The organism is Salinivibrio sharmensis (genome assembly GCF_001995985.1).
Taxonomy (GTDB): domain Bacteria; phylum Pseudomonadota; class Gammaproteobacteria; order Enterobacterales; family Vibrionaceae; genus Salinivibrio; species Salinivibrio sharmensis.
Genome location: NZ_MUFC01000008.1, coordinates 1 through 57,671, shown reverse-complemented (window position 1 = coordinate 57,671; position 57,671 = coordinate 1). Strand labels below are relative to the sequence as shown.

Below are 57,671 nucleotides of genomic sequence, written 5' to 3'. Positions count from 1 at the left end.
ATAAGTTCATCGGTACCACGCTAAGCAAGTTTATCATCGGTATATTAACCGTGACTGGCACCGCTGTGGTCTTGCTTTGGATTGATTGGCGATTAGGTTTGTTTATTTTGCTTATCAACCCTATCGTTGTCGCGCTAAGTCGAGCGCTAGGACAGCGTGTTAAGCACCTTAAAACCCAAGAAAACCAATCTTTTGAGCGTTTTCAGCAGCGGTTGGTTGATACCCTTGATGGCTTGTACCAACTTCGCGCCGCCAATCGAGAGCGTGAGTACTTGCGTCAACTTGACCACAGTGCCAGTGAGATTAAAGACAGTGCTGACAAATATGCGTGGCAGTCCGAAGCCGCAGGCCGCTTGTCGTTTCTGATGTTCTTGATAGGTTTTGAACTCTTTCGCGCAGTGGCCATGGGCATGGTCTTTTTTAGCGATTTGTCGATTGGTCTGATGTTTGCGGTGTTTGGCTATTTGTGGTTTATGCTCGGCCCAGTGCAAGAGCTGCTCGGGATCCAATTTGCTTGGTACAGTGCTAAAGCCGCAATGACACGTATTAATGAGGTTTTGCAACTGTCCGAAGAGCCTCGCCGACCCGCGGGCATTGATCCAAGTCGCATCACCGCCCACACACAGGCCTCAGGGTTAGCGGTCGAGATTGATAATCTGCGCTTCTCCTACGATGAGGACAAATCGGTACTCAATGGTTTAAATATGCATATCCCTGCTGGCCAGCGTGTGGCATTAGTTGGGGCCAGTGGCGGCGGAAAATCAACCCTCATTCAGTTGCTGTTAGGATTGTATCCGGTAGAACAAGGGGATATACGTTTTAACGGCCACTCGATTAACCATGTCGACATGGATGCCCTCCGTCATCAAATTGCCGTGGTATTGCAACAGCCAGTGCTGTTTAATGATACGTTGAGAAATAACTTATGCTTGGGGCGTCATCTTGCCGACACCGCACTTTGGCAAGCTATTGAGCACGCCCAGTTGGGGGATGTGGTGGCACAGCTCACCAACGGGCTCGATACACCGCTTGGTCGCCAAGGGATCCGTTTATCTGGCGGTCAGCGACAACGTGTCGCGATTGCACGAATGCTCCTGAGTGACCCTAAACTGGTGATCTTGGATGAAGCGACCTCCGCGTTGGATACCGCCACCGAGCGCGCATTACATCAAGCCATGCAGACATTTTTGGCGGGGCGGACGACCTTGATCGTTGCTCACCGCCTCTCTGCGGTAAAGGAAGCAGACGTGATTTACGTACTTGATGAGGGGCAAGTCACCCAACAAGGTACGCATAGCGAACTTGTTAATGCGCCCGGGGTATATCAAACCTTGTACGGGCAAATACAACAGGCAGCGGGAAAGTAAACCATGGCGCAGACATCAGACAAACCATTTACCACCTTCCAACCATTGGTTAGGTGTTCGGGGTGCGATCTGGTGTTACAGCCATGCCAGACAACTTATGACCACCTTGCTATCTGTCCACGCTGCTCAACCAAACTGGCGCATGGGAGACGCTTGTCGTTTAATGGTGAAATCGCACTAGCGCTCACTGTATTGTTGCTCTTCTTGCCCGCGCACCTTCTTCCCCTTCTCTCAATCGATTTGTTGGGGAAAACCATCACCACATCGGTGCTCACCGGCGCATCGCTACTCTGGCCTCAGTTTCCTTTTGTCGCCAGTTTGGTGGTGTTTTGCGCATCATTGGCACCGCTCGTTTTTACCTGTGCACTACTGATCATGCATGTATCGCGGCGCCGACAGGCCATGCGATGGTTTCGTCCTGCCGTAAGGGTTATTGCTCACAGTCGTCATTGGGTAATGGCCGACGTTTTAATGGTCAGCTTGGCCATTGCTTGTTTTAAGATTCAAGATTACGCCACCTTACACTTCTCACTCGGGCTTGGTTGTTACGCCGTCATCCAAATTCTACTGTCTATCTTGCTCGTACGGGTCAACACACAAAGGTATTGGGATGCGTTTGCTCAGCCAACGCCTCTTGACAGTCATTCATCTTTGGTGCGCTGCGACCACTGTGGACTGACGCAAACCTTCAAGCCAGGCACCAAGTGTCAGCGATGTGACCAAGTGCTCCATCCGCGCATGATACGCAGCGAACAAAAAACCTGGGCCTGTTTGATCACTGCTACCATTTTTCTGTTTCCGGCCAACCTGTTCCCAATCTCCATTTTGTTCTCCAACGGCATTCGACTTGAAGACACCATTTTTTCCGGCGTCGCGAGTCTGATTAATAATGGGATGCCTGGCATCGCCGCAATCATTTTTACTGCCAGTATCGTCGTACCCGTAGCAAAAATACTTGGTCTGAGTTTGATCTTGATAAGCTTACGACGCTCTACCTCTATCACACCTCGTCAACATATGTGGTTATATCGGGGCGTGAAATGGATTGGAAAATGGTCGATGATGGATTTATTTGTGATTGCGTTTATGGTCGCCTTAGTCGACCGTGGCCGCATTATGGATTTTATGCCTGGGCCGGGCGCCATTGCCTTTGGCTTAGTGGTGGTGTTAACCATGCTTGCCACCGAATTTCTTGATACGCGTTTGATATGGGATCATCATGAGCGACAAACAAGACATACCCGCACCGATCGTTAAAAGCAGTTATGGCCTCTCTCCATTGTGGATACTGCCCGTATTGGCCTTATTGATGGCCGCTTGGCTGCTGTTTCAATCGATCAGTGAAGCGGGACAACGAATTCAAATCCTCTTCAGTGATGCGCAAGGGTTGGAAGCCGGCCAGACCACCATCCGCTATCAAGGGTTGGAAGTGGGCAAGGTACGCAATATTACCTTGGCGGATGACTTAGATGGTATTTACGTTGACGCCAATATCTATCCAGAGGCGACGCAACTGCTCACAAGTGGCACCGAGTTTTGGCTTGTGAAGCCTCGCGCCTCGGTCACTGGGATCAGTGGCCTCGAAACCTTGGTCTCAGGCAACTATATTGCCTTACAACCTGGTAGTGGTGAGCCCAGTCTTTCCTTTGTCGCTCGCAATGAACCGCCAACCGATATGGCAGAGAAAGCCGGAACCACCGTCAAGCTACAGGCACCGACTTTAGGTTCATTAAATGTCGGATCGCCTGTTTATTACCGCAAAATTCGCGTAGGTGAAATATACAGTTATCGACTTGATGAAGACGCACAAGGGGTGACGCTCTCGGCATTGATTGAACCACCATTTGCCCATCTCATCAAAACGGACTCGCGCTTTTGGTCAGTCAGTGGTTTAAAAGCCAATGTTGATGTATCTGGCGTCGACGTACAGCTAGACAGTGTCGCCAGTTTGATAGCCGGAGGCATTGCCTTTGACTCACCTGACACCAGCCCACGCTCTGATACCGCTCGCCCTTTTAAGCTTTATCAGAGCCTTACCCAGGCATCGCGAGGTCAATCAATACAGATAGCTCTGCCTGCGCAACACGGCCTTCCCAACGCCGGCGCTAAAATCACGTATCAAGGCCTAGAAGTCGGCGAGATAACCCGTATTGAGGTAAGAAAAAACCAGCCACGTCCGATTGCTCACGCACAGATTGATCCCAGTATGACGTGGTTGCTCAATCAAGAAACGCATTTTCAGGTTGAACAGCCGCAAATTGGCTTTAGTGGACTGAAAAACCTCGGCAACCTGGTGTTAGGTAACTATTTAGCCCTCAAACCCGGCTCCCAAGACGCTGATACGGCCAAACCAGACCATGTGTTCATCGCTCGCACCAGGCACCAACAACAAAAGCAAATGACCGATGCCCTCACAGTCACCTTAACCGCAGACGATGCCTATGGCTTAACCCAGCACACCAAAGTATTGCATCGCGGCATCCAAGTGGGTTTTATTGACCGCATCGCGCTTAATGAACGTGACACCGTCACTTTAGAGCTGTTGATTTATCCAGAGTACCGCCATTTGGTAAAGCAACAATCGCAATTCTTTATTCTTGGTGGAGTCACTGGCGAGCTCAGTGGTGACGGCTTCAATGTAGTAGTGCCGGCGATGGAGCAAATTGCTGATCCGGCTTTAAGCTTTACCAGCGAAGGAGCAAAAGGCGTTAAAAAGACGTATCCGCTTTACACCTCCCCCATTCAGGCCAAGCACGCCAAACAAGATGCACGCGGTGAAACACGTTTCACCTTGATTGCCAGTCGCATGCCCAGCGTGAGTGAGGGAAGCCCGGTGATGTACCGAAATTTCGTGGTCGGCCACGTCGAAGGGTATCAACTTAACGGCAGCAGTGTGTCCATCGCCATTGCGGTGAATAATCGCTATAAGCATCTGATTAATCCGCAAACCGTATTTTGGAATCAATCGGGGCTGGATATCAAAGCCAACCTCAGCGGTGTCGAGATTAATACAGGCTCGTTACGTTCATTGGTTAACGGTGGTATTGCGTTCGGCACCATGCCTGGTATTAGTAATAAACGAAACGGAGATTGGAAGCTTTACCCCTCAAAACAAGAGGCCGCTCAATACGGTGTTGATATTAGGCTAACGGTTGACCAGGCCAATGGCGTGAAAGTGGGCAGCGCGATCCGTTATCAAGGGGTCGATGTTGGCGAGGTGATCACCCTAAGCCCTGATTTCGACCAGGAAAACGTAACCATTCAGGCTCGCCTCTACCCTGAATACAAAACTGCGCTTGCGCGAAGCGGTAGCTATTTTTGGCTGACTCAACCTGTGCTCAGCCTCACCAAAACAGAGAACTTGGACTCGCTATTTGGCACCTATATCTCAGTGGTTCCCGGAGACGGTGACTTCACCCAACAGTTCACCCTCCATGACTCACCCAAATTCCCAAAAGGGTTGACACTCATCTTAGAGAGCGACGCGCGCCACTCTATCGCCCCTGGCACACCGGTATTACATCGCGATATAGAAGTGGGGATCGTCTCTAACGTCCAGCTGGGCGAACTGTCGGACCGCGTGGTCTTCGAACTACAAATCGCGCCGCAGTTCGCACACCTTGTCCGTGAAAACACCGTATTTTGGAATGAATCAGGGGTCGACGTATCTATTGGCTTGACGGGAGCGGATCTAAAAAGTGGCACCATTGATAGCTTATTAAAAGGCGGGATTGCGTTTTCGACGCCAGACGACCAACCCCTACAACCGATCGCAGCTAATAAACGTCATTTCTTATTGCATAGCGAGGGGAAAAAAGCGTGGCAAGCATGGCGAACCGCCATTCCAAAGCCATAACCGCTCGTGCAAAGCGGCCATTGATAGGCTCGCTAAAAGCAAATCAGGGATCTCGCCGTGCTCGCTAGGTCCCTGATAATACCTTCTATTTCACAAAGTCGTGTCACAAACTGGCACATCACTATTGATAGACTACACTTTAGTAATCACAACCTAAATATTGGCATATGGCTCCTTGAGCCTTTTCCCTGAACCCGGAACAGGACGTGCCGGGTCTTTTTTTGATCTCAAAAGGTGACAGTGTCACTTGTTGAGATAAATCCCGTCCGCTTCGATACGAATTTTACGTTGCTTGTAAAGTCCGCCCAACGTCTTTTTAAACGTGGCCTTGCTGGTACGGAAAAGCGCAAAAATCGCGTCCGGCGAGCTCTTATCATTGAGCGGTAAAAAGCCCCCTTTGCTCTCAAGCGTCTTCATCACTTTGTCACTCAGGTCATCAACCCGCGCCTTGCCGTGCTTTTGTAGAGAAAGATCGATTTTGCCATCCTCACGCACGGTCTTTACAAAGGCACTGAGCTTTTTACCGATAAACAGCTTCCCGAACGCTTCAGCGCGATAAATAAGCCCCCAGTGCTGATTATTCACCACACATTTAAAGCCGAGATCCGTGATATCCGTAATGATTACCGACACTTTGTCGCCCGCTTTTAGACGCGGCTTTTCGTCGCTGATAAACTTGTTGAATTTGCGGCTAGCGACGATACGGCCCGAGGCTTTATCCGTGTATACGCGAACCACATAAGGCTTACCCTCTTCCATTCGCGTGCGTTGCTCACTAAAAGGCACCAACAAGTCTTTGCTCAAACCCCAATCGACAAATGCGCCGACCGAATTGACACCAACACAGCGCAAAGACGCAAACTCGCCCACTTGCACCAATGGCGTTTCTGTAGTGGCGATAATATCGTCTTCGGAATCGAAGTAGATGAATACTTTGAGCTCGTCGCCGACACGGGTATTCTCAGGGACGTACCGAGTTGGCAGCAAAATATTGCCGAATTCATCACCATCAAGAAATACGCCGAAGTCTGCCTGCTTCACTACCGTCAATGTGTTGTATTGGCCTAGTTTAATCATTGTCTCAGTGCTGTAAAAAATAATGCCCGTGAGTATACGCAATTTGCCCCTCAGATGTGGAACAAATCCATTTTAGGTGAGAAAAAAAAAAACACCAAGCGATACCTGCCAATACCCCTACTTTCTATCTCTTGTTAGCCACAGCCAAGCTGTTACGCTTAAACCATAAACCAAGGGGGAAGATATGGCAGTATTTGACGGTGAACATATTCGGTTTAGCTTTAGTCAGCTAGGCAGTGCTTTTGGCAATGCAGTGAAACCAACTCCCCTCGATAATGGCCGGCTTCTAACGTACAACGCCGCGCTGGCTGATGAGCTTGGATTAACGACGGCAGATATTCATAGTGAAACCTTTCGTGCGATTCTGTCTGCAGAAGCGCCGCTTGCGGGTCGCCAACCCTTTGCAATGAAATACACAGGCCACCAATTTGGTCAATACAATCCTGAGCTTGGTGATGGCCGTGGTGTGTTATTGGGCGAGTGGCGTGATGATAAAGGCACACTGTGGGATTGGCATTTGAAAGGGGCGGGAAAAACCCCCTACAGTCGCCATGGTGATGGGCGTGCGGTATTACGTTCGACACTCCGTGAATATCTCGCCAGTGCGGCGATGCAAGGGCTTAACATCCCTACCACGCAAGCACTTGCGATGGCGACCAGCGATACCCCGGTGATGCGCGAGCGTATTGAGACCGCCGCAACGCTGCTTCGCGTTACCGAGAGCCACGTGCGTTTTGGCCACTTCGAGTACTTGTTTTACAGCCAGCAGCACGATGCGCTGGGTACGCTGGCCGACTATGTCATTGCACGCCATTTTCCTGAGCTTGCCGAGGCCGAGAAACCTTATGCCGCATTGCTACAAGAAATTGTCGAGCGCACGGCAGAAATGATTGCCCAGTGGCAAGCGGTTGGTTTTAATCACGGCGTGATGAATACCGACAATATGTCGATTTTAGGCCAGACCTTCGATTATGGCCCCTATGCCTTTTTGGATGATTTCAACCCGAGCAATATTTGCAACCACACTGATTACTCTGGGCGATATGCCTTTAATCAGCAACCCGCCATTGCGCTATGGAACCTCTCTGCGCTTGGCTATGCCTTTACCCCACTGCTTGAAAGTGACGTGATTAATGACATTCTCGGCGGTTACGAACATCACCTCCAGGTGGCTTATAGTAAGGTAATGCGCAATAAACTAGGGCTCTCCGATGCCCAGCAAGGAGACAGTGATTTGTTCAATGCCCTATTCTCGTTGCTCGAGACTCAGCGCGTCGATTACACGCTGTTCTTTCACAGGCTCAGCCACATCACACAAGACTCGTTATTAAGTGCAAAGACACTCAGTCAGTTTAACGACCTCGTATCAGATGCCGATGCCTTGACGGCTTGGTTAAGCGAATACCACCAACGGGGAGCAGATCATGACGACAACACTCGCCTCGCTTGCATGCAGGCCACCAACCCAAAGTTTGTTTTGCGTAACTATTTAGCGCAACAAGCAATCGAGGCAGCAGAGCAAGGTGACATGCAGCCAACGCATGATTTGATGCGCGTACTGGCTGAGCCTTTTGGATCACACCCCGGTTTAGACCATCTTGCCCGACGTCCCCTTGATGATGAGAAAGATCTGACGTTAAGCTGCTCATCCTAATACATGCGCGCCTCCGCCATTTATCTTGCTGAGGCGCACAATGCCCGGCGTGGAGGGTATTCTGATAAGAAAAACCCAACAGATGTCACATTGGTGCTTTCATAGGCGGCGTTTTTTGCTATCTTACTGGCTTCGCAACAGAATAAGATGTGAGGAAGGCTGTCCTCTATGCCACTGAAAACCGATGAGCTTCGAACACGCGTGGTCGATACCATGCCCACGCCCGCAGAGGTGGAAGCTGCCCACCCCATCAGCGACAGTGTTGCTCACCATATCACCGCCGCACGACAGGCTATCAGTCGCATTCTTAATGGTGACGACCAGCGACTTCTCGTGATTGTCGGGCCCTGCTCCGTCCATGATCCTGATGCGGCACGTGATTATGCAACCAAGCTTAAAACTCTGGCGGACAAATACACCGACCAATTATTGGTGGTGATGCGCACCTATTTTGAGAAACCTCGTACTGTGGTCGGCTGGAAAGGTCTCATCAACGACCCCCACCTTGATGGCAGCGGAGATATTCGTGCAGGGCTATTCACCGCGCGAGAGCTGCTGTTGGATATCAATAGAATAGGGATCCCTACCGCCACTGAATTCCTTGATATGATCACGGGTCAATACATTGCCGACTTGATCAGCTGGGGAGCCATCGGCGCCCGTACCACTGAATCACAAATCCATCGCGAAATGGCCTCTGCGCTGTCCAGCCCAGTTGGATTCAAAAATGGTACAGATGGCAATATCCGAATTGCCGTTGATGCTATTCGTGCGAGCAGAGAGTCGCACCTTTTCTGCTCACCGGACAAAAATGGCAGCATGACGATTTATCGCACCGCTGGTAATCCCGATGGCCATGTCATTTTACGAGGCGGTCATCAGCCCAATTATTACGCCCAGGATGTGAAAGCGGCCGCGCAAACGCTAGGTGACTTCGGGTTACCTGCCAAGCTTGTGGTAGACTTCAGCCACGGTAATTGCCAAAAACAACACCGTCGCCAACTGGATGTGTGTGCCGATGTTGCTGAACAGATCCGCAATGGCGAACAAGCGATTGCTGGCATCATGGCTGAGAGCTTCTTACAAGAAGGCAACCAAGCCATGGGCAGCGACCAATCACGCGTGTATGGCCAATCTATTACTGACCCGTGCTTGGGCTGGGCCGACACAGAGCGCTTGCTTGAACAACTTGCTGACGCAGTCGCGTCACGCCAAAGTAATTAATTACTGATGATTATTGGCATGGCCCTGTCATGCCCCCAATTAGGACAAGATTATGCCTTCGTTTGATATTGTATCTGAAATAGACAAAGTTGAGCTTAAAAACGCGGTTGATAACGCGAATCGTGAGCTTGCGACACGGTTTGATTTTCGTGGTGTAGAAGCCAGCTTTGAGCTCGATAAAGAAACGGTCAAAGTGATTGCTGAGGCTGATTTTCAGGTAAACCAAATGATGGATATGTTGCGCAATAACTTAGCAAAGCGTGGCGTGGATGCTCGCGCAATGGACATCCAAGATATGGTGCATTCTGGGAAAAGCTTTTCTCAGCAGGTGAAATTTAAAAATGGCATTGAAACGCCAGTGGCTAAGAAGATCACCAAAGCAATCAAAGATGCCAAAATGAAGGTGCAAACGCAGATTCAAGGCGAACAGGTGCGGGTTACTGGCAAAAAGCGTGATGATCTGCAAGCGGTGATCCAATTGATTAAAGAAAGTGATTTTGAGCAACCTTTCCAATTTGAAAACTTTCGCGACTAATCAACACGGCGCAACGTATCTTAACTAAAAAAACGGGCTCATTTAGCCCGTTTTTTCATTCCCACAGACAATTGAACTGTGCTATTTGTACTTGCTTTTAATTTCGTCAAGCGTGCCATCGGCGGTCGCTTGATCAATGCCCGCTTGTAGCTTTTCAACATAGCTATCTGGCGTGTTTTTACTAAAGCTGTAGTAGAGCTGAGACTCATCCAATACATGAACCACTTCAAACTTGCTAGTATCAATATTGTTTTGGCTCATAATAAAGGCGCTGACGTTTTCCTCGTACGCCCACATGTCTACCCGCCCGGCAGCCAGCTGTTTGGCTAGCAAATCAGCTTTGGGTGATAATCGCAGCGCACCTTCATCAACGCCCATTGAACGCAGCAAATGCTCTCCGACATCATCACGGACTACCCCAACTTTGTAGTTGGCAAAGTCACCTGCACTATCGATGCTGATCCCTTTACTTTTCGGCGCCCACACCACAATCTTGGTGTCTGTGATCGGCCCTACCCATTTGAACTTATCTTCCCGCTCATCCGTTCGTGTGGTTGAGAACAACACTGTGTTCGGCTCAGATAGCGCGGTGGCGTAGCCTCGTGCCCATGGCTGAATTTTCACCTGATCTCGGCTAACCGGATCACCTGCAGCTTTTGTCGCTGCTTCGAGAAAATCAACCGCAATCCCCTTTAATTCTCCGCGCTCTTCGTAGTTAAACGGCGGATACACCTCAGTGATGTAATCAAGATCGCCTAAGTTTGCGGCAACCGTCGTGGTCGAGAAAACCAGCAAGCTGGCGGCAATGAGTGACTTCATTGGACTACCTCTATTAACCTTCCATTAAACGTGCTCAGCCAACATTGTAATTATTAGCTCAAACCAAATAAGGTGAGTGAATGGGAACAAGCGATTACGTTGTCATCATAAACTCACTACTTTAGTGTAGTCAGCTTCCCTTCACCTTGCGTATTTTTGCTGGAGGTTGTGATCTAACTTCCGTTTTTTTCATGTGCAAGCATATGAATAAGAAGGTAAAAATGAAGCAACCTGTGCGTTGGATGAATTAAAACACTCCCCGCACAGACTCTACAATTCCCGCATAATCGGGTAAAAAAGTTGAATTAGGTCACCATTCATGCCTAAACTTTGACCCCTATTACAGCGTCGTTAGGGCTATCGCACGTCAACGCTGTCAAAGCGTTTAGCAAGGGATCATTATTGCCACGAAGGCACAGGATAACGCCCAACACTCATCACCGACTAATTACAAGATAATATCGAGTCTGATCATTCATGAATAACCAAAAACGTCCTCTCTATATCCCCTACGCGGGACCGGCCTTGCTAGAAACCCCCTTATTGAACAAAGGAAGCGCATTTAGCGTCGAAGAGCGAAAGTTCTTTAACCTAGAAGGCTTACTGCCTGACGCCATCGAAACCATTGAAGAGCAAACCGAGCGCGCTTATCAGCAGTATCAACGCTTCGAGAACGATATCGATAAGCATATCTATCTTCGTAATATTCAAGATACCAACGAAACGCTTTTTTATCGGTTGGTGTCAAACCACATCACCGAAATGATGCCGATCATTTATACCCCAACCGTCGGCGCGGCCTGTGAGAACTTTTCCAACATTTATCGCCGTGGCCGTGGCCTGTTCATTTCCTACCCAAACCGTGATCGCATTGATGACGTCTTGAACAACGCATCACGCCATAACGTCAAAGTCATCGTTGTCACCGATGGAGAGCGTATTCTCGGACTGGGCGATCAAGGAATTGGTGGCATGGGCATCCCGATTGGTAAGCTGTCGCTTTATACGGCTTGTGGCGGCATCAGCCCGGCTTACACACTCCCGATCGTGTTAGATGTAGGCACCAATAACCCACAACGCCTCTCCGACCCTATGTATATGGGCTGGCGTCACACCCGCATTAGCGGACAAGAATACGATGCCTTTATTGAAGAGTTTATCCAAGCGGTGCAGCGTCGCTGGCCGGATGCCTTGATTCAATTCGAGGATTTTGCGCAAAAAAATGCCATGCCAATTCTCGAGCGCTATAAGGACAGGGTTTGTTGCTTTAATGATGATATACAAGGCACAGCCGCTGTCACTGTTGGTTCATTGATCGCGGCATGTAAAGCAGCAGGCACCAAGCTTTCAGAACAACGCATCACCTTCTTGGGCGCTGGCTCTGCCGGTTGTGGTATCGCTGAAGCCATCATTGCACAAATGGTCTCTGAGGGGATTTCCGACCAAGAAGCCCGCGCGCGCGTTTACATGGTAGACCGTTGGGGACTGCTCGTCGATGCAATGCCTAACCTTCTCGATTTCCAACAGAAGTTGGTGCAAAACAGTGGCGCACTCACAGACTGGCAGTTGGAAGATAGCAACATTTCCTTGTTGGATGTCGTGCGCAACGCGCAGCCTACAGTGTTAGTAGGGGTTTCTGGCGCGCCAGGTCTATTCACCGAAGACGTAGTGAAAGAAATGCACGCCAACTGCCCACGTCCAATCATCTTCCCACTGTCTAACCCGACTAGTCGGGTCGAAGCAACCCCCTTTGATATTCTGCGCTGGACTGACGGCCAAGCGCTAGTCGCTACGGGGAGTCCGTTCGAGCCTGTTCGCTTGGATAATGGCAAGACGTTCCCGATTGCACAGTGCAACAACAGCTATATTTTCCCAGGCATTGGGTTAGGTGTGCTTGCCGTTGCTGCGTCACGTGTCACTGATGGTATGCTAATGGCATCGTCGCGCGCGCTAGCTGAGTGCTCACCGCTCGCCAAGCGCGGAACTGGCGCGTTACTTCCCCCTCTCGAGGATATTACCCAGGTATCAAAGCGTATCGCTTTTGCGGTTGCCAAAGAAGCTATCGCCGAGGGGGTGGCATCAGAGCTCTCTGATGAGGCGCTGAAAAAGCGTATAGAAGAAAGCTTCTGGTCACCACAATACCGCGCTTACAAACGGACGTCTTTTTAACCCGAACCTAACAGAAAAAGCGCCTACTCAGGCGCTTTTTTTGCTAAGATTCCATCTACTTGCCGACACTCACTCCGTCGAGCGCAGCGTAATAAAAGAAAGGGTAAAAGAAGCATAATGGCTCTGCGGCGCCGTCTTCGTCAGACGATTTTCACATTAATAGGTTGTACCTCGGTTGTGGTGCTAATAATGGCAGCCAGCGATGTGGCGATCACACTCAATGCCAAGGGCCGCGTGTACCAGAAGGTGGAAGAGCTCCCAGCACAGCAAGTTGGTCTAGTATTAGGCACCAGCAAATACATTGGTAAAACCCCTAACCCTTACTACACCCATCGTATTGACGCGGCAGAATCGTTATACCAGGCAGGAAAAATCGAGCACCTACTACTGAGTGGTGACAACGCCCACCGCTCGTATAACGAGCCCTGGACGATGAAGCGTGACTTACGACAAGCCGGGATCCCAGAAGACAGAATCCATCTGGACTATGCGGGATTTCGAACGCTTGATTCAGTGGTTCGCGCCAAAACCGTTTTTAGCTTGGTACGTTACACGGTAATCAGCCAGCAATTCCATTGTGAACGTGCACTGTTTCTCGCCGATGTTAACAACATTGACGCGATATGCTACGCAGTGCCAAGCCCGCAAGGCTGGGCAGGCATCAAAATCCGTGCTCGCGAAGTATTAGCGCGGACAAAAGCGGTACTCGACAGCTTTATTCTCAACGTTAAACCCAAATTTACAGGCCCCAAAGAACCAATCAGCGGTGTCTCAAACTCAAAAGACTAACGCCACACCAACCAGTGCCGACCCAATCACAAATTTCACATTGTTTTAATTATTTGTTTAAAAACCTGCCTGCAATCGATTAACACACCTGTCATTTACGCGTATATTAGCTATCGCTTAGTGGGGTAAGGCCCTCTTTGAGGGTCAAAATTGTTGCCCTATCAAGCACCTAAACGCTGAAAGCATAACATTATAAAAACTACCCAATAACGTTTAAAAAAGGACGCCCTATGGATGTGCAAACCCTTTCTTCCCGTTCGTCGGGACCCGACAGAAAAGCGTGGATCTTGTTTGCCGATATTGCGCTGTTTTTGATCCTATATAACACCTTACCGTTCGCAACAGATGTCACGACTGGCCTAAGTTTACTGATCTTTATTGCTGTACTTTGGTTAACAGAAGCGATTCACGTTAGCATCACCGCCATATTGGTTCCCATTATGGCGGTCGCGCTTGGCGTGTTTGAAACGCCCGCTGCAATGTCAAATTTTGCCAACCCCATCATCTTTCTCTTCCTCGGCGGTTTTGCCCTTGCCGCTGCACTGCAAGCCCAAGGGCTTGACCAAGCCATCGCCAATAAAGTGTTGACCATTGCGCAGGGTAAAATGTCAGTGGCGGTGATGATGCTGTTTGGTGTCACCGCTGCCCTGTCTATGTGGATCAGTAATACGGCGACGACGGCAATGATGCTGCCACTAGTGCTGGGGATTTTGCACAAGGTAAACAACCAAAAAGATCATGGCACCTACGTATTTGTATTGTTGGGTATTGCTTATTGCGCAAGTATCGGCGGTATTGCCACCATTGTCGGCAGTCCACCAAATGCAATAGCCGCCGCCGAAGCTGGACTCAGTTTTGCTGACTGGATGAAGCTGGGACTGCCCGTAACGCTTATATTGCTACCCGTGGCTGTTACCGTGCTGTATGTACTGACTAAGCCGAATCTGAACCACAGCTTTAACGCCGATAAGCGTGAGTTCTCATGGACCCAGCCTCGCGTGATCACCATTGCTATTTTCGCACTGACAGTCAGTGCCTGGATTTTCAGTAAACCACTGAATGCGATGCTCGGTGGCCTTAGCAAATTCGACTCCATCGTGGCATTGTCAGCCATCGTATTACTCGGTGCCACTCGCGTAGTGAAATGGAAAGAAGTTGAAAAAACCGCAGACTGGGGCGTGTTGCTACTCTTCGGTGGGGGAATTTGCTTGAGTAATGTCCTCAAAGCAACCGGCACGAGCCTGTTTCTTGCCAACCACCTGAGTAATGCATTGACAGGTTCAGGGCTGTTTTTCACTATGCTAGGCGTGGTGGCATTTGTGATCTTTTTGACTGAATTTGCCAGCAATACCGCCAGCGCCGCACTACTAGTACCCGTCTTTGCTACTATCGCCGAGGCTCTGGGTGTTTCACCCGTCGCGCTGTCAGCATTGATTGCTATCGCGGCATCATGCGCCTTTATGCTGCCTGTTGCTACACCGCCTAACGCCATTGTGTTTGGTTCAGGGCATATTGAACAGCGCGACATGATGCGCGTCGGCCTGTACCTCAACATTGTCTGTATTGCGGTTTTGGCCATCTTTACTCGTTTATTCTGGTAAGGCACGTCACGCTGCCTGGCGTTTGCGCCAGGTAGTGTTTTTCACCGCTTATTGCCCATCAAAATTGTTTCATCCGAGTTTCAGGTTTACACTAGCGCAACGCTAAACAACCCGTAAATAACTATGGCATTTGCAGAAATTACAGGCTGGGGAAAATGCCTCCCGCCTGCTGTGCTGAGCAATGATGACCTCAGTACCATTTTAGAGACCAATGATGAATGGATTCGCTCACGCACTGGCATTGAAGCTCGCCGAGTGAGTCACGTCGAGACCTCTGATCTCGCCACTGTTGCAGCACAGCGTGCGTTAGCAGCGGCTGGTATTGAGGCAAGCCAGCTCGATCTTTTGATTGTGGCGACCTGCTCTCCTGATACCTTAATCCCTAATATTGCCTCAAAAGTGCAAGGTAATTTAGGTGCACTTCGTGCGGCTGCATTTGATATGAATGCCGCATGCACCGGCTTTTTATACGGGTTAGAGACCGCAACCAAGATGCTGCAAGCTGGCCACTATCAGCATGCCCTTATTATCGGTGCGGAGCATTTAACCTGGTATTTAGATTGGAGCAAACGCGACACTGCCGTGCTGTTTGGTGATGGTGCAGGCGCGGTCGTGGTCAGTAAAAGCGAACAAGAAGTGGGGTTACTTGATGCACAGCTTGGTTGTGATCCTGCTGGCCGTGACGTGCTAGCGATCCCCGCGTTTGGTACCGCAATGGATCGCTTTGACCCAGAAAATGGCTATTTTGCGTTTGATTTTATCGGTCGTGATATTTTTAAACGCGCGGTTAAAGGCATGGGGTCAGCAGCGAACCAGGTTCTGACGCGTAATCAACTAAGCGCAGATAACATTGACCTCGTCGTCCCTCATCAAGCCAACAAACGGATTATCGAGACGCTATGTGAGCATGCGGGTATCGAATTAAACAAGGCGTTTATTAATATCCAGCGCTATGGCAACACCTCAGCCGCCACGATCCCGATTGCCTTATGCGAAGCCGTTGAGCAAGGCGCCTTCAAGCCACATAGCCAGTTACTTACCGCCGCGTTCGGTGCAGGGCTGACCTGGGGCGCAGGCTTAATCCGTTGGGGCGAGCGCACGACGCCAATCGCTGAATCTGACGCAGCGCTACCGCCTACGGATAAAACGGCACTTGAGTTACTCGAAAGCGCCATTCAACATTGCCAAGATAAGAAATCTAAATAACTCGCTCGATGAGTAAAAAGCCGACTCTCGTCGGCTTTGTTATTCGCATCAGGTTAAGTGTAAGAAGGCAGCGCCACGCACCCCTCCCGCATCACCATGCTGCGCTTTCACAATATCAGGGGCATTAGCCGCAGACAGCAGGTGTGTCGGTAAGCGTTCAGGAATCGCTTGATAGAGTTCATCAAAGTTAGATAGACCGCCACCAAGCACAACCATATCTGGATCAAAGGCAGTTAAAATGCCCCCTAACGCCATGGCTAACACATCAAAGAAGCATTCCACAAACGCCACCGCATCGGGGTCGCCTTGACGGTAGTTTTCAATGATTTCAATGGCGGATAAAGGCTGATAAAAGTGGGCATAAAGCTGTTCAAAGCCGCGCCCAGACAGGTAGTTATCTAAGCATCCTTTGTTGCCACAGCCACAATCAAACATTGGTGGGTTATCGCCCAACCGAAGCCAAGCATCAATTGGCATACGCATGTGCCCCACTTCGCCCGCCATTTGGTTTTTACCGTTGATAACCTTACCGTTAATCACTAAGCCGCCACCAAACCCCGTGCCCAAAATCAGCCCCAGTAGGGTTTTGGCAGACTGTGCTTGCTCATCCCATGCTTCTGAAAGGGCGAAACAGTTCGCATCATTACTCACACGCACCTCTCGCTCCACGCGTGCTTGTAAGTCTTCACCCAACGACTTTCCGTTGGCTGCCGGGACATTCACTGTCAAAACCGTGCCATCTTCTGCTTGCGAGCCTGGAATACCAATACCTATGGTTCCTTTTTGCCCTAATTCCGCGTCGTACTTTTCCACCAGCATGACCAGTGTCTCAATGAGTGCTGAGTAATCCTGTGTCGGGGTTGGATGTCGTTCAGTCGCAACGCGATTGAGTTGTTTATCGAAGGCGCCAAATTCGATTTTTGTACCGCCCACATCAAAGCCGTAATACATGGCTAGGCCACCTTAAATTGTCGTTATTTAACCAGATTATTCAGCAAATCAAGGCAAAAGTCCGTGATTCGCTCCAAGTTTCGTTGTTTTCCAACCAGACTTTTCACTCAGGTGTCAGCATCGTTCAAAAGGGGCTGATCACCAAGAAAGCGTGTCAACGCATTGTCTTCCGCAAGGTGTTTTTGTCGTTTGCCTGCGAGGTATCGCTCACGAAAAACATCGAACCATTGGTTTAAGTAATCTGCCGCCTTGCGCTCTTGATTGACAGCAAGCACTTCAGCAGCCACTTCTGCTGTCGCCAGTTGGTTTTCACCGTGAGCATCGCGCACGCGATACCGAGATAATGCCTGAGGTTCAATACTTAAAACCGGAAAATGATCAAGCCAAGGGCTTTTACGAAAGATTTTTTTCGCCTCGCGCCAAGTACCGTCAATGATGATAAATAACGGCCGCTTCGCGCTATCATGGATACGTGCCGGCGACGTCATACGAGTCGGGGTCGTGTACTGAGCAGGAAAGACCACATAGGGTTGAAACTCTGAGCGGGATAACAACGCCAGCATATCAGGATCAGGTTGCGTACGTGACCAGATAAAAGCGTAGGTATCCGCAACGCAGTCAGCAATCAAACGCCCTGTATTACTGGGTTTTAGTACCTCATCATCGTACATAAGTAACATGAACGCAGCATGGGTCTGGCACGCTGCACGGTACTCACAAACGCAAAAATGACGAACTAACATGCATGATGAGCAGCGGTCTACTCCGGCGCCACGTGCGAGGTAAGGACGCGTTGCACGTGCCAAGCGGGTGGAGTAAAGCTGATGAATAGCGTGACGCGGGGCGGATTGGCGCATGGTACAGTCTGAGGTTGTCAATGGGCCGGCTAGTATACCGAACTGAGGTCTGGTGTCAGTATCGCGCGGCCAAATCATAAAAGCAGTGGGATTGAGGCATCAAACGGTTACCGCCAGCGCTTATCACTAGCGCAGCTCGACCATGGCACCATCAAACAGGTTTTTTACCAAGGCAACGTACTCTTCGAGAAAGCCTACCTGCTCTGCGGTCACTGGTTGCTCCCACCGACCCGCCAGCACTTCTTCCATATCTTCAACCACACGGTCAGCCTCTCGTAATATGGTGAAGCGCAATGCAGACGAAAGCCCAGGATTTTGCTCGCAAATGGTCATAATATTAGAGGCGACCAGATCGTGCACAATATCGGCAATGGTATCATCGCCAATGGCTTCACCCGGTTTTTCAAACACTGAGAGATTAAACGCAAAATGTTCGATCAGTGCTTGATACCCGTCTGAGTCTACTACCATGATTACTTGTCCTTAGACTATTCCACTATCACTATTGTACCGTGCCCGTCGGCTATTTGCGCCTCTTGAAGGCGAAATTAGAAAGCGAGTCACGCTTCGCAGTGCTTAGCGCACTGTATACTATAAACTGATCATCGTTCTATGACATGGTGTTTGCTCACATCGTCCTCTTCCCTTTCAGTCTATCTCGAATAAGGGGCCAAGTGGCAACGTCAAATCATACAAACGACTGACGCCAGTCTCCTTGAAGTATAGTCTGGCTTCACCGTGATGAAAGCAAACAACACAACGCGCAATTTAACACGGATCACGCCCAAATCAATCGTTGACAAGGATGTAGGAATCGTCATGAAGGTAAATCACCCTCGCCCATTTGGTAAGAGTATCGTCAGTAAGATTGGGTTGATCATGACCTTCATCACCTTGATGGTGCTGGGCCTGTCAGTCTCGAGCTACATCATGCAGGAGCGTGTCAACCGCGATGTTGGCCGGGCCACTCATCAAGAAATCCCGAGCGCAATTATCACCATGCGCATGCAGCGTGCCGCCAGTGATATGAATGCCAGCATGCTCAAATATGTCATGGGCCGTCATGAATCGCTCGCGGTTTTTCTAGAAAGTCAGCAAGATTTTGAACAATTACTGGCGCGCCTACGTGAGATAAAACCCGATGCAGAGCAGCGACTTTCATTGATTAGCCAGCTTTATGAGCGCTACCAGCGGATCGCTCATCAAAAAGTCTTAACAGAGTTTGATCCGGTCGCTGAGCAATGGGCACGTAAACAAGTAATGCGACTATCCATTGATGTGGTGCGACCGATTGATAACTTAATTGCCGAATTAAAGGCCTCACAATCGCTCACACAGCCAGATAACCTTGCCGTGTTGCAATATCTTGATGAATTGGTCGATGAAAATGGCGATATGCTGACAGAGCTTAACCAATATTTAGATGGGCGAGAAAGTAGCCGAGAACGCTTTACGGAAGATATGGCGACATTCGAGCGCTATCTGTCCTTGGCTCAGTTCGAGCTCAACGACCCTGCCTCACTGAAAAAACTGTCCAACATCCGCCACCATTTCACCAGTTTAAAGCGCAGTGGTATCGCCATTTTTAATAACTATCAGCCCAGTGCCAAAGTCGGCGCCATGACCGCAGTGCGAACCTTGAGTGACCAAGAATACCAGGCGCTTGAGGACGCGCTCTCAACGTTCGCACAACAGACAGGAAAAGTGGTTACCCGCTCAATGGTTGATTTGCGTTCAATACTCCACTCAAATCAGCTCAACCTTGGCTATTTACTGATTTTTATCTTGTTCGTCAGTGGCGCGATGTACTTTTATATTTACCGCACATTCACTCAGCCGATTGCCAAACTCGCCGATTCCATGCAGCGCCTGGTGGCTGGCGATATGACGCCACCGGCCAGTAATTTTCAAGATAGAACCGATGAAGTCGGTAAGATCGCCCATGGTCTGGTGATATTTCGTGCGCATATCATTTCTCGTAATCAGGCTCGAGAGCAATTAATGGCTGAAAAAGAGCGCGCAGAGAGTGCCTCTCGCGCCAAAGCACAATTTCTTGCCACTATGAGTCACGAAATCCGCACCCCCATGAATGGTGTAATAGGGATGCTCGATATGCTTCGCCGCTCGTCATTAACTCAGTCTCAGCAAAGCCTGATTAGTACAGTGCGTGAATCAGCGCTCTCTCTACTCTCCATCATTAACGACATCCTCGACTTTTCTCGCACCGAGGCCGGAAAGCTGCAATTTGAACGTGTCACCTTTTCTTTGTCCGATACCGTAGAGCAAGTGATGGATACCGTCAGCCATCATGCCAACAAGCGGAAGGTGACGCTGTCACTATTCATTAACCCTCACCTCCCCGATCAACTGGTGGGCGATCCCAACCGCTTGAAGCAAGTTCTATTTAATCTGGTTGGTAATGCGATTAAATTCTCTGGTGGCCAGCACCGTCAACCTGGTTTTGTGACAGTCAATATTGACGCGATTGATAACCCACAGACACACAAAGCACAGCTGGTGTTTACCATCACCGATAACGGGATCGGCATTGCACCTGATAAACTTGACACTATCTTCCAGCCATTCAGCCAAGCGGAGTCGTCTACCACCCGAGAGTTTGGAGGCTCAGGGCTCGGTTTAGCCATTTGTAAGAATATTGTCGACCTCCTCGGCGGTGAGATTGACATTGAGAGTGAGCAGGGAAACGGCACACGATTTACCGTGCGCATCGAATATACGGTAAACCCATTAGCAGAATCTGCAGAGCGACCGATTACTCGCGAGCATGCGCAACAATTATCGGTTGAAGTGGATATTCCTCAAAACGCCCTCAATCACGCGGTGTGCCGCTATCTAGAGCACTTGGATATCGCTTATCACCATGATTCATCGCCGTCGAAGGCGGACAAGCAACTGGCCACACACCGGTTATTGATTACCACCCACGCCGAACCAAGCACATTAATCGCTGAACGCGCTGTCGATCATGTGATTGCGCTCAAACATACCTTATCGCTGGCAACCCACCCTGATAAACGCATCGTAGAACTGTTTGCCTCACCATTAACCTATCGTCGTCTGGTCCACGGTCTACGCGTATGCCTTGGGCTTGAAAGTCCCGATATCAGTATGTTGGCGGAATCTGACGCTATGTTGTCTCTTCCCGACGAGGCAGAAGCCAAAACACGCGATCCCGAACGCACTCGCGGGTGTATTTTAGTCGCAGAAGATAACCTCACGAACCAACAGGTACTCACCCAGCAACTCCATTATCTCGGCTATGAGGTGGTGATGGCGGATGATGGTGATCAAGCACTCGCGGCATATCAACACCATCAGGTGGATCTTGTCCTTACCGACTGCCATATGCCCAACAAAGATGGCTATACGTTAACCGCTGCGCTGCGTGAAATGCAGCGAACATCTCGCTGGGTGCCGATTATCGCCATTACCGCCAATGCGCTCAGTGGCGAAGAAACACGATGCTTTGAAGCGGGAATGGACGACTATATCACCAAACCGATTGAACTCGACCCGCTTAACGAGCGGTTGACGTATTGGATTAATCGCCCTCATCCAACCACGCAACCGACACCTCGCCCCACACAGCAGGCGCCCTTCGCAACCGAGACACTCACGCTCGACGCTAGTGTGATCGATCGCTTATATGGCGGACAGCAACACGCCTATCAAGACATTGTGAATGTTTTTCTCAAACGTAGCGTCCCTAGCTTGAAAGCGCTGGTGCAATCACACCCACCGTTTGAGGATTGGAACGCATTAAAAGACGCGGCCCATAAACAAAAATCGGCAGCAGGCAGTATTGGTGCGACGGCGCTTCACCAGGCCTGTCTTGAGGCCGAGCAAGCCGCTAACAATCAGCAAACAGAAGCACTTGTTCAGGCATTAGCCCGTATCGACACAGCACTGGATCACTTGCTGGAGGTATTACCGCGTGACCCTCAATGACCCAATATAGGCAGTCACAGACAGATGAATGTGATCCCTTATCCGGATATCCGGAAAATCGGTGTACAAATCGCGCAATCCAGTGCCACACTGACAGTAAGTTTTATCAACCATGACGGTAGTGAATAATGAGAAAAACCAAAGTAGTCACCTCCGAGGACATTCTGCTCAAACTGTGTCAGTCCGCCACGGCAGTACTCACCAAAGCGACTGACTCTCCCGTACACCATGCAGCCATGGTGCAAAAAATTGCCAAAACCAGTCTCAAGCCTGACCTCGGCTGTTTTGTACTATTTGATGGCGGCTTCTCTGGCCTTGTTGTGATCAACTTCTCCTCCGCCGCAGCGTTAGAGATTTACAGCAATTACATGCAACATATGGGGATCCCCGAAGAAGAGTTAGCCAGCTTACACACCGCGGATGAAGTGGGCGATGTGCTCGGTGAACTGATGAACCAGATTATTGGCGATTTCACCGGTAAGATTAAGCGTTCAATTCAAACCTCTATCACCCAAAACCAACCGAAGATGATGGCGGTTAACAAAAATATTACCGTGTCAGTCGATAGCAATATCGACAAGCCACAGGCACGCCGCGTGAGCTTTACCACTGAGCACAACAATATCTTCTATCTTGAGCTTGCCATGGAGCGTACCGAATTTATTCAGCTTCAGGACTTTGAAGAAGGGGAAGAGGTTGATCCTGATTCCATTCTGGAAGCAGAAACGGTTCGTCAATTGGAAGAAAAGTCTAACGACAAAAACGATAAAAAAGACAGCGGCAGTAACGACTTACTTGACGAGCTAGGGATTTAGCGCCTCTCTCCTTTTACTGTCGCTAAGACATAAACACAAGTTGCTATCGATTTGTAAAGCTTCGCTGCAAAGGCCTGTGTAACTTGTGTTTTCTTTTCTCTTTGCTTACTTTTTTCTTGCTAATTATTAAGATAACTCAACGAGCGAAGCACTTCACAGTTATATGTGTCCAATGTAATTTGTTTCATATAAGTTAAAACCTTGATCGCACTTTATAGATAGCGTGGCCGTCGTTCCCCCACCTCTCACCGTCATAAGTCTTTATCTCTGCCCACTTTTTTTTAGTAGGTGAATAATTCCGCATCATTTAGACTGCGCGGCAAAATCAAAAGGCTGGCGACGATCAGCCAAATACCCTACTGGGCACCCTGCCCACCCACTATCATTCGTGAAAAAGGTCGATTCATGAGTCCAGAAAGCTACCTACTCGATTGGCAAACCAGTCAAACTCACTCTGAAACCATGTATCCGCTGCTTAGCCAGCTTTATCGCCAAAAAGGCGTCGAAATCCAACTGTTTGGTCGTCAACTGATCAACGCTAGCACCATTGATATCATTAAGGCGCACCGCGTGGCGCGCCGCTATACTGGGGGCACCTTATCGCCCAGCCAAACTTTGCCATTGATCGAAGTAATGGCTGAATTAGATCTTGCTCCCAGTAAAATCGATATCGGTCAGCTTGCTTGGACTTACTGGCAACAGCATGACAGTGAGAATGGCATCCCTGATTTTCTTCATAGCCAGCTTGGCCATTTGCTAGGAACGGGGAACGGCGTTGATCCTAAAGACGTGGTACTTTATGGCTTTGGCCGTATCGGTCGCCTACTCGCGCGCTTGCTGATTGAAAAAAGCGGCCCCGGCTACCCCTTACGTTTACGCGCTATCGTGGTGCGCGGCGGAAAAGACGGCGATCTGGAAAAGCGCGCCAGCCTACTGCGCCGTGACTCTGTCCACGGCCCATTCAATGGCAGCATTACCGTTGATGAATCGCGCAACGCAATGATTGCCAATGGTAATTTTATCCAAGTGATTTATGCCAATAACCCAACGGAAGTCGATTACACCCAATTCGGCATTCATGATGCACTGGTGGTCGATAACACAGGCATGTGGCGGGATGAAGAAGGTCTGAGTCAACATCTTGACAGCAAAGGCGCCAAGAAAGTCCTTCTCACCGCGCCGGGCAAAGGCGAACTTAAAAATGTCGTATTCGGTGTCAATCATGACGTGATTAACGACGATGATCGAATTATCTCTGCCGCTAGCTGTACCACCAATGCCATCACACCCGTGCTCAAAGCCATGCACGATAAATTTGGCATTGATGGTGGACACATTGAGACAGTTCACTCGTTTACCAATGATCAAAACCTGATTGATAATTACCACAAAGGCGATCGTCGTGGTCGATCTGCGTCTTTGAATATGGTACTCACGTCTACCGGTGCCGCGAGTGCTGTTGCCAAAGCACTGCCTGAGCTTAAAGGTAAATTGACCGGTAACTCAGTGCGTGTACCCACCCCAAATGTCTCTATGGCTATTGCCAATTTAAACTTGGATAATCCAACCCATAAAGATGAAATAAACGCCTACTTGCAAGACGTTGCCCTGTACTCGCCGCTATCGGGGCAAATAGACTTTACCCAGTCGACGGAATTAGTATCGAGTGACTTGGTGGGATCGCGCTTTGCCGGCGTCGTGGACAGTCAAGCGACAATCGCCGAAGGAAACCGTTGCGTGCTTTATATTTGGTACGACAACGAATTCGGTTATAGCTGTCAGGTGGTTCACTGTATGGAGCAGATGATGGGAGTTCGCTATCCGATGGTTCCCGAGCCAGAAACGCTTTCTTAAGACTGACAAAACGAAAAGGCCCAAATGGGCCTTTTTTATTGGTGTATCCGCTTGTTCCAGAAAAAACCTGGTTATGATTGCTCGGCGGCCGTCAGTGGTGAAGGCTGACTGACTGGCTTAAGCACCGCATATACCAGACCGGTTACTAGCGTACCTGCAGCAATGGCTGCCAGATACATAAACACCGGACTGATGGCATTCGGGATTAACAGCACGAAAAGACCACCGTGTGGTGCCATCAGCTTTGCCCCAATTAGCATAGATATCGCGCCTGTCAGCGCACCACCTGCGATACACGATGGGATCACTCGCATTGGGTCTTTGGCCGCAAAGGGAATCGCCCCTTCTGAAATAAAGCAAAGTCCGAGCACAAACGATGCTTTACCCGCCTCTTGCTCCGCATCATTGAATTTACGCTTCGCTAAGAAGGTTGATAATCCCATACCGAGTGCTGGTACCATACCGGCCGCCATGATCGCTGCCATCGGCATATAAGTACCACTTTCAATCAGGCCGACGCCAAAGGTATACGCCGCTTTGTTGACTGGACCGCCAAGGTCAAAGCACATCATCGCACCCAAGACCACGCCAAGGATCACCGCATTGGTCGAGTTCATCCCCTGTAAGAAGCTGGTAAGACTTTCCATGGCAACAGAGACAGGGCCACCAACGATGTAAATCATCACCAAACCGGTAAACAAACTGGCTAATAAAGGGATCACCAGAATGGGTTTAAGGGCTTCCATTGAGGCCGGCAAACTGACTTTGTCTGCCACAAATTTGGCACTGTAGCCGGCAATAAAGCCTGCCAATATGCCGCCTAAAAAGCCTGCTCCGGTAGACGCGGCAAGCATACCACCAATCAAGCCGGGCGCCAGACCAGGGCGATCTGCAATTGAGAAGGCAATAAACCCGGCCAATACCGGTACCATCAGCGCGAACGCACTGCCGCCACCAATTTGCATTAATGCCGCCGCAAGCGTCCCTTCTTCTTTGAATGCCTCGATGCCAAAGACAAACGAAAGCGCGATAGCCAACCCGCCGGCGACGACCAGAGGGAGCATATGTGATACGCCTGTCATCAAGTGCTTATAGACACCTGTGCGTTCACCTTGCTTAGCACTGCCGCTCGATGAACTCGCTTGCGTTGTTTGATAGACCTCTGCGTTAGCAAGCGCATCATCGATCGTCTGCGACGCTTTTTTCAACGCCGTGCCCGTACTGGTTTTGTATAAACGTTTACCCGCAAACCGGCTCAAGTCGACCTCAATATCCGCCGCGATAAAGACGAGATCCGCCGCTTCAATTTCCTCATCTGTTAATGCATTTTTCGCACCTACCGAACCACGTGTCTCTATTTTAACCTGGTAGCCTTTTGCCTTCGCGGCTTCTTCAATCGCTTCAGCGGCCATAAAGGTATGCGCAACACCGGTAGGACAGGCGGTAATACCCACGATGCTGACAGTGTTGCTCTCGCTTTGCGCCTTCGCGTAATAAGGCTGCGCATGATTCGCCACTGCATCCAATACTGCTTGGGTATCGGCCATCACCTCATTCAAGCTGACTTGATAGACAGGCTTGCCGTTAAAGCGAGCCGACTCTTTTGGCTCACCGACCAAGAGAACACGGTCAGCGTTTTCAATATCGGCAGTCGAGACCGCCTGTGTTGGTTGTACACTAGACTGACACTCTATCTGTGCCGTCCATCCTTTTAACATCACGGCCTTTTCTAACAGCCCAGCCGCGATTACGGTATTGGCGACGCCACTTGGGCACGCCGTCACAATCACCAGATTCATACCTTTTACCCCACTCATGGATTGGTTTTATTCCGCGTGCACTGACAGCTCAACAGGCGACACGCTGATTTGTTTGATTAGTTGATTCACGTCTTCACTATTGCGCACGCCGACCCCTACTTGGGTGACAGCAAGCGCAGAGATTGCGACCGCGCGACACAGCGCCGCCTCTTTGCTTAGGCCTGCCTGGCATCCTGATACCAGCCCTGCCACTAGAGAATCTCCCGCACCAACGGTACTCACCACAGATTGCGCGGGCGCCACAGCCTTAAGCCAGCCTTCCTTATCGCGCCAAAGCACCCCATCGACGCCACGAGAAATAACCACATTCGCGATACCCTGGTTAAACAATTGCTCCCCGCGTGCCAGCAACACTGCTTGCTCATTACTGATGGGCGCGTTGAGGCATTGCGCCAGTTCAGCTTCATTGGGCTTAACCAACCAAGGGGTTGCCTCAACGGCTGCGCGTAAGGCATGCTGACTGGTATCGACAACCACTTTTTTCCCTGCATCGCGCAAGGTGGTGATCCAAGCGGTCAACTGCTCGGTCGAGACACCGGGAGGTAAACTGCCCGCAAGTACGATCCACTCATGGTGCTCAGCCAGACTAAGCAAGCGCGCCGTCAATGCCTCAATATCGGCCTGTTCAACCGCCATACCAGGAAAATTCAAATCAGTGACACGTCCCGCTTTTTCAACCAGCTTGACGTTGGTGCGGCTAACCCCCGGCACACGCAAAAAGTGATCGGCAATGCCGTGCTCGGTAAAAAGGTGGGCAAATGGGTCTTGGTTATCTGCGCCAAGAAAGCCTGACGCTGCGACCGTCGCGCCCAAATCCGTTAAAACACGTGCGACATTGACGCCTTTTCCCGCCGGGTGCAGTGTATAGTTTTGCACCAAATTGACATCACCAGGCTGCAACGCACTGACTGAGCCTGTCATGTCGAGTGCGGGATTGAAGGTTACGGTCAGAATGGCACTCATGCGTTCTCTCCCAACCCATCTTTAATGGCATCACCCAGTGCCGTAATCGCTTGTTCGGCGTCGCTTCCTTGGGCGGAAAACTGTAACTGGTGTCCATGCTTCACCCCAAGCGCGATCACTTTCATCAAGCTTTTTGCGTTAACCGGCGCCGACTGGGTGGAAGCGTTGGCAACCTGTATATCAGCACTGAATTTTTTCGCCGTATTGACCAACATCGCCCCAGGACGAGCGTGCAAACCATGGGCATTCGTCACCGTATACAGGCCTGTTGGCCCCTCTGCGGTGGGCGCTTCAGACGGCGCCGCTGTATGAGGTTGTGCGGGCGCGGGTTCAGCAGACAACGCATCAACCAGCGCTTGTGGCGAGTAACGGCCAGATGCCGCCAGTTGTTTATCAAGCTTCCATTGCATCAAGGTATTGAGCACAGGAAGATGCGCACGGTTGTTGGCTGCGACACACCAAAGCGCACTGACCGACTGGGATTGGTGAGACAATGACGTCGCAGGCATGACCAACGACAACCCGCTCTGCAGCACACCGTCTCTCACACCGAGCAACCAATGCCCTTCACCAAGGTGCACCGGCTGGCCAGCGACGGCTTGGCTTACGCCATCGCTATCTAAACAATGATGATTTTTGAGCAATCCCGCGCCCACGGCTTGCAAGGTGGTGATATCTGACGCTGGAAAGCCAGTTAACACCATGTCGCTGCTAAAGGTGAAGGCCTGAGTATCCGCCGTTTGCCCATTGAGCAACGCAACCAGTTGCTCTGCCGCCGACGCCGTTTTTAGTTGTTGCTCTATGCCGTCTTGTGACAGCACACGCGTCAACTGACGTAAGATACTCAAGTGTTCATCTGATTTGGCGGCGATACCAATGGCCACGTAAGCGAGGGTTCCCTCTCCCCAGTCAACACCCTGAGGAAAATGAAACACTTGTACCCCTGTTTGTTTAACTTGATCGCGGGTATCCGTTGTGCCATGCGGGATGGCAATACCGTTGCCCAGATAGGTACTGGTTTGGGCTTCACGCGCCAGCATACCGTCTTGATAGCCCGCTTCGACTAGCCCTTTTTGGGTGAGTGCTGCGGCCATGGCTTTGATAGCCTCGTGCTTAGACGCCGCGTGTTGCTGCATATGAATATCGTGTACGTTAAGTGCCAACATGAGGTCGTTCCTCTTTTTCAGTGCCGCGGCACGGGTTGATGTTGTCGTCGGCCACATCAGTATCACTAAGACATGGCGGACATATTGGTTGGTTGCAAGTCACCGTTCATTGGCAGTGTTCACGTTTGACTTGCCACATTCGCTTTACCTAAAAACTGAAACGATTCAGCTTTTAGGTAAAGCGATAGAAATCGCTCCCGGCGTTTGGTCAACCTCTTTCACTTATAAGCGCAGGAAGAGATAAGCCGCATCGTCTTTCCAGCATCTTGAGATCAGCCGCCAATAATTGACATAAGCTGAAACCTTTCAGCTTTAAGGCTGAATCGTTTTAGCTTATAATGCAAATAAATTCTGGATCTGAAGTGCGTAAACTTTGATCGCATTCACAAAGCCATCAGTAACGATCGGCTTACTTAAGGATCGCTTTATGAAGCTTGATGAAATTGCCCGTCTTGCCGGTGTATCACGCACAACGGCAAGTTACGTGATTAATGGCAAAGCCGACCGTTATCGGATCAGTGAAAAAACGCGAGCACGCGTGATGGCGGTGGTAGAACAACACAATTATCAGCCGAACCGCGCCGCCACAGCCTTGCGTGCAGGCACCACACAAACACTTGGTTTAGTCGTTCCTGACTTGGCGAACACCAGTTACGCCACGCTGGCAAAACTGTTTGAACGAAAAGCCCACGATCAGGGCTATCAGGTTATTATCACGGGCTCTGATGACGATCCAGAGCGGGAAAAAATAGTGGCTGAAACCCTCGTCTCCAGGAAAATTGATGCGTTAATCGTGGCCTCTTGTTTGCCTGCAGATAATACCTTCTATCCCAAATTACAACAGCAAGGCACTCCCATCGTTGCCATTGACCGCGGGCTGGATGCTAGCCAATTCGCGAATGTGCTGAGTGATGATGAAAAAGGCGCTTACCAGCTCACCGAGATGTTAATTGCTCCAACGGATGTCTATCAAGCAGGACTGATTGGTGCCGTCCCATCGCTGGCGATTTCACAAGACAGGGAGAACGGCTTTCGGGCTGCGTTAGCGGCACGAGGCGTAGATGGACAACTGCGTTACGGCCAAGCTTTTAGCCGTGCTGAGGGACAAAGGCTCATGACAGAGTGGATTGAAGCCGGTGACTTACCCGATGCCTTACTCACCACATCCTTCACACTTTGTGAAGGGGTACTGGACGCGATCAGGCAAACCGGTATCGCCCCCACTGCGCTGTATTTTGCCACCTTTGGTGACAGCCGCATCCTCGATTTTCTTCCTTTCGGCGTGCAGTCTCTCCCTCAACAATTTGAAGCCATTAGCGACGCGGCGCTCAGTCTCGCGGTATCGGCCGCACAAGGAGACAATCATCCTGGGGTTATCACGGTTGAACGCCAACCGATTTGGCGCCCCCATCAAACACAAGCTTGGGTCGGACTGGGTTAATAGCCTGTCGCTTCCATAAAGCCACGGCCTGTGGCACTGCCATGCACTTCCACAGGCCCTTCCCAATAGGGAAAACTCAAGTCCATCCAGCTCTGTGGGTTAAGCGGTTGAGTGGTAAGGCTAATGTCCTCACTAGGCACTTTGATCTGCCAACGAATCGGCAAGTTAGCGCCCTCCGCCATCTTGGCATGGCTGACCGGCAGCATACGAATATCATCCTGGCTTAGCGTCACTACTCGGCCATCAGGATACAGTAACGATCCAAACATAAACGGCTCCGTACCGCGTATCTGAGTAACCATTAACGCACGGCCATCATCTAAGTTAAGCCCAAACCAATCCCATCCCGTTTGATCGGCAGCCATCGCACCGCTCGACCACTCCTTATCAAACCAGCCTTTGCCTGTCACAGGAATAGTCTCACCCGCAATGGTTAGCGCCCCCTTGATGGTTAGCTGTGGCAAAGAAAAATAATACGAGGCCGACGGCTGACTGGCATGACGGATACTATATCCTTCTTCACCGTGCTTGACCTGTTGTCCATTTTCGCGCACCTCCAACGTAAAGCCGACTGGCTTACCTTGCGTAGGCCACATTGCACGCACAGTGGCTGGAAAAGGTTGTTTACCGCCCTGCCACTGCCAGTCGTCTAACCAAGCCTCAAAAGGTGACAACGTCACTCCTGCTTGAGCAATCCCACCACGGGCAAAGCGCTCCGACTCCCATTGTTTATCATCGCTCGTGATAGCGACGTGCGCCATATACAGCTGCTGACTCGCCCATCCTTCTTTACGATCCGGTGCTAATGCGCGGCGAAACAATGTCCATTGCACGCCATACGCTTGTCCATTAGCGTCGGTTAAGGTCGCGGTCAAATACCACCATTCAGTGGCAAAGTCTGAGTGTGCCGCCATGTCTTGGGGATAGGTAGGTGTGTGGTCTGGGGTTACAGGGGCAAAGCCACTTTGCGAATCAAAAACGGCAAAAGTTCCACTGGGTTCAGGAGACGATGCAGGCTGCTGACCCCACCATACCAGCGCGCCGAGCGCGATGATCACTCCGCCTCCTAACAATGAACGTATCATTTTCCGCTTCCATCGCTGAATCACTTCACTGCCTCTTTTTTACTGCGCATCACGCAACGACGCCGCCGCGGTGCGTTTTAGCATGCGATAAACTGGCCAAGCCCCTGCAACCATAAGCGCCAACATGGAAAGCCCGATCGTGGTGGCATAGCTGATCGGGAAGAAGCTCATGGTCATGGTCCACCCAAACGATGCTTTCAGGACAACATGGATCAACATGCCCGCCAGTACAAGCCCCAACGGGATAGCAATCAGCGCACTGGTGAGGCCAAGCAGCACCAACTGTCCTCCCCCGAGCGCAATGAGCTCGCGCCCTGACAGGCCAAGGTAACGTAGCAAGCTATATTGCCGTTGGCGCGATAGCTCTGTCGCCAAGGTCGAAAAGAACAACCCACATATCGCGACAACCAACATCAGTGCACACAAGCTTTCCGTCACAGTAAACGTGCGATCAAAGATACGCATGGCATAACGCATGATATCCGCTTGGTTTTGCACCTGCCCGGTGGTCAGCGAAAAACGGTGATTGATGCGATCAACAAATTGCTCGGTTTGCGTGTCCTGATTCAGGACCACCGCCAGCGATGATCGGCCTTGCTTTAGCCATTGTCCCGCATCACTGCGTGTAGACACCACAAGCTGGCCGTAGGGGTTGCCATAATCGTAATAGATCCCAGCGACCTGCCAGCGCTCGCCCATCGGCGCGGGAAGGTTGATGCTCTCCCCCACACCCACGCCAAATTTAGCCGCTAACGCCTCGCTGAGTAATACGGCACGTTCTTGGTGCACTTGTGCCCAATAATCAGGTTGAGCCGCCTTCATCGCCAACGTTTGTTTCTCAGACGGACGGTTTCCTACAGACAGCACTTCAAGCCGCCCTTGGTTTGCCGTCAGCTCACGCCGGTAGCTGGTCCAAAACTGCGCCACGTCTTTATTGTTGACCAACCATGTTTCCATCTCATCGAGAGCGGCATGGTTCGGCCGAACATAAACATCCGCAGCCAAGCGCTGCTGCAGCCAAGTTTCAGTGCTGGTGCGAAAACTACCTACCATGGTTTCCATACCAATATGCGCCGAAATCGCGAGCATAAATGCCATCGCCGCCACACCACGGTAACTTAAACTTGCCGCCGCATCGGTGAAAAACCATCGCCATCGCGCGCCCGCATAGGCTGCTGCGCTGGTATGAAACAGCCAGCCACACAAATATGGCAGCGCTAAGGCAGCACTTAACATGGTAAAGGCAATCAAGGTAAAGCCTTGCCATTGGCTGGTCTCCCAATACGATACGCCCCACGCCGCCAGGCCAAGCAACACCGCTAAAATCGCCTGTACGGCATACTCTCGACGTGTGCCACGCATCAAGGTCATCCGTTGTGATAAGCGCCCTGGCGATGTGCTGACGAGGCGCACCAGCGGCCAAGCGGACGCCATCGCTGCCCCCAAAATAGCAAGGAGTAGACTGTAGAGTCCCCATTGCCACTGCCAATGCATGACTAAATTGATATCTGCGCCATACAAATCAGATAAGGTCGTAGCAACCGCGGGGAGTAATTGGTTAGCGAGTAGCATACCCAACACATTGCCACTGACCACGCCAAGTAGCACCCAAAGTAATAACTCTGTTGCCACAACACCAGAGAGCTGGCGTCCATCAACGCCTAGCTGCCGCAGGTTACCGACCAAGGGCTGGCGCTGGGTCATGGACAGGGAAATAGCCTGATAAAAAATAAACAGTCCCACCACAAAGGCCAATAACCCCATCGCGAGTAAATTTAAGTGAAAAGCACGGGTGAGCGGGCCAAGTTGGGTTGATTGGGTTTTGGTCAGCGTCAAGGCTGAGGATAAATCTTCACGAATTGTTTGTCGCTCCGATTGAGACAAAGCCCCGCATAACACCTCGGTAAACCCAGTACGAGACGAAAGCTTACGCAGTAGCGCCATATCCGCCACCAAGTAGGTGCCCATACTCAGCGCATCATTATCGATAATGCGCAAAGGGCCGATCGGCGGGTAATCCAACAACTCAATCATTTGCCCCTCTTCCCAGCCTTTGTGCTCAGCCATGGCTTCTCCTACATAGACAGGGTAAGGCTCAGAGATGGCATCCAGAGGCGATAACGTGGCGCTACTCTCGGCAGCTTGGCCAGATAGAAGTGGTAGCATCGCAATGGTATCCACGCCCATCAGATGGATATCATCCAGTGACGGCGTCACAATATCGATACGGTCAACCGGCACACACTGGGTCAAACCTTGACGGCGTAGACCAACATAAAACGCGTGCGGCACGCGTTGTGTCCGTTCCGTGTGATGAATGCTAAAAGGATAAGGGTTATTGAAAAGCTTGGCCCCTTCACGGTAACTTTGCTGCGCATGTTGGTTTATCGATAACACGCCAACCAGCAAAGAGACACCCAGAGTTAACCCGAGCCAGACGAGAAAAACTTGAAACGGATGGCGGCGATAATGCCCCCATAAAGCGCTAGCGACGGGCCCGAACACTGAGCACGCCTCCTTGTAGCCCCACACTACCTTGCAAATAACTGGCCACAGTATCACTGTGTGTCACCAGTAGCAGTCCGGCTTCCTGCTGACTGGTTAGCGTGATAAGCAGGCGCATCACCGCGTCCGCATTGCGCTCATCCAAACTTCCCGTTGGCTCATCGGCAAGTAGCAGTTTGGGCGACATATATAACGCGCGAGCGATGGCGGCGCGCTGCTGCTGACCACCAGACACTTCTTCCGGATAACGATTAAGTAATGGCATTAAATCCAGTTGCGAGACAATCTGTCGCCACAGACAACCGTCTTCTTTCAAACCTTTTAATTGGCGACAAAAACGAATGTTATCCGCAATGGAGAGTGTGGGAAGCAGGTTAAATTGCTGGAAGATCAAGCCGATGTTTTGACGTCGAAACTGCGTGCGTGCTGCCTCGCTCAATCGATGAAGGGGGGTGTCATCAAACCAGATCTCACCACTGTCGGGTTTATCCAGTCCCGCAATCAAATTTAACAAGGTACTTTTACCCGACCCACTTTCGCCCATCAACGCCAGTTGGCTGGTCGACGACAGCGACATCGCGGCGCCTTGCAGCACGGGATGGAAGTCGCTCCCGTCCTGATAACCTTTACACAGCCCTTTAATTGCTAACATGCCAATGCACACCCTTATAGTGTCTTAAAAACAGCAATAAACGAGAACTAGGTCACACTGTTTGACTAATTTGGCAATGTACCCCAATTAAGAGGCTGAGAAAAGCGTTAAAAACGGTGGGCAGCTTCCCAATTTGTATTTATTGTTATCCTTGGCCATCATTGACAAGGTTGTTAAGCCAAACCCCTGACTTTACACGAATCAACGAGCCGACCCATTTCACCACTTCTTCCACCCCCAGAAGCACATACACCCAATAAACAGGCCATTCAAACACCACTGCGGCAGTCAATACCACAGGAATACCAATGAGCCACTGTGCAACAAAATCTTGCCCAAGGCAGTAGCGCACATCACCACCAGCACGCAGTACCCCAACAATCATCGCCATAGGAATCGTCTTAACAATAATCAGTGCACACATCGCCCAGTAAAAATAAGCCGTGATCTGTGCGGTCTCACCCGTTAATGCGGGGAAGAAGCTCAACACCCAAGGCTGAATCATCAGCATCACGCAGGCAATCGCCACCCCGGCGATAAAGTTAAACATCGCCACTTGCCAAGCTTGATGGTAAGCGGTATCCGTTTGTTGCGCGCCTAGGTTATTGCCGACCAACACCGCGGCTGCATTGGCCGTACCGATGAGAAACGATAGCGAGAGCGATTCGACCGGAGTGATAACCGCTATCGCCGCTAGGCCCGCTTCGTTAACGTGACCGATAATTGCGTGGTAAACAAACAAGCCAGACGACCACATTAAAAAGTTAAACGCCGTCGGTAGCGAAAGCGACAAAAACCGCTTTACTGCCACGAGCGTTAGCGAGGCCTTCCAATCAGAAAACGAGAAGGCAACCAGATGTTGGCGATGATATAGATAAGCATACAAAGCGGTGACTTCGACGATACCACTAAGGACAGTGGCCACCGCTGCCCCTTTCGACCCCAGTTCAGGCGCACCCAGATTACCGAAGATAAATACCCAGTTGAGCACCACGTTAACACTGATCCCGACCCCACTAAAAAAGGTGCTGATCCCTGGCTTATGCATGGCACGAAGCCCGGCAGCCAACCCTGATACACTGGCTAGACAAAACAAGGATAAACCCGCAATTTGCAAGTAGTCTTGGCCCAGCGCAATAACGGTGGGATTATCACTGGCAAACCCCACGATGACATCCGCATACGCCCAGAAGACAAACGCACTTAGCGCTGCTGTGGCGTTGGTCAAGGTGACAGTCAAAGCCGTTTTCTCTCGAAAACCTTGTCGATCCCCCGCGCCCCAGTATTGTGCCACCAGCATAGAGCCGCCGGTCATAGCACCAAGGATCAGTAAGGAGGAGACAAACATCGCTTTACCGGCAATACCAATGGCGGCGACATCCGCTTCACTCAATTGCCCCACCATCAAGATGTCGACCAAACTACGGCTCGAAAACATCATGGTTTGCAGTGCAATCGGCACTGCAATTAATAGCAAGCGCTTTAAAAAAACCGGATCAAAAAATGGGCGAGAATGTGCGGTCACAAGAGACTCCAGCGTAGAGGGAACCGTTGTAGTTTACGTGGCTTTTAAAACAGAAAAAACCGCCCGAAGACGGTTTATGCGCAGTGAATGTAGGTTAATTAACGTGGCATGACCATTAAGCCATCGGCTTGATTATTTGGCCAAATACGGTACTCAGCATGGTATTTGACGATCGATTTATAAGCCGTCACTCTGGTCGGTGCTATCCACGCTTGATGCGCCCAGCCTATCACCGCCTGCTCAGGCCCTCGCACATAAACACTCAGTGGTGAGACCAAGTGCTGCTCATCATCAAACGCCGTGTGCATCGCGCCTGGACACACGGCCATTGAATGCTGTCCACCCGATATGATTTTCACTTTTCGGTCAATCTTATCTTGTGTATGCACGCACCAACCCGCTTCAACCGCACAATCAATCCACTGCTGTAATTGCGATTTGTGGACAGGCTTGGCAGGTTCGCTAACCGGAAACCACTCGGCATACACTGTTTGGATTTGAGCAAATTCAGCGCCGAGACCCGCCTGCGTGCCGGCACTGCGGGCACGTTGTGTCCAACGTTGTAAGTCCGCTTTTACACTGTGATGAAAACGTTGCTGCTTCACCGCTTGCGCCACCCAACGACCAAGAAACGCCTCTCGCGCGTTGGGCGCATCAACCACTTTTTTGGCAGCGATCGCTGCCGCGAGATCGTCAAAGGCGGCGGCCATCACAGTTTGAATTTCGGTGACATAACTCATGGTTCTTTGCTTGCTAATAGCCAATAGAAAGCGGCAGAGAGTATCGCACAAATCGCAATCGCGCCAACCATGCCCCACGGCGTGCCATCAGAGGCAACCGCCACGCCCGCACCAACCAACGAGCCAATACCAAACCGCATCGTCCCCGCCAATGAAGAGGCCGTTCCTGCCATTTGCGGGTAGCAAGCTAACAAACACGCCATGCTATTACTGCCAATGGTCGAAATCACGCCAACGTACATCATCACTGGAATTACGGTGCCCCAAAGCCCAACATCTAACCATTGGAACACAGCAATCGCTATACCAGCCGCAAGCTGTAAACCCAGCCCTAAGCGCAGCATCCAATGCGAGCCCATTTTGCGCACCAAACGGCCATTAATAAAGGTCATCACAATCAGACAGACAATGTTTAACGCGAACAAGTAGCCAAACATCTTCGCGCTCACACCGTAATAATCAATGTAAACAAATGAGCCTGCGGTTAAGAAAGAGAACATCCCAGCAAAGGAAAACCCTGAGCAGAAGATCATTCCTACGGCAAACGGTGTTTTGAGCATGCGGGCATAGTTACGCAATGACGCGCCAATACGCATAGGCGGACGATTGTGTTTAGGTAAGGTTTCAGGGATCCGAACAATAATGCAAAGCATCACAAAACACGCCCAACCAGCCAGTACCCAAAAGATCGCGCGCCAATCAAACCAAGTGAGCAAATAGCCACCAATCATCGGTGCCGCTAAAGGCGCAATCGTCATCACCAAGGTGATAAAAGACATGGTGCGCGCAAACTCTTCGCGCTCAAACATATCACGCACCAAGGCTTGAATAATGACCGCGGCAGCGGCCCCCGCAAATCCTTGCGTTGCACGCACAAATGTCAGTACGTCTATATCTTGGGCCATCGCACTGACCACCGCACAAATGAAAAACAGTGCCACACCGGCCAGCATCACTGGTTTACGGCCATAACTGTCAGAGATCGGGCCATGAAAGAGCTGTCCAATGGCAAAACCGGCCGTGTACGCGACCAAGGTGGACTTCACCGCGCTACTTGGTGCATTTAAGTCGGCAGCAATCGCTGGCATCGCCGGGAGGTACATGTCGATCGCTAACGGTGTCAGCGCCGCAATCGCGCCTAGGACCAAGATCAAAAGCCAGCTTAATTGAGTCGGGGACGACGTGACAGCCGATGATTGCGACATAACTCTCCTTAACGTAAAAGACAGGACAAAGGGAAATAACGTGAGCGTGGTCAAAGTGTAACAATTTATTGTGTCGCCGTGGGAAAGAATGTCTTTCTTTTGGTCACCTTGTCGTAACACATGCTTTTAGATGAGCAATAAAAAAGCACAGCCCATGCTGTGCTTACCGTTACTCACCGAGAACCAACAATGACGGGGCTAACCAGTCTCCTGCGTTAACCCAGTAACGCGATCTCTTGGTCTGTTAATGGACGATACTCACCAGGCTCTAAGTCTTCGTCTAATTCCAAGTCACCGATTGACTCTCGATGCAACGCATCGACCTTATTGCCCATGGCAGCAAACATGCGTTTTACTTGATGGTACTTGCCCTCTTGGATAGTGAGCAGTGCCTCGTAATCATTAACTTTCTCGAGGGTGGCCGGTAGCGTCGGTTGCTTCTCGCCATGCAGCATAACCCCTTCTTTAAATGCAGGGGCAGTCTCAGGACTAATCGGATCAACTAACCACACACGATAGGTTTTGGTGCACTGATGCTTGGGTGAGGTAATACGATGTGACCACTGACCGTCATCTGTAAACAGCAGCAGTCCCGTTGTGTCTGCATCCAGGCGACCGGCAATGTGTAGCTTTTCCGCATTGACTTCATCGAGCAATACAAAGACCGTCGGATTAAACGCATCCTCATGCGAACACACCACGCCAGCAGGCTTGTGCATCATAAAATAGCGCGGGCCTGATAAGGTCAGCACACGTCCTTCAAACGCGACTTCCGCGCCTTCGCTCACTTTGATCGCCCCTGATTTGACCACGTCACCATTGATGGTCACACATTCACTTTTAAGGACGCGTCCAGCCTGCTTGCGTGTCACCCCTAGGGTTTCACATAAAAATTTATCTATTCGCATATTACCGCTTATTACACCTTTGTTTGACGCGGATTATACGTCACATTGCGGCTCAGACACAGATCAAGTTTTATGAGATCTGACGGAAAAACACGCTGTGATGGGATAAACTGATTGTCATCGCCCACGTGATGGACATATGACAATGCAAGCAAAACCCAACGCTTTTTGCTGAGACGCCGAGTCTGTCACAACCTGCCAATCAAAATATTGTTGGTAATTGAGCATGCCAATTTGGCGAGTATGATACGGTCGTCTTGACCAATCAGTGATAAAGAAGGAAACACCATGATTGTCTCTCTTCGCCGCCCCGACGCCGATGCCTTTGAAACCTTATTGACGCTGTCACACGAACAGCACGACCACGAAGCGCTGCCCTTTGATCGTGCTCCCATCGCGGCCACCTTCAACACCTTGCTCTCTCAACCGGAGCGCGGCGATGTATTTCTGATTGATGTGGAACATGAAGGCGAAACTGAAACCATTGGCTTTTTGGTGGTCGCTTACAGTTTTAGTGTGGAGAATGGCGGAAGCGTGGGTGTGATAGATCAATTCTTTATCCAACAAAGCTGGCGACGGCAAGGCGTGGGGTCGCAAGTGATCCCGCACGTGGAAGCGCGAGCCAAAGAGAAAGAGTGCGTGGCCGTGATCCTTGAGGTCAACATTGGCAACAAAGGCGCTCGGCTTTTCTATGAGCAGTTCGATTATCAGCCCCGCCGCCAGCATTGCATTATGACTAAGCGACTTTAACACTGTACCCAGCGGTATAAGTCAGTAAACTAAACGGCCTCACTTAGGCCGTTTTTTCGTTATGTATACCCTACGCCCTTATCAATCTGACGCGGTTAAAGCCGTGCTGCATTATTTTCGCCGCCATGCGTCTCCTGCTGTCGCCGTGTTACCGACCGGTGCGGGAAAAAGTTTGGTGATCGCAGAGCTCGCACGTATCGCCAAAGGTCGAGTACTGGTGCTCGCTCATGTGAAAGAACTTGTCGAGCAAAACCATGCCAAATATGAAGGCTATGGATTAACGGGGGGATCTTTTCCGCTGGACTCGGCCGCAAAGAATCTGACGACAAAGTGGTCTTCGCCTCTGTTCAATCTGTGGTGCGAAACCTGGATGCCTTTGCCGATCAGTTTTCCTTACTGGTCATTGACGAGTGCCATCGTGTGCCTGACAACCAAGACAGTAGTTATCGCCGCGTCACTGCCCACCTGCAAATGGTCAACCCTGGCCTCAAAGTGTTGGGGCTCACTGCCACCCCTTACCGGCTTGGGCAAGGGTGGATTTATCAATACCACACCAGTGGCAAAGTGCGCACCACAGAGACACGCTTTTTTCGCGATTGTGTGTTCGAGCTACCGATTAGTCACTTGCTCGACGAGGGCTTTCTTACCCCTGCCCATGTCTTGGATGCTCCATTGCTGAGCTATGACTTTTCTCAGGTTTCTCGCACTGCAAACGGCTATTACCGCGAAGCCGATCTAGAAAAAGTGGTGGCCAACGCCCCTCGTGCAACCCCGCAAATTGTTGAACAAATTGTTGACTATGCACAGGCACGGCAAGGAGTGATGATCTTTGCCGCCACGGTTAACCATGCACGAGAAATCCTGTCTTATTTGCCAGAGCACGCATCCGCCCTGATCGTCGGTGATACGCCAAGCACAGAGCGCGATCGCCTGATCACTGCGTTTAAGCAAAAAGCACTGAAATATTTAGTGAACGTATCGGTACTCACGACCGGCTTTGATGCACCTCATGTGGACTTGATAGCGATTTTACGCCCCACGGAATCGGTCAGTCTCTATCAACAAATTGCCGGGCGTGGTCTTCGCCTCGCCCCAGGAAAGCAAGATTGTTTGATCCTCGACTAGGCCGGGAATGTCTACGACTTGTACCAACCAGAAATAGGCATGCCCAAACCTGATAGTGACAGCGAGCTGGTGACGATCCCCTGCCCCGCATGCGGGTTTAATAACAGCTTTTGGGGTAAACTCGATGACAATGGCTTTTTGATTGAACACTATGGTCGCCAATGCCAAGGCTATTTCGAAGATGAGGATGGCGAACGCGAGATCTGTGGTTACCGCTTTCGCGCCAAGTTTTGCGATGAGTGTGGCGCCGACAACGACATTGCCGCGCGTCGCTGTCACCAATGCGATGCCCCTTTGATTGATCCCGATAAGAAACTCCGAGAAGCACTCAAATTGAAAGATGCGCTGGTGGTGGCGTGTAACGACATGACCCTTACCGCCGGAAAAAACCGCAATCAAAAACCACAACTTAAAGTGACTTACCACACCCACGAGGGCAACGATTTACACGAGGTGTGGCCGCTGGCCAGCAAAAAACAAAAACAAGACTTTCTGGCGCGATTTGTCCGGCCACATCTGGTCGATCGCCACCGCCCATTCGACGCCACCGCACCCACAAAAGTGACCGCGTCACAGCATCGATTTCGTCCGCCTGACTTCGTGATTGCGCGTAAACAAGGCCGATTCTGGCATCTGCGCCAAAAAATCTTTGATGTGGAGAGCTTTATCACTCAAGACAGGTTAACGGCTATGCTGGCGCAAAGCCGAGGGCAAGCTTTCGCAGAGCACGACGCGAGTTGAAAGCACTCAGGGTCAAATAAAAGACGCTTCCACCAGCAAAAGGCACTGTGTGAGCGGCTTGAGCGGTGATAGCCCCGCTGATAAGGCTTGTTTTAGTGGCCAAGCAGTGCTAATATCCGCGCTCGTTTTTGGGTACTGAGTTAGGTCGCTACGCTCAGTACTGTGTTTTCACTCTAAAGAGAGTTATTAATTATGTTTAAGTTCGAAGCTGAAGTACGTACAGAAAAGGGTAAAGGTGCGAGCCGCCGCCTACGTCATCAGAAGAAATTCCCTGCGATCGTTTACGGTGGCAACCAAGAGCCCGTATCAATCGCACTTGACCACCCAGTGGTTGTTAACCAAATGGACAAGCCTGAGTTCTACGAAGGCATCATCCTGGTTATCGATGGCCAAGAAGTAAAAGTTAAGCCACAAGACATCCAGCGCCACGCGTTCAAGCCAAAAGTTGAGCACATGGACTTCATCCGCATCTAATCGCTCTGCGATCATGATGAGATGAGAGAAGGCGCCTTAAGGGCGCCTTTTTTGTATCTGTTTATCACCGTCGACCACGCTGTCGCTACCTCGTCATCTTCTTCACGAACACCACCACAAAGAGCGCCATGGTAAAGCTGCCTAGAAATGCCTCAAAGGCAGCAATAAAGCGAGCAAAGCCAGACGGTGTAATATCGCCATATCCTAGGGTGGTAAAGGTCACCACGCTGAAATACAGCGCATTCAGCAACTCATAAAAGCGGGCTTCTGCGCCAGTAAGGTCCGGATAGATCGGGTTGGCTTGGGTGGTACCTAGGGCAAAATACGCCAGCGCACAAGATGCAATCACTAATACGGAAAAAATCACTACCCGTAACGGATCCTCGCCGTAGCCACAAAACAAATCGACCGTTTTTGATAGTGCTCGCTGAAAACCGAGCTTCGGCATCTGATAACGGCGAAACCGCATTTCCTTTTTAAAAAAGTATCCCGCCACATCAAACAAGCCTTGCTTTTCACATTGTTTGCGGATATTTCGGCATACCTCTTCCGACTCCTGGAATAAAGACTGACGCCGAGATGGATCCTTTTCTAAAAAAGCCAACCGCTCTTGCTTAAATTGCTCACCCCAATCAACATTTTCGAGCCCCGTGCGTGCCATATCCGCCCCTAGTAAATTGCTACCATCGAGACGGGTACAATTAAGATTAGCGCGCAATAAATTGGCTTTCATCAGGGATGCATTGCGTAAGTCCAAGCCAAAACAGTGCGCTTCGGTTAGATTGGCACGGTAGAAGTCCGCACCTTGGCACGAGTATCCTTGCTTGTTACCACGGTTGACCAAGTGAATATCGGTCAAGTTGGTACGTGCCAGCTGAAAACCGTCGAGTGGCCGGCCCGACGCGGCCCACGCTTCCACGTCCGCTTTTACATCGTGGTCCCGCTTATCAACATTAGGGTCATGCCAGTAACAAAGACCAGATTTACCCGCTTGCTGATCACATTGCCATCCATTACGCGCTTTGAACGCACACTCTTTACCACTCATCACTTTCCCTCCTCCCTATAGTTTAGAAAGGACATGAAAACACGCCAGAGAAAGAGAAAAATGCAATAATTTTAGTAGATAACACCACACCCTATTAAGACGACGAATCGTCATTGAGGTCATCAAACAAGGAAGGTTGGTAAGGTAGAGGCTCAGCATCCAGGGCGGCGTCTTGCGCCTGTTTTCTTTTCGCACGCAAGATACGTAGATAGCGTTGATGACAAAGACGGACGACATTGCGTTTTTGCTCATTGGTTAACGCATACCAATGAACACGTTCGTCGCGGCTGCGAAAGCACCCTTTACAGTAGCCTTTGTTGTTGACCTGACAGATGCCTTTACACGGGTTTGGCACCTCGAAAAAATCGAGCTGTTCCACGTCGACCTCCCTGCTGATGCTTTCATTCAAGCGGGTGGGCAACAAAATTGCAAATTTGGTTTAGAATAACCCCAATTGCGGCAGCGCCAACGTATCAAACTCTTTGCCGATAAACGGTAAAATACCGTCAGCAATCGGTTTTAGTTGTTTATCTATATAGTGCTGATAATCAATTGGGCTACGCAAATAATCGCAGGGTTCCGGGCCATTCACGGTGATCACGTATTCTATCCAGCCACCCCGCTGATATTGCTCGGGGCGTCCTAGTTTACGGTTTTCACTTTCCGCCATCCGTGCCGCGCGCACGTGCGGTGGCACATTCTTCTGATATTCTGCCAATGGCCGACGAAGCCGTTTGCGATAGACCAATGCATCGTCATGCTCACCTTGGTTGGTGCGCTCTACGATATCGCGAATAAACGCGTCTACTTCGTCGCCATCAAACACACGTTGGTATAACTGTTTTTGGAAAGTTTGTGCCAACGGGGTCCAGTCAGTACGTACGGTTTCTAACCCTTTAAACACCAGCGTTGACTCGCCAGACTGTCTATCTATTACGCGGCCAGCATAGCGCTTTTTGCTGCCCGTTTCTTGACCCCGAATGGTGGGCATGAGAAAGCGTTGATAGTGGGTTTCGTATTCAATTTCTAACGCCGAGTCTAATCCGTACGTTTCACTGAGGTATGTTTGCCACCAGCGATTCACTTCATTCACCAGCTGCTGCCCGATATGATCAGCTTGCTCGCTTGACTTTTCGCCTCCCAAAGAGACGAACGTCGAGTCGGTATCGCCGTAAATGACCTCAAAGCCTTGCGCTTCAATCAACTCACGAGTGGTTTTCATGATTTCGTGACCACGCATGGTAATCGACGATGCCAAGCGGTGGTCGAAAAACCGACAGCCTTGCGAGCCCAGTACTCCATAAAAGGAATTCATGATAATTTTTATCGCCTGTGAAAACGCTTTTTCTCCCGCTTTTTTCGCCCGATCGCGCGCTTGCCACAAATCATCAATCAATGCCGGAAGGTAGTGCTTTTCTCGGTGAAAGACACCGCCACGAAAGCCAGGTACCGTCTCTGCCTCTTCGCCGGTTTCTTGTGCTTTTAGCCCCTCAATAAGCCCCAGCGGATCAATCAGAAAGGTACGGATGATAGAGGGGTACAGCGATTTAAAATCTAACACCAGCACTGAGTGATATAACCCAGGCTTGGAGTCCATCACATAACCGCCCGGGCTTGCTATCCACCCGTCACTGGCCAAGTTCGGCGCCACATAGCCTGAGCGATGAAGGCGTGGTAAAAACAAGTTGGTGAAGGCCGCTACCGAGCCCCCGACACGGTCAAGCTCTACCCCAGTTAACCGCGATCGCTCAATAAGAAAGTCGAGTAAATGGGTGTGATCAAATATACGGTTGACTAAAACACAATCTTGTAAGTTGTAGGTGGCCAGTGCGACTTTGTCGTGATGAAACATGCGATTGATGGAAGCCATGCGATCATGGGGATTATCAATCGCTTTACCCTCCCCCAATAACGTTTGTGCAACCGCTTCTAGCGCCCATGAACGAAAGCCATAGGTTGCTGTTTTTAAAGCTTCAATCCCATCAATCACCACCCGCCCAGACAAACTAATAAAGCCCGGCTTATTACTGCCACCTTCACGCCAAAATGCGCGTTCACCGCCACGGCCCAGCCGAAGGTCGCGTTGATAGATGTGTGCACGCTTCACCAGTAAGCGAAAGTCAAAATCAATCACATTCCATCCCACCACCACATCAGGATCGTAATAGGCAAACCATCTTTCTAGCGCACTTAGTAATGCTTCTTCGTCATCGACCCACTCTATCCAATCAGGGGCATTGTCTTGCCGGCTGCCCACCATGATCACTCGACTATCTTTTTCACTCGCGAGTCCCACTGAATAGAGTTGCCCTTTTTGTGAGCATTCAATATCCAAAGACACATGATGCAATGTCGGGGTGTAGTCTGCTTGTTTCGCTTTGCCTTGCGTCACCTCTAGGTAACCTTGCCGTTGACGGGCTTGACCGGTGAACAGCAAGCTGCCACAAATGTAGCGCTCCATTAAGTAACGGTCAGCGAGACGAATATCGCCTTCATATAACGGAATAGCCGCGCCACTAATCACACGTTGTCCCTCTTGCGCGCGTTTCACACTACTGAAATAGCAAGCGGCAACGGGCGTGTGTTGAAAGGTGGATAATGACACCGCTTTACAGTAAGCGAGAGGGTCAACCGACGGGAGTAAAGCATCCACACGCGCTTTTTCTTCTTGAGGGACAAAAAACACGCTTTGCTGATCGTCAATGCACAGCTTTACCGGGCCATCTGGTGTTGATAGCCAAAGTACAATCGATGTGGTTTGGCCTCGATCTCGTTGTTGACGCGTGATCACGAAGCCTTGCTGCATGTAGGACGAAGAGTGAGAAGACACTGGCATTATCAGGGTTGCGTGGTGTAAGTCATTTGTTCAGTGTAACAAACCCCACCAACCACTGTATAGATAAACAGCCCGGCTGGCATTACCGGGGGGGGCTGTCAGGGTCAGCGCGACCCGCAATGCCAATCACAACAAGCCCACTCATCACGACCACCGCCGCGCTAGTGAGTCGCATATTCATCATGCTACTTTGATCCCAAGTAGCCAGCCCCATCAAGGCGAGCAAGACGGTCACCCACATTAACTGTTGGCTGAGTAACTGTGGCTCGGCCTTCTGAAAGCGTCCAAAGAGCCTCACTCCAACGACAAACAATGCGCCAGCCAGCACAGCGAGCCCACCTCCTCGCACGGAAACAGAGACATTGGGTAATGTGAACACCAATAAGGGCAATACCAACAACAAACTAATCCGTAGACTCGCGACCACCTGCAACTCGGCTTGGTTGGGATACTTGACTACTTGTGACCAATAACTGGCCCACGCACCACCACTGATCAGCCCAAGCCCCACCCCAAGTGGGTGCGGCGCATACATGCCAGGCGCTAATAAATAGCCCAACCCCGCGAAGACCATCATTAAGCCCGCCCATAGCCAGTGTTGATGGTGCGAACGCGACACCACTCCCAACACGCCTTGCACGCCCGCGACAACCACTAGCCCTAAGGTGGCAATATCAAGCAACCGACAGGCAAAGACAGCACTGGTAATCGCCAGAAACAACAGCCCTGCCAGGCGCCAAGTCACAAACGAGGATAGTTGCCCAGTTGTTAGCAACGGGGGAAGTGGTTTGTCTTTTTGAACGCTAGGTGCTTTGTGCGGACACAACCTAAGCACACCAATAGCCACAAGCGATGCGGCCAGCAGCCAAAGTCCTATATAACTAGCAGGGTCCATCGATTGGTGGAGGATACGCCGCCCAATATCGACGTTAATCACCATCACCGCGACCACGACTAAAGCGCTCAACATACCGCTCATTCGTTTCATTGTTATGTTTGCCTCATTGCTCACTCCCTCTAACAGACCGCACACAACTATCAATTCTTTCACCCCTTTGTTGTGGCTTGCGGACGCGATACAATGCTCGTTTGTTCGTTATCGGGAAGTATGCATGTCAGATCCGAAAAGCAAAGCGCTCAAAAAAATTGCTAAATGCCTAGAGCTTAGTAATTCAGCCAATGTGAATGAGGCAGCGCAAGCGATAAAAATGGCCGAGCGGCTGATGCGTAAGCATGGCCTGGATCAAGACGACATTGACTTCATCAGCATGGGTAAAACCCGTTCAGAAAAGCTGTTACCCGCTTCCATTAGCCAATCGATCTTAAAAATTATCCGCGGTATCAATAGCCGGTTTGGAGTGGAGTGTGTGCTCGTCAATCACAAGGGGTTAAAACAGGCCGAGTTTATTGGGGATGCAGACCGCGCCATCTTCGCCGCCTTTGCTTTTGATGTGGTTTATCGCGATATGAATGAACATATCGGCCAGTTTCGTAATAGCTTCGCTGGCACCGGCACCAGCACACAGGAAGTCACGCGGCGTGTGCAGTCGTTCACCACAGGTTGGCTTGAGGGGGCACTCGATAAGCTACCACAGCTTGATGCGCGAGATAGCGACGACAAAATCAAAAGCTATATTGATAAAGAATTCGCCAATATTGACCGCGAGACCTTTAAGCAACAACTAAAAGAAGCCATGGCCGCCATGACGGATGACTACGAGCGCGGCATGAAAAAGGGACGCGAGATCTCAGTAAGCCGCCCCGTCAATGGCCAAGGCCCGCAAAAGCGCCTTTCGGGCACCCGAAAGTCATGATATCGATCGATAATCGGCCGGCTTATGTCCGGCCTATGTCAGCCTTTTTCCACCAATAAGGCACCTGTGTAAACCCTCGTCAAATACAGGTTAAATCTCCTCTCCCCTGTTGAGTTACACCGCACTGAGGTCTAGCCTAGGATCTGTGTCACGTTATAAGTGGCTGATCTGTCCTGCCGCTGGCAGTTCAGTTGCCATGAACTAATGTGAGCCTATAACAAGCATGAAATGCGTAAAAAATTCTTCATATCCTTACTGAGGAGACAGTGGCATGAAAAAGATCGTGACAAGCCTAGGCTTATTAATGGCGGTGGCACCTACCGCCTATGCACAGCAAGACAGCGGTCTGTATATGGGTGGCCGCATTGGCCCTTCGTTTTTAGAAGATAGCTGTGTGACTGACACCGATTGCGGGGACTCCGAGCTCGGTGCAGGTATTATCACCGGTTATGATTTCAATGATTGGTTTGCTCTCGAGGGTACCTACGATTATTTAGGCCGTTTTGATACCGCATTTGACCAATCAGGTACCACGTTCAGCGCCGCGGGCGATCTCACTGCGTTGACACTTGCGCCCAAGCTGTCTTATCACCTCAAGGATGACACCTCACTATACGGTAAACTCGGTGGCGCGATGTGGGATTTCAATAGTAACGCCGGTGACCGTGACGATGTCTCCTTGATGGGCGCCTTAGGTGTTGATCATCAAGCAACGGAAAAACTGAACGTTCGCCTTGAATATCAGCACATCAACGACATGGACGATGGCTACTTCTCAAGCGTCGACAACAATTTAGTGACTGTCGGCATGACGTATCATTTCGGGCGCACCAACCACGAGCCAATGCCAGAGCCAATGGTTGAAGAGCCGGTGATGGAAGAGCCAGCACCAGAGCCACAACCTGTGGTTGAGCCACAATCGATCGTGCTATCAGAGGCTGGCGAAACAGAAATGTTTGGTTTTGACAAAGCGACGCTCTCTGAGCAAGCAGCGGCTTCATTACAGCCCTTAGTTGATCGCTTGCTTCGTCACGAAGAAGCTACCGCGACGATTGTGGGTCACACAGACAGCAAAGGCCCTGCGGCTTACAACCAGAAGCTGTCTGTTGAACGCGCGCAAGCAGTGGCAGATGTGTTCTTGGATGCGGGTATCGATGCGAGCCGCCTCACCGTAGAAGGCAAAGGCGAAGCCGACCCTATCGCCAGTAACAACACGCCGGAAGGACGCGCACAAAACCGCCGCGTTGAGGTCACCTCGCCAGAGATCGTGTACGTGGAAGTCAACTAATTCCACTGGCACTTAAAATGACTTAAACGCACATTAGGCCACCGTATGATCGGTGGCCTATTTTATTGAGCACGCTAAATCAAGGATTGACGGAGGGGGTGACGACTCCTTGTAGATGGCTCTGCATTAAACGATCAATTTCTATTCTGTCTTGGTCGCTGACTCCCGCGACGCGCGGGTATCTTGGTTCAGCACGGTCATTGTGATAAGCGCCTTCCCACCCCTGAGTGGTGGTTAAAAAGGCGCGAGCAAAGTCCGTCGAATAGCGCAAACACCCTGCCATTACCGTATCCACATAGGATTGCGCTATGGGTTTATCTACATCAGGCGCTCGCCGGGTATCAGCGACGTAAACGTACACGGGCCCATCCAGGACAACGTCTTCAGGCAAAGCAATGTTTGATTCGGCTAACTGTAAACGCTGATAGCCTGCCTCACGCCGATCAAAATCGGGCAGTGATTCGGGGTCGATGTTGACCAATACCCCGTTGCATTCGCCTTCCCCTTCAAGCACCACCAGCGGTGAGATAAACGCCTCACTCACATTGCTCCAGTGGCGGCTTAGTCCACTGACGGTAACAGGACACGCCCACCCTGAATCACCTGTCAGCGCCCGTGAGGCTGGATTCATCAAACTCCCGTACCCAAATAGATACATGATGTTGCAAACTCCTTTATTGCATTAGCTGGCAGAACCTCATCGGCTGCCTTGCTTTTCTCACTCAAATTGCCAGAATATCCGGCAAAGTTGTCAACAAGGAAGTGATAATGGAACCACTCGATAAGCTGGAAGCACATTTTAAGCGCCTGTCGCATTTTCAGCACCTTGCCGCAATATGTGGTTGGGATCAAGCAACCATGATGCCAGATGGCGGCAATAACGCCCGTGCCGACGCCATGGCAGAACTCGCCCTCTACTGCCACCAACAAATGACCAAACCAGAGCTTGGGGATTGGTTCGCAGACGTAGATGAAAAGTCCCGACATTTGAATGCCACGCAAAAAGCAAGCGTGGCAGAGATGAAGCGCGAGTGGCAGCAGGCCAGTGTGTTACCCGACACCTTAGTTAAAGCCAAATCATTGGCCGGGGCTAAATGCGAGCATGCGTGGCGTCAGCAGCGCCAAGACAATGACTGGGACGGGTTTGCCAAAAACTTAAAAGAAGTGGTCGCCCTGGCGCGTGAAGAAGCCCATATCCGCGCTGACCAGAAGCTGTGTGCCCCTTATGATGCGCTCCTTGATTTGTACGAGCCCGGGATGACCGCCGAGCGTATTGATGAAGTGTTTGGTGCCCTCAAACATTGGCTGCCGGAGACTATCCAAGCCGTGGTCGACAAGCAAGCACAACAGCCGGTGATCACGCCTAAAGGCCCTTTCCCACAAGCGCAACAAAAAGCCTTGGGTGAACACGTGATGAAGCAGCTTGGGTTTAGCTTTGAGTATGGTCGACTCGATATCAGCACCCACCCATTTTGTGGCGGGGTACCCACCGATGTGCGCATTACCACCCGCTATGATGAGCAAGATTTCACCTCGGCATTAATGGGCGTGATCCACGAAACCGGTCATGCGCGTTATGAGCAAGGACTACCTAAAGACCTAGCCGGTTTGCCGGTGGGCCAAGCACGCTCGATGGGTGTACACGAAAGCCAAAGCCTGTTTTTTGAAATGCAGCTCGCCCGCAGCGCCCCCTTCGCGACTTTAATCTGCCAACAAGCCAAACAGGCCTTTAACCGCCAGGATGAGCCCGCGTTTCAGGTCGAAAACCTCCACCGCGTGCTCACTCAGGTATCACCTGGCTATATCCGTGTCGATGCCGACGAGGTCACCTATCCTGCCCATATCATGCTGCGCTATGACATTGAACGCGATCTGATCAGCGGCAAAATGGAGGTGGATCATATTCCTGAGCGTTGGGACACCGCGATGCAGCAATACCTTGGCCTGAGTACCGCCGGCAATTACAAAAACGGCTGCATGCAAGACATTCACTGGACCGATGGCAGCTTTGGTTACTTCCCCACCTATACCTTGGGTGCCCTGTATGCCGCGCAATTAATGCAAGCGATGCGCCAGCAACTGGATGTCGACGGTATAATCGCCAGCGGCAACCTGTCACCGATTTTTGATTGGTTATCTCAACATATTTGGCAACGCGCCAGCACCACCTCAACCGATAACCTACTCAGAGATGCCACCGGCGAAACCCTCAATCCCGCCTACTTTCGCGAGTATATTCAAGGGCGGTATTTGTAATACTTTCTCTATTCCCAACGCCAGCCCAGCTGGCTTGGGATTTTTCAGGTTAATCTGTTAATTCCATCACATTTCTGTACAATGCGCGCTCAGTCATATTTATCTTTACATCCTCCTCGCTGGGCCGTGGATTTATCCCTGGTGATAAACGACACGGACCTTGGTTGAGCACAGTCGCTAGGAACCTCTTTTGATTTCAATCGCCAATATCACCATGCAGTTTGGTGCCGAGCCGCTATTCGAAAACATCTCTGCCAAATTTGGTAACGGTAACCGCTACGGGTTAATCGGTGCTAATGGTTGTGGCAAATCGACCTTGATGAAGATTATGAGCGGCGCGCTCACCCCGACTGCAGGCAATGTGTCCATCACCCCAGGACAAACCTTGGGCGAGCTTAGCCAAGACCAATTTGCTTACGAACAGTATTCAGTGATTGATACGGTGATGATGGGTGACCGCAAACTGTGGGAAATCAAACAAGAGCGTGAGCGCATTTATGCTCTGCCGGAAATGAGCGAAGAGGACGGCATGGCCGTGGCTGAACTAGAAAGCCAGTTTGCCGAAATGGACGGTTATACCGCCGAGAGCCGCGCTGGCGATATTCTGCTACAAGCGGGGATTGCCGAGGAACTCCACTTTGGCTTGATGTCGCAAGTCGCGCCGGGCTGGAAATTACGAGTGCTACTTGCTCAAGCCCTGTTCGCCAATCCTGATATTTTGCTGCTGGACGAGCCAACCAACAACTTGGATATTCACACCATCAATTGGTTGGCCGGTGAGCTGCAGCAGCGCCAGTGCACCATGATTATTATTTCCCACGATCGCCACTTCTTGAACGCCACTTGCACCCACATGGCGGATATTGATTTTGGTGAGCTTCGTGTTTACCCCGGTAACTATGATGATTTCGTCGCTGCATCTAGCTTGGCACGTGAACAATTGCTCGCCAGCAACGCCAAAAAAGAAGCCGAACTTAGTGAGCTGCAAGACTTTGTGAACCGTTTTGGTGCCAATGCGTCTAAGGCCAAGCAAGCCAGTTCACGCGCTAAGCGTATGGAAAAAATCCAGCTTGATGAAGTCAAAGCCTCCAGTCGCGTGCACCCTTACATCCAATTCACTGAAAGCAAAAAGCTCCATCGCCAAGCGGTTGAATTGCGCGAGGTGGGCCATGCATTTGACGATACGCCCCTATTTCGCGGTGGCCATTTCTTACTCGAAGCCGGCTCGCGCCTCGCGATTATTGGCGAAAACGGGGTGGGTAAATCAACGCTGCTACGCTGTTTGGTCGGTGAGCTTGCGCAAAGCGAGGGCACAATCAAATGGTCAGAGAACGCATCCATAGGTTACTGTGCGCAAGATAACAGCGCTGAGTTTGATAACGATCTCACCGTGTTTGAGTGGATGTCGCAGTGGCGTACGGCCAAGCACGATGATTTGATGGTGCGTGGTATTTTAGGCCGCTTGTTGTTTTCGGCCGATGACGTGAATAAAAAAGCCAAAAGCTGCTCGGGGGGCGAGAAAAACCGCCTGATGTTTGGCAAATTGATGATGCAAGATATCAATGTGATCGTGATGGATGAGCCCACCAACCACATGGATATGGAAGCCATCGAGTCACTCAATAAAGGACTAGAGCAATTCCCTGGCACCTTAATTTTTGTCAGCCACGACCGTGAATTTGTTTCCTCATTGGCCACCGACATTATTGAGATCAAAGATCAGCAGTTGATCCACTTTAACGGCAGCTACGATGAGTACCTCGCGCACTTAGAGAAAGTACGCGCCGTGGCTTAACCCTGAGACTCGCCAACACTTTGCCGCTGAAAGACTTTCTTTCCGCGGCAATCCCCGCTATACCTAGAGCACGGTTTATTTTTCTGTTTAACGGATAATCGATGATGAAATACGTGGCGACTTTTCTCACGCTCTCAAGCCTTGTTTTCGCAACACCAAGCTACGCTCTGTTCGGCCAAGGCGATAAAACGACTGATGTGATGACCCAAATGGCCACCCAGTTCGCGGATGACCAAGCCAGTCAGTCTCCCCTCGTCCAATCCATTACCGAGCAAGTGGATGTGAGTTCAACACAAGCCGCTGGTGGTGCTAGCGCGTTGCTGGCAATGGCAGCCAATAACCTGACGGGGAATAACCAGCAAGAGCTTGCGAGTCTCCGCCCTGATTTAACGTCATTGTCTTCGCTTCTTGGCGGTTCAGGCGTCAGCAGCGGCATTGGCTCCATCAGTGCATTATACGACGTCACACAGCAGCTCGGGATTGACCCTGCAACGCTTCAACAATTTGTGCCCATTGTGCTTGAGTACCTTGGGCAACAAGGCGCCAGTCAAGGGTTGCTTAGTTCCCTTACCCAACTTTGGCCTTAACCTTCTAACGTTATACGCACACGCGGCTATTAAGGCCGCGTATTTATTTGCCCTACCCTCAAGCAAAAAATAGCGAGACGCGTTATCATATCCGCCTTGTTGTTCAACGCCGTGTGATTATGCCTGCCTTATCTCTCTCTGCTATCCCCATCGGGATCCGCTATATGCTCCTCTCTGCACTCGGGTTTGCGCTGATGTCGGCCTGCGTGAAATATGTCAGCATCAACGGCATCCCTGTGGTTGAGATTGTTGCATCGCGGGCCTTGGTCTCGTTAATCATCAGTTATACCGATGTCAGACGCAAAGGCCTATCACCATGGGGAAATAACAAACCGCTGCTGTTGCTGCGTGGTGTACTTGGAACCGCAGCACTCATGTGTGTGTACTATGCAGTTACGACCCTGCCGCTCGCCGAAGCCACAGTACTGCAATACACTCACCCGGTATTTACCGCTTTCCTGGGGCTCGTGCTGCTTAAAGAGCGCTTACAAGGGGCAACGTTAGTGTGTATCGCCCTCTGTTTAACTGGGCTCTATATTATGGTGCAACCTAACCTCAATGCCTCCATTGACGATGCGCTCCCTACCTTCAGCGTGGTGGTTGCGTTAATGGGTGCATTAGGCAGCTCGATTGCCTATGTGATTGTCCGCAAGCTCAGTCGCACCGAAGACAGCTCAGTGATCATCTTGTATTTCCCGATGATCGCCTTACCCGTATCCACCGTGTTGATGTGGCCGTCTTTTGTACTGCCCAGCCTGTCACTGACCTTGCTATTGGTGTTAGTCGGCGTCTTTACCCAAGTTGGCCAATACGGCTTAACTAAAGCGATGCAAACCCAGCAAGCGGGACAAGCCTCTGCCTACGCATATATTCAAATCGTGTTCTCGACATTAATTGGGGTATGGGTATTTAACGAAGTCCCGTCTATCTGGACTTATACCGGTGGTGGGTTAATTGTCGCTGGCGCATTGTTCAATGCCATAGGGCACCGCCTTTTTAGAAGACGAGCGAGTGTTTAGTTTCGCGCCTGCTTAGAAATCAGATGACCGTGAGAGCGCCCTCTAAATAGACACCGTACTCCCTCGGGGTGAATGGCTGCTTGCCTGACCCAGGCAAGCAGCCCAAAGTGCGGCTATTCCGTGCGAATATGCCGAATCGCGCCACTGAGCGAGTCAACATTCTCTTTCAAGTTAGAGACAATCGGGCCTAATTGCTCAATCGCCTCAGTCATGTCACTCGACAAGTTCTTTATATTCGATAAATTACCAGAAATTTCGTCACTGACAGACAGCTGCTCTTCGGTCGCTGAGGCAATCGAGGTATTTAGCCGGTGTATTTCCATGGCCGACTCTTTGATTGTCCCCAAAGCATCATTCGCCGTGGTCATGTTATCTCGTGTGGATGAGATCTTTTCAGCATTGATACGAATGGTTTGTGTCGACTGCTCGGCTTTACCTTGCAAACCACCGATCATTTCTTCTATTTCGCCAGCCGACTTTTGCGTGCGCTGTGCGAGTGATCTGACTTCATCCGCCACCACCGCAAAACCGCGGCCTTGGTCACCTGCACGTGCCGCCTCGATAGCCGCATTAAGAGCCAACAAGTTTGTTTGCTCAGCGATGTCTTTAATCACGTCCAACACATTACCAACATTGGTCGATTCATCAGCCAACTCTTGGATGACTTCCGAAGTTTTCTTGAACTCCGTCTCCAAGCGTCCGAATTCTAGCATTGTTTTGTCAAACACCTCTTTGCTCGAACCGGTTTCTCGTTCGGTATTGCCCGCATATTTTTCCGCCATCGACGTGTTTTCCGCGACTGTTGATAATGCAGACGTCATTTCTTCCATCGCGGTCGCAGCCATTTCCAATTCCTGATTTTGCTGGCTCGATACTTTGGCGTTTTTATCCGTGATGTTCACTAAGCTCTCTGTGATCTGAGAAATCATATGGTTGACGGCGTTGATTTTTTCAATAGTCGACGAATAGCTACTGATTACTTTATTTACCGTGCTACCAATCGTGCCGATTTCATTATTTTTGCTATCATCAACACGCAACGTTAAATCTGAGTTGTCATCCACGTTTTTGAGCGTGGATGCCATTCTATCAATGGGATTAACAACATTACGTTTGGTGATTACATAACCCAGCACAGCAATCACAACCACAACGGCTAACGAAATATTGCCAATGAGAACGGTTTTCTTCACGCTAGCCGCCGCCTGATTAAATTGCGCATTGGTTCGTTTTTCCAATGCCACAAAAAAACGCTCGATAGGCTTCATGATCTTTGCTTTTTCTTGGTGATATTGTGGGCTATGTAACAAGTCGATCGCCATTTGCCTATTTGGCTCGCCACGGACGGTATAGTTACCGCTACTGTCCGGATAAAGCCCTTTGACCGCATTCATGGCTTTCACTTCCATATTCACCAGTCCATCAGAGTTAGCCTGGGCTTTTTTAAGAAAATCAAACTCTTTCTCCGTAAAGCCAAGTTCCCGCATACGCTGGTTTAACGCGATTGTCTCTCCATCAGGTTTTGGCTTTTGCCCATAATCTAATACTAAATCCCAATAAATAGTGTGATAATTTTCGGGGCGAGGTTTTTCTCCATTACGAATAGCGAGGATATCCATGTACATCTTTTCGTACTTTTCATCTCCCGTCACCACATACGTTCTCCCCAAGCGGGTTAAGTCATCAGAGCTTTGCCTTAATTCATCGGCCGTTTGATACGATTCATATCGCACCTGAGCCCAGGGCGAGCGCATGAGTGTTCATTTTTCAACCATCGCCGGTATGCCTGCGGCTAAAACCTTCTCTAAGAAGCTGGGATTCATGAGACAGCGCTTCTGTTTGGCCACCAAGCTGATCTTGGTCGGCTCAGCCCGCACCATGTTTGAGGCCATGTGTCGCAGACAGGCAAAGTTCGCGGCCCCATTGTCTTTATAAATNCAGGGCGAGCGCATGAGTGTTCATTTTTCAACCATCGCCGGTATGCCTGCGGCTAAAACCTTCTCTAAGAAGCTGGGATTCATGAGACAGCGCTTCTGTTTGGCCACCAAGCTGATCTTGGTCGGCTCAGCCCGCACCATGTTTGAGGCCATGTGTCGCAGACAGGCAAAGTTCGCGGCCCCATTGTCTTTATAAATTTGGCAGGCGTCTTCACCCATGTTGACATCCAATACCCAGTGCATGGCTTCAATGCCCCAATGCGAGCGGATAGCACGGCTTGCCTCATCGGCAGTTAGTGATTTTGAGCTGATATAGTAGCGGTACTCCAGCGACATCGGACGCCCTYTTTCAACACGCAGAGACTCAACCATGACAAGGCTTTGTAGTGATGGCCAACGGGTAAAGTCGCCTAATAAACACGCTTTATCAATCACATAGCACTGACGTGATTCAATACGACCGTGACCATATTCAAACTCAACATCGTCATTGAAGGTTCGACGTTGCTCACTGAATGCCTCAGTGATCGCGTTCGCTAGCTTGCCCTGGTTTTGTTTCACCGCTAATAAGTAATCGCCACCCTGCTCAAGAATCGTCTTGGCAATCGTCGTTTGGCAGGCCATGGCATCGATGGTGACCAGCGCACCGCGTAAATCGAGTAGGCGAATTAACTCAGGAATCGCACTGATTTCATTGCTTTTTTCTTCAGTCTTGAGCTGCCCAAGCACCAGATGATTTTCACTGGCATACGCACTGACCATGTGGATCGTACTACTTCTATCTTCACGGTTGTAAGAGCCTTTCAGCGTTTTACCATCGATCGCGACCACCTGACCATCCGTCATTTGATGGACCGCTTTCATCCAATCGATAAAGCAGGCTTGAAAGGCACTAGGTTCAATCGAAGAGATGGCACGAGCGATGGTATCGTCGGCAGGAATACCGTCTTTAAACATACCGTTACGCTTAAACCACTCATGGTGCCCGAGGATGTATTCTCGAATCTCGTACCATCCTTTCGACCCCGCAATCACCGCGGACAATGAAGCAAAGAGCAGGTCGAAAAGCGGGTAGGTTATCTTGGCACTCTGGCGGTTATCATCAACGGCGCTGAAGTAGTCTTTAAATGTATCGATATCCACGGTATCTATCCCGAACTATTTTAGAATCGGCCTATATGATCACAGCCAGAGGTGATCGTCAAACCGATCCTGTTTTGGTCAAAAAACGTTCGCGATCTCGCCCTG

Annotated in this window: 43 protein-coding genes and 3 pseudogenes (1 of these 46 running past the window's edge); 23 read left to right on the top strand and 23 right to left on the bottom strand. The window is 50.5% G+C overall.

The genetic code is table 11. The annotated features are described in order from the left end of the window. The 3 genes in view from BZG74_RS09330 to BZG74_RS09320 are tightly spaced (at most 3 nt apart) and all read left to right on the top strand, a layout consistent with a single transcriptional unit that may run on beyond the window. A protein-coding gene (locus BZG74_RS09330; RefSeq protein ID WP_077772347.1) for an ABC transporter ATP-binding protein crosses the window boundary here: on the top strand, positions 1–1,367 show its 3' portion. The gene continues 433 nt to the left of window position 1, outside the view; only the last 1,367 of its 1,800 coding nucleotides appear in the window; its start codon lies beyond the left edge, outside the window; it ends in the stop codon at positions 1,365–1,367. Between the two features lie 3 nt (positions 1,368–1,370). Next, entirely contained in the window at positions 1,371–2,624 is a 1,254-nt protein-coding gene (locus BZG74_RS09325; protein WP_077772346.1) for a paraquat-inducible protein A, read from the top strand. Further along, positions 2,587–5,223 (top strand): PqiB family protein, encoded by a 2,637-nt coding sequence (locus BZG74_RS09320; protein WP_077772345.1) that lies wholly within the window; start codon positions 2,587–2,589, stop codon positions 5,221–5,223. Before BZG74_RS09325 ends, BZG74_RS09320 begins: the two co-directional genes overlap by 38 nt. A gap of 243 nt (positions 5,224–5,466) precedes the next feature. On the opposite strand, the gene BZG74_RS09315 is transcribed toward BZG74_RS09320, so the two are convergent. Then, positions 5,467–6,300 carry a CvfB family protein gene (locus BZG74_RS09315; protein ID WP_077772344.1) on the bottom strand — a complete coding sequence of 278 codons (834 nt, stop codon included), beginning with the start codon at positions 6,298–6,300 and terminating at the stop codon, positions 5,467–5,469. Positions 6,301–6,484: 184 nt separating this feature from the next. Here BZG74_RS09315 and BZG74_RS09310 point away from each other — a divergent pair, with 184 nt between their 5' ends. The 3 genes from BZG74_RS09310 (at position 6,485) to BZG74_RS09300 (ending at position 9,713) form a co-directional block, all read left to right on the top strand. Continuing rightward, entirely contained in the window at positions 6,485–7,954 is a 1,470-nt protein-coding gene (locus BZG74_RS09310) for a protein adenylyltransferase SelO (protein WP_077772343.1), read from the top strand. 168 nt (positions 7,955–8,122) lie between these two features. Beyond that, a complete protein-coding gene (locus BZG74_RS09305; protein WP_077772342.1) occupies positions 8,123–9,178 on the top strand; it encodes a 3-deoxy-7-phosphoheptulonate synthase in 1,056 nt (351 codons plus the stop codon). A gap of 52 nt (positions 9,179–9,230) precedes the next feature. Beyond that, a complete protein-coding gene (locus BZG74_RS09300; RefSeq protein ID WP_077772341.1) occupies positions 9,231–9,713 on the top strand; it encodes a YajQ family cyclic di-GMP-binding protein in 483 nt (160 codons plus the stop codon). 81 nt (positions 9,714–9,794) lie between these two features. Here the strand turns inward: BZG74_RS09300 and BZG74_RS09295 are convergent, their stop codons facing one another. Further along, positions 9,795–10,532, bottom strand: coding sequence for a substrate-binding periplasmic protein (locus tag BZG74_RS09295; protein ID WP_077772340.1), 738 nt, complete (start codon positions 10,530–10,532; stop codon positions 9,795–9,797). A 477-nt stretch (positions 10,533–11,009) separates the two neighbouring features. Here BZG74_RS09295 and BZG74_RS09290 point away from each other — a divergent pair, with 477 nt between their 5' ends. The 4 genes from BZG74_RS09290 to BZG74_RS09275 all read left to right on the top strand — a co-directional run bounded on the left by BZG74_RS09290 (position 11,010) and on the right by BZG74_RS09275 (position 16,297). Continuing rightward, a complete protein-coding gene (locus BZG74_RS09290) occupies positions 11,010–12,701 on the top strand; it encodes an NAD-dependent malic enzyme (protein WP_077772339.1) in 1,692 nt (563 codons plus the stop codon). Between the two features lie 117 nt (positions 12,702–12,818). Continuing rightward, positions 12,819–13,490: a SanA/YdcF family protein gene (locus tag BZG74_RS09285; protein WP_077772338.1), complete on the top strand. Its 672-nt coding sequence runs from the start codon at positions 12,819–12,821 to the stop codon at positions 13,488–13,490. A 230-nt stretch (positions 13,491–13,720) separates the two neighbouring features. Then, positions 13,721–15,091: an SLC13 family permease gene (locus tag BZG74_RS09280; protein ID WP_077772337.1), complete on the top strand. Its 1,371-nt coding sequence runs from the start codon at positions 13,721–13,723 to the stop codon at positions 15,089–15,091. Between the two features lie 117 nt (positions 15,092–15,208). Then, positions 15,209–16,297, top strand: a complete 1,089-nt coding sequence (locus tag BZG74_RS09275) for a ketoacyl-ACP synthase III (protein ID WP_201247376.1) — start codon at positions 15,209–15,211, stop codon at positions 16,295–16,297. Positions 16,298–16,345: 48 nt separating this feature from the next. Here the strand turns inward: BZG74_RS09275 and nagK are convergent, their stop codons facing one another. The 3 genes from nagK to BZG74_RS09260 all read right to left on the bottom strand — a co-directional run bounded on the left by nagK (position 16,346) and on the right by BZG74_RS09260 (position 18,576). Further along, the gene (nagK, locus tag BZG74_RS09270; RefSeq protein ID WP_077772335.1) at positions 16,346–17,248 is read right to left on the bottom strand and encodes an N-acetylglucosamine kinase; all 903 of its coding nucleotides are present in this window, start codon (positions 17,246–17,248) and stop codon (positions 16,346–16,348) included. A gap of 107 nt (positions 17,249–17,355) precedes the next feature. After that, positions 17,356–18,105, bottom strand: coding sequence for a tRNA-uridine aminocarboxypropyltransferase (locus tag BZG74_RS09265; protein WP_077772417.1), 750 nt, complete (start codon positions 18,103–18,105; stop codon positions 17,356–17,358). A 126-nt stretch (positions 18,106–18,231) separates the two neighbouring features. Beyond that, on the bottom strand, positions 18,232–18,576 hold the full coding sequence (locus BZG74_RS09260) for a DUF3802 family protein (RefSeq protein WP_046073196.1): 345 nt from the start codon (positions 18,574–18,576) through the stop codon (positions 18,232–18,234). A 348-nt stretch (positions 18,577–18,924) separates the two neighbouring features. Here BZG74_RS09260 and BZG74_RS09255 point away from each other — a divergent pair, with 348 nt between their 5' ends. The 3 genes from BZG74_RS09255 to BZG74_RS09245 all read left to right on the top strand — a co-directional run bounded on the left by BZG74_RS09255 (position 18,925) and on the right by BZG74_RS09245 (position 24,743). Then, positions 18,925–22,074, top strand: a complete 3,150-nt coding sequence (locus BZG74_RS09255; RefSeq protein ID WP_162274012.1) for a hybrid sensor histidine kinase/response regulator — start codon at positions 18,925–18,927, stop codon at positions 22,072–22,074. Between the two features lie 128 nt (positions 22,075–22,202). After that, positions 22,203–22,889: a DUF3334 family protein gene (locus BZG74_RS09250; protein ID WP_077772333.1), complete on the top strand. Its 687-nt coding sequence runs from the start codon at positions 22,203–22,205 to the stop codon at positions 22,887–22,889. A gap of 405 nt (positions 22,890–23,294) precedes the next feature. Then, positions 23,295–24,743, top strand: coding sequence for a glyceraldehyde-3-phosphate dehydrogenase (locus BZG74_RS09245; RefSeq protein ID WP_077772332.1), 1,449 nt, complete (start codon positions 23,295–23,297; stop codon positions 24,741–24,743). Positions 24,744–24,814: 71 nt separating this feature from the next. Here the strand turns inward: BZG74_RS09245 and fruA are convergent, their stop codons facing one another. Genes fruA through fruB form a run of 3 tightly spaced genes read right to left on the bottom strand, consistent with a single transcriptional unit; the run spans position 24,815 to position 28,692 of the window. Next, positions 24,815–26,542 (bottom strand): PTS fructose transporter subunit IIBC, encoded by a 1,728-nt coding sequence (gene fruA / locus BZG74_RS09240; RefSeq protein WP_077772331.1) that lies wholly within the window; start codon positions 26,540–26,542, stop codon positions 24,815–24,817. A 27-nt stretch (positions 26,543–26,569) separates the two neighbouring features. Then, positions 26,570–27,526: a 1-phosphofructokinase gene (gene pfkB / locus BZG74_RS09235; RefSeq protein ID WP_077772330.1), complete on the bottom strand. Its 957-nt coding sequence runs from the start codon at positions 27,524–27,526 to the stop codon at positions 26,570–26,572. Next, a complete protein-coding gene (gene fruB, locus BZG74_RS09230) occupies positions 27,523–28,692 on the bottom strand; it encodes a fused PTS fructose transporter subunit IIA/HPr protein (RefSeq protein WP_077772329.1) in 1,170 nt (389 codons plus the stop codon). The genes pfkB and fruB overlap by 4 nt, the downstream gene beginning before the upstream one ends. Before the next feature lie 427 nt (positions 28,693–29,119). Here fruB and cra point away from each other — a divergent pair, with 427 nt between their 5' ends. Continuing rightward, entirely contained in the window at positions 29,120–30,133 is a 1,014-nt protein-coding gene (cra, locus tag BZG74_RS09225) for a catabolite repressor/activator (RefSeq protein WP_077772328.1), read from the top strand. Here the strand turns inward: cra and BZG74_RS09220 are convergent. From BZG74_RS09220 to rsuA, 7 genes are all read right to left on the bottom strand, one after another. Continuing rightward, complete coding sequence (locus BZG74_RS09220) at positions 30,130–31,218, bottom strand: lipocalin-like domain-containing protein (protein WP_077772327.1); 1,089 nt, start codon at positions 31,216–31,218, stop codon at positions 30,130–30,132. The two genes, cra and BZG74_RS09220, sit on opposite strands and share 4 nt — an antisense overlap. Before the next feature lie 39 nt (positions 31,219–31,257). Then, positions 31,258–33,723 (bottom strand): ABC transporter permease, encoded by a 2,466-nt coding sequence (locus BZG74_RS09215; protein WP_077772326.1) that lies wholly within the window; start codon positions 33,721–33,723, stop codon positions 31,258–31,260. Then, a complete protein-coding gene (locus BZG74_RS09210; RefSeq protein WP_077772325.1) occupies positions 33,704–34,375 on the bottom strand; it encodes an ABC transporter ATP-binding protein in 672 nt (223 codons plus the stop codon). The genes BZG74_RS09215 and BZG74_RS09210 overlap by 20 nt, the downstream gene beginning before the upstream one ends. A 145-nt stretch (positions 34,376–34,520) precedes the next feature. Further along, positions 34,521–35,900 (bottom strand): MATE family efflux transporter, encoded by a 1,380-nt coding sequence (locus tag BZG74_RS09205; RefSeq protein WP_235605735.1) that lies wholly within the window; start codon positions 35,898–35,900, stop codon positions 34,521–34,523. Positions 35,901–35,998: 98 nt separating this feature from the next. Continuing rightward, positions 35,999–36,640 carry a DUF2913 family protein gene (locus tag BZG74_RS09200; RefSeq protein ID WP_077772323.1) on the bottom strand — a complete coding sequence of 214 codons (642 nt, stop codon included), beginning with the start codon at positions 36,638–36,640 and terminating at the stop codon, positions 35,999–36,001. Next, positions 36,637–37,845: a Bcr/CflA family multidrug efflux MFS transporter gene (locus tag BZG74_RS09195; protein WP_077772322.1), complete on the bottom strand. Its 1,209-nt coding sequence runs from the start codon at positions 37,843–37,845 to the stop codon at positions 36,637–36,639. Before BZG74_RS09195 ends, BZG74_RS09200 begins: the two co-directional genes overlap by 4 nt. Before the next feature lie 215 nt (positions 37,846–38,060). Beyond that, positions 38,061–38,753, bottom strand: coding sequence for a 16S rRNA pseudouridine(516) synthase RsuA (rsuA, locus tag BZG74_RS09190; RefSeq protein WP_077772321.1), 693 nt, complete (start codon positions 38,751–38,753; stop codon positions 38,061–38,063). 288 nt (positions 38,754–39,041) lie between these two features. Here rsuA and BZG74_RS09185 point away from each other — a divergent pair, with 288 nt between their 5' ends. The 3 genes and pseudogenes from BZG74_RS09185 to rplY all read left to right on the top strand — a co-directional run bounded on the left by BZG74_RS09185 (position 39,042) and on the right by rplY (position 41,843). After that, positions 39,042–39,503, top strand: coding sequence for a GNAT family N-acetyltransferase (locus tag BZG74_RS09185; RefSeq protein ID WP_077772320.1), 462 nt, complete (start codon positions 39,042–39,044; stop codon positions 39,501–39,503). A gap of 61 nt (positions 39,504–39,564) precedes the next feature. Next, positions 39,565–41,369 (top strand): annotated as a pseudogene (locus BZG74_RS09180) (DEAD/DEAH box helicase). Positions 41,370–41,561: 192 nt separating this feature from the next. Next, positions 41,562–41,843 carry a 50S ribosomal protein L25 gene (gene rplY, locus BZG74_RS09175; RefSeq protein WP_046073181.1) on the top strand — a complete coding sequence of 94 codons (282 nt, stop codon included), beginning with the start codon at positions 41,562–41,564 and terminating at the stop codon, positions 41,841–41,843. A gap of 85 nt (positions 41,844–41,928) precedes the next feature. Here the strand turns inward: rplY and BZG74_RS09170 are convergent, their stop codons facing one another. The 4 genes from BZG74_RS09170 to BZG74_RS09155 form a co-directional block, all read right to left on the bottom strand. Next, the gene (locus tag BZG74_RS09170; protein WP_077772319.1) at positions 41,929–42,891 is read right to left on the bottom strand and encodes an ion channel; all 963 of its coding nucleotides are present in this window, start codon (positions 42,889–42,891) and stop codon (positions 41,929–41,931) included. 94 nt (positions 42,892–42,985) lie between these two features. Then, a complete protein-coding gene (locus tag BZG74_RS09165) occupies positions 42,986–43,270 on the bottom strand; it encodes a DUF1289 domain-containing protein (protein WP_077772318.1) in 285 nt (94 codons plus the stop codon). A gap of 60 nt (positions 43,271–43,330) precedes the next feature. After that, on the bottom strand, positions 43,331–45,727 hold the full coding sequence (locus tag BZG74_RS09160; RefSeq protein ID WP_392397589.1) for a DNA polymerase II: 2,397 nt from the start codon (positions 45,725–45,727) through the stop codon (positions 43,331–43,333). A gap of 82 nt (positions 45,728–45,809) precedes the next feature. Further along, positions 45,810–46,715 (bottom strand): hypothetical protein, encoded by a 906-nt coding sequence (locus BZG74_RS09155; protein ID WP_131825630.1) that lies wholly within the window; start codon positions 46,713–46,715, stop codon positions 45,810–45,812. 124 nt (positions 46,716–46,839) lie between these two features. On the opposite strand from BZG74_RS09155, the gene BZG74_RS09150 reads away from it, so the two are divergent. Together BZG74_RS09150 and BZG74_RS09145 are read left to right on the top strand one after the other, a co-directional pair. After that, the gene (locus BZG74_RS09150; protein ID WP_077772315.1) at positions 46,840–47,541 is read left to right on the top strand and encodes a DUF2786 domain-containing protein; all 702 of its coding nucleotides are present in this window, start codon (positions 46,840–46,842) and stop codon (positions 47,539–47,541) included. Positions 47,542–47,812: 271 nt separating this feature from the next. Continuing rightward, positions 47,813–48,829 (top strand): OmpA family protein, encoded by a 1,017-nt coding sequence (locus BZG74_RS09145; protein WP_077772314.1) that lies wholly within the window; start codon positions 47,813–47,815, stop codon positions 48,827–48,829. Between the two features lie 79 nt (positions 48,830–48,908). Here BZG74_RS09145 and BZG74_RS09140 read toward each other — a convergent pair whose 3' ends face one another. After that, positions 48,909–49,487, bottom strand: coding sequence for a gamma-glutamylcyclotransferase family protein (locus BZG74_RS09140; RefSeq protein ID WP_077772313.1), 579 nt, complete (start codon positions 49,485–49,487; stop codon positions 48,909–48,911). Positions 49,488–49,597: 110 nt separating this feature from the next. Here BZG74_RS09140 and BZG74_RS09135 point away from each other — a divergent pair, with 110 nt between their 5' ends. The 4 genes from BZG74_RS09135 (at position 49,598) to BZG74_RS09120 (ending at position 54,486) form a co-directional block, all read left to right on the top strand. Further along, positions 49,598–51,085: a carboxypeptidase M32 gene (locus tag BZG74_RS09135; RefSeq protein WP_077772312.1), complete on the top strand. Its 1,488-nt coding sequence runs from the start codon at positions 49,598–49,600 to the stop codon at positions 51,083–51,085. Positions 51,086–51,275: 190 nt separating this feature from the next. After that, entirely contained in the window at positions 51,276–52,880 is a 1,605-nt protein-coding gene (locus BZG74_RS09130; protein WP_077772311.1) for an ABC-F family ATPase, read from the top strand. Between the two features lie 101 nt (positions 52,881–52,981). Continuing rightward, positions 52,982–53,467: a DUF2780 domain-containing protein gene (locus BZG74_RS09125; protein ID WP_235605733.1), complete on the top strand. Its 486-nt coding sequence runs from the start codon at positions 52,982–52,984 to the stop codon at positions 53,465–53,467. Between the two features lie 119 nt (positions 53,468–53,586). Further along, positions 53,587–54,486, top strand: coding sequence for a DMT family transporter (locus BZG74_RS09120; RefSeq protein ID WP_077772415.1), 900 nt, complete (start codon positions 53,587–53,589; stop codon positions 54,484–54,486). A 113-nt stretch (positions 54,487–54,599) separates the two neighbouring features. Here the strand turns inward: BZG74_RS09120 and BZG74_RS09115 are convergent. From BZG74_RS09115 to BZG74_RS09105, 3 genes and pseudogenes are all read right to left on the bottom strand, one after another. After that, positions 54,600–56,219: pseudogene (locus tag BZG74_RS09115) on the bottom strand (methyl-accepting chemotaxis protein); the annotation flags it as partial. A 27-nt stretch (positions 56,220–56,246) separates the two neighbouring features. Further along, a pseudogene (locus BZG74_RS09110) lies at positions 56,247–56,423 on the bottom strand (ISAs1 family transposase); the annotation flags it as partial. 21 nt (positions 56,424–56,444) lie between these two features. Further along, positions 56,445–57,566: an ISAs1 family transposase gene (locus BZG74_RS09105; protein ID WP_077772308.1), complete on the bottom strand. Its 1,122-nt coding sequence runs from the start codon at positions 57,564–57,566 to the stop codon at positions 56,445–56,447. Positions 57,567–57,671 lie beyond the last annotated feature (105 nt).

Coding starts and splice junctions, on each gene's coding strand:
- BZG74_RS09325 (WP_077772346.1), top strand. CDS start 1,371: ATGGCGCAGACATCAGACAAACCATTTACCACCTTCCAACCATTGGTT.
- BZG74_RS09320 (WP_077772345.1), top strand. CDS start 2,587: ATGAGCGACAAACAAGACATACCCGCACCGATCGTTAAAAGCAGTTAT.
- BZG74_RS09315 (WP_077772344.1), bottom strand. CDS start 6,300: ATGATTAAACTAGGCCAATACAACACATTGACGGTAGTGAAGCAGGCA.
- BZG74_RS09310 (WP_077772343.1), top strand. CDS start 6,485: ATGGCAGTATTTGACGGTGAACATATTCGGTTTAGCTTTAGTCAGCTA.
- BZG74_RS09305 (WP_077772342.1), top strand. CDS start 8,123: ATGCCACTGAAAACCGATGAGCTTCGAACACGCGTGGTCGATACCATG.
- BZG74_RS09300 (WP_077772341.1), top strand. CDS start 9,231: ATGCCTTCGTTTGATATTGTATCTGAAATAGACAAAGTTGAGCTTAAA.
- BZG74_RS09295 (WP_077772340.1), bottom strand. CDS start 10,532: ATGAAGTCACTCATTGCCGCCAGCTTGCTGGTTTTCTCGACCACGACG.
- BZG74_RS09290 (WP_077772339.1), top strand. CDS start 11,010: ATGAATAACCAAAAACGTCCTCTCTATATCCCCTACGCGGGACCGGCC.
- BZG74_RS09285 (WP_077772338.1), top strand. CDS start 12,819: ATGGCTCTGCGGCGCCGTCTTCGTCAGACGATTTTCACATTAATAGGT.
- BZG74_RS09280 (WP_077772337.1), top strand. CDS start 13,721: ATGGATGTGCAAACCCTTTCTTCCCGTTCGTCGGGACCCGACAGAAAA.
- nagK (WP_077772335.1), bottom strand. CDS start 17,248: ATGTATTACGGCTTTGATGTGGGCGGTACAAAAATCGAATTTGGCGCC.
- BZG74_RS09265 (WP_077772417.1), bottom strand. CDS start 18,105: ATGCGCCAATCCGCCCCGCGTCACGCTATTCATCAGCTTTACTCCACC.
- BZG74_RS09260 (WP_046073196.1), bottom strand. CDS start 18,576: ATGGTAGTAGACTCAGACGGGTATCAAGCACTGATCGAACATTTTGCG.
- BZG74_RS09255 (WP_162274012.1), top strand. CDS start 18,925: ATGAAGGTAAATCACCCTCGCCCATTTGGTAAGAGTATCGTCAGTAAG.
- BZG74_RS09250 (WP_077772333.1), top strand. CDS start 22,203: ATGAGAAAAACCAAAGTAGTCACCTCCGAGGACATTCTGCTCAAACTG.
- BZG74_RS09245 (WP_077772332.1), top strand. CDS start 23,295: ATGAGTCCAGAAAGCTACCTACTCGATTGGCAAACCAGTCAAACTCAC.
- fruA (WP_077772331.1), bottom strand. CDS start 26,542: ATGAATCTGGTGATTGTGACGGCGTGCCCAAGTGGCGTCGCCAATACC.
- pfkB (WP_077772330.1), bottom strand. CDS start 27,526: ATGAGTGCCATTCTGACCGTAACCTTCAATCCCGCACTCGACATGACA.
- fruB (WP_077772329.1), bottom strand. CDS start 28,692: ATGTTGGCACTTAACGTACACGATATTCATATGCAGCAACACGCGGCG.
- cra (WP_077772328.1), top strand. CDS start 29,120: ATGAAGCTTGATGAAATTGCCCGTCTTGCCGGTGTATCACGCACAACG.
- BZG74_RS09220 (WP_077772327.1), bottom strand. CDS start 31,218: ATGATACGTTCATTGTTAGGAGGCGGAGTGATCATCGCGCTCGGCGCG.
- BZG74_RS09210 (WP_077772325.1), bottom strand. CDS start 34,375: ATGTTAGCAATTAAAGGGCTGTGTAAAGGTTATCAGGACGGGAGCGAC.
- BZG74_RS09200 (WP_077772323.1), bottom strand. CDS start 36,640: ATGAGTTATGTCACCGAAATTCAAACTGTGATGGCCGCCGCCTTTGAC.
- BZG74_RS09195 (WP_077772322.1), bottom strand. CDS start 37,845: ATGTCGCAATCATCGGCTGTCACGTCGTCCCCGACTCAATTAAGCTGG.
- rsuA (WP_077772321.1), bottom strand. CDS start 38,753: ATGCGAATAGATAAATTTTTATGTGAAACCCTAGGGGTGACACGCAAG.
- BZG74_RS09185 (WP_077772320.1), top strand. CDS start 39,042: ATGATTGTCTCTCTTCGCCGCCCCGACGCCGATGCCTTTGAAACCTTA.
- rplY (WP_046073181.1), top strand. CDS start 41,562: ATGTTTAAGTTCGAAGCTGAAGTACGTACAGAAAAGGGTAAAGGTGCG.
- BZG74_RS09170 (WP_077772319.1), bottom strand. CDS start 42,891: ATGAGTGGTAAAGAGTGTGCGTTCAAAGCGCGTAATGGATGGCAATGT.
- BZG74_RS09160 (WP_392397589.1), bottom strand. CDS start 45,727: ATGCCAGTGTCTTCTCACTCTTCGTCCTACATGCAGCAAGGCTTCGTG.
- BZG74_RS09155 (WP_131825630.1), bottom strand. CDS start 46,715: ATGAAACGAATGAGCGGTATGTTGAGCGCTTTAGTCGTGGTCGCGGTG.
- BZG74_RS09150 (WP_077772315.1), top strand. CDS start 46,840: ATGTCAGATCCGAAAAGCAAAGCGCTCAAAAAAATTGCTAAATGCCTA.
- BZG74_RS09145 (WP_077772314.1), top strand. CDS start 47,813: ATGAAAAAGATCGTGACAAGCCTAGGCTTATTAATGGCGGTGGCACCT.
- BZG74_RS09140 (WP_077772313.1), bottom strand. CDS start 49,487: ATGTATCTATTTGGGTACGGGAGTTTGATGAATCCAGCCTCACGGGCG.
- BZG74_RS09135 (WP_077772312.1), top strand. CDS start 49,598: ATGGAACCACTCGATAAGCTGGAAGCACATTTTAAGCGCCTGTCGCAT.
- BZG74_RS09125 (WP_235605733.1), top strand. CDS start 52,982: ATGATGAAATACGTGGCGACTTTTCTCACGCTCTCAAGCCTTGTTTTC.
- BZG74_RS09120 (WP_077772415.1), top strand. CDS start 53,587: ATGCCTGCCTTATCTCTCTCTGCTATCCCCATCGGGATCCGCTATATG.